The sequence below is a fragment of the Bradyrhizobium sp. USDA3516 genome, assembly GCF_057651995.1.
The window spans coordinates 221827-278924 of the sequence record NZ_JBYGYN010000004.1 but is presented as its reverse complement, the minus strand read 5'-3'; the positions used below and the strand labels follow the sequence as shown (position 1 = coordinate 278924).

50 protein-coding genes, 1 tRNA gene and 2 pseudogenes (2 of these 53 only partly in view) are annotated in these 57098 nt (G+C 63.6%); 35 read left to right on the top strand and 18 right to left on the bottom strand.

Annotated features, from left to right (window positions below; genetic code table 11):
• Both AC24YW_RS15570 and AC24YW_RS15565 read left to right on the top strand, forming a co-directional pair.
• Positions 1 to 1132, top strand: partial view of an ATP-dependent nuclease gene (locus AC24YW_RS15570; RefSeq protein WP_487483562.1) — the 3' portion only. 857 nt of this gene lie to the left of the window's left edge; 1132 of the gene's 1989 nt are visible here — the last part of the coding sequence; its start codon lies beyond the left edge, outside the window; it ends in the stop codon at positions 1130 to 1132.
• Complete coding sequence (locus tag AC24YW_RS15565; protein ID WP_487483561.1) at positions 1129 to 2838, top strand: UvrD-helicase domain-containing protein; 1710 nt, start codon at positions 1129 to 1131, stop codon at positions 2836 to 2838. The genes AC24YW_RS15570 and AC24YW_RS15565 overlap by 4 nt, the downstream gene beginning before the upstream one ends.
• A 12-nt stretch (positions 2839 to 2850) precedes the next feature.
• On the opposite strand, the gene AC24YW_RS15560 is transcribed toward AC24YW_RS15565, so the two are convergent.
• Positions 2851 to 4002, bottom strand: a complete 1152-nt coding sequence (locus AC24YW_RS15560; RefSeq protein WP_487483560.1) for a zinc-binding dehydrogenase — start codon at positions 4000 to 4002, stop codon at positions 2851 to 2853.
• 168 nt (positions 4003 to 4170) lie between these two features.
• Here AC24YW_RS15560 and AC24YW_RS15555 point away from each other — a divergent pair, with 168 nt between their 5' ends.
• The 5 genes from AC24YW_RS15555 to AC24YW_RS15535 all read left to right on the top strand — a co-directional run bounded on the left by AC24YW_RS15555 (position 4171) and on the right by AC24YW_RS15535 (position 9498).
• A complete protein-coding gene (locus AC24YW_RS15555; protein WP_487483559.1) occupies positions 4171 to 5109 on the top strand; it encodes an acyl-CoA desaturase in 939 nt (312 codons plus the stop codon).
• 268 nt (positions 5110 to 5377) lie between these two features.
• Entirely contained in the window at positions 5378 to 6619 is a 1242-nt protein-coding gene (locus AC24YW_RS15550; RefSeq protein ID WP_487483558.1) for an MFS transporter, read from the top strand.
• Between the two features lie 78 nt (positions 6620 to 6697).
• The gene (locus tag AC24YW_RS15545; protein ID WP_487483557.1) at positions 6698 to 7864 is read left to right on the top strand and encodes an MFS transporter; all 1167 of its coding nucleotides are present in this window, start codon (positions 6698 to 6700) and stop codon (positions 7862 to 7864) included.
• 68 nt (positions 7865 to 7932) lie between these two features.
• Positions 7933 to 8544, top strand: coding sequence for a PilZ domain-containing protein (locus AC24YW_RS15540; RefSeq protein ID WP_025037137.1), 612 nt, complete (start codon positions 7933 to 7935; stop codon positions 8542 to 8544).
• A 330-nt stretch (positions 8545 to 8874) separates the two neighbouring features.
• Complete coding sequence (locus AC24YW_RS15535; RefSeq protein ID WP_487483556.1) at positions 8875 to 9498, top strand: transglutaminase-like cysteine peptidase; 624 nt, start codon at positions 8875 to 8877, stop codon at positions 9496 to 9498.
• Positions 9499 to 9620: 122 nt separating this feature from the next.
• On the opposite strand, the pseudogene AC24YW_RS15530 reads toward AC24YW_RS15535, so the two are convergent.
• A pseudogene (locus AC24YW_RS15530) lies at positions 9621 to 11383 on the bottom strand (CYTH and CHAD domain-containing protein).
• 341 nt (positions 11384 to 11724) lie between these two features.
• On the opposite strand from AC24YW_RS15530, the gene AC24YW_RS15525 reads away from it, so the two are divergent.
• From AC24YW_RS15525 to AC24YW_RS15515, 3 genes are all read left to right on the top strand, one after another.
• Positions 11725 to 11931 carry a hypothetical protein gene (locus tag AC24YW_RS15525; RefSeq protein WP_487483555.1) on the top strand — a complete coding sequence of 69 codons (207 nt, stop codon included), beginning with the start codon at positions 11725 to 11727 and terminating at the stop codon, positions 11929 to 11931.
• Positions 11932 to 12036: 105 nt separating this feature from the next.
• Entirely contained in the window at positions 12037 to 12852 is an 816-nt protein-coding gene (locus AC24YW_RS15520) for a helix-turn-helix domain-containing protein (protein ID WP_487483554.1), read from the top strand.
• Positions 12853 to 12952: 100 nt separating this feature from the next.
• The gene (locus tag AC24YW_RS15515; protein ID WP_487483553.1) at positions 12953 to 13927 is read left to right on the top strand and encodes a Bug family tripartite tricarboxylate transporter substrate binding protein; all 975 of its coding nucleotides are present in this window, start codon (positions 12953 to 12955) and stop codon (positions 13925 to 13927) included.
• Between the two features lie 40 nt (positions 13928 to 13967).
• Here AC24YW_RS15515 and AC24YW_RS15510 read toward each other — a convergent pair whose 3' ends face one another.
• Entirely contained in the window at positions 13968 to 14675 is a 708-nt protein-coding gene (locus tag AC24YW_RS15510) for a GntR family transcriptional regulator (protein ID WP_487483552.1), read from the bottom strand.
• Between the two features lie 258 nt (positions 14676 to 14933).
• Between AC24YW_RS15510 and AC24YW_RS15505 the strand changes: the two genes are divergently transcribed.
• The 6 genes from AC24YW_RS15505 (at position 14934) to AC24YW_RS15480 (ending at position 20521) form a co-directional block, all read left to right on the top strand.
• On the top strand, positions 14934 to 15920 hold the full coding sequence (locus tag AC24YW_RS15505) for an ABC transporter ATP-binding protein (protein ID WP_404651121.1): 987 nt from the start codon (positions 14934 to 14936) through the stop codon (positions 15918 to 15920).
• 44 nt (positions 15921 to 15964) lie between these two features.
• Positions 15965 to 17254, top strand: a complete 1290-nt coding sequence (locus tag AC24YW_RS15500) for an ABC transporter substrate-binding protein (RefSeq protein ID WP_036029687.1) — start codon at positions 15965 to 15967, stop codon at positions 17252 to 17254.
• 5 nt (positions 17255 to 17259) lie between these two features.
• A complete protein-coding gene (locus AC24YW_RS15495; protein WP_487483551.1) occupies positions 17260 to 18213 on the top strand; it encodes an ABC transporter permease in 954 nt (317 codons plus the stop codon).
• A 3-nt stretch (positions 18214 to 18216) separates the two neighbouring features.
• Positions 18217 to 19095, top strand: a complete 879-nt coding sequence (locus AC24YW_RS15490) for an ABC transporter permease (protein ID WP_025037151.1) — start codon at positions 18217 to 18219, stop codon at positions 19093 to 19095.
• 21 nt (positions 19096 to 19116) lie between these two features.
• A complete protein-coding gene (locus AC24YW_RS15485; protein WP_487483550.1) occupies positions 19117 to 19848 on the top strand; it encodes an aspartate/glutamate racemase family protein in 732 nt (243 codons plus the stop codon).
• A gap of 178 nt (positions 19849 to 20026) precedes the next feature.
• Positions 20027 to 20521, top strand: coding sequence for a hypothetical protein (locus AC24YW_RS15480; protein ID WP_487483549.1), 495 nt, complete (start codon positions 20027 to 20029; stop codon positions 20519 to 20521).
• A gap of 180 nt (positions 20522 to 20701) precedes the next feature.
• Here AC24YW_RS15480 and AC24YW_RS15475 read toward each other — a convergent pair whose 3' ends face one another.
• From AC24YW_RS15475 to AC24YW_RS15460, 4 genes are all read right to left on the bottom strand, one after another.
• Positions 20702 to 21082: a hypothetical protein gene (locus AC24YW_RS15475; RefSeq protein ID WP_487483803.1), complete on the bottom strand. Its 381-nt coding sequence runs from the start codon at positions 21080 to 21082 to the stop codon at positions 20702 to 20704.
• 134 nt (positions 21083 to 21216) lie between these two features.
• Entirely contained in the window at positions 21217 to 22863 is a 1647-nt protein-coding gene (locus tag AC24YW_RS15470; protein WP_487483548.1) for a PAS-domain containing protein, read from the bottom strand.
• A gap of 167 nt (positions 22864 to 23030) precedes the next feature.
• Positions 23031 to 23561: a gamma carbonic anhydrase family protein gene (locus AC24YW_RS15465; RefSeq protein WP_487483547.1), complete on the bottom strand. Its 531-nt coding sequence runs from the start codon at positions 23559 to 23561 to the stop codon at positions 23031 to 23033.
• 82 nt (positions 23562 to 23643) lie between these two features.
• Positions 23644 to 23973 (bottom strand): DUF6949 family protein, encoded by a 330-nt coding sequence (locus AC24YW_RS15460; RefSeq protein WP_487483546.1) that lies wholly within the window; start codon positions 23971 to 23973, stop codon positions 23644 to 23646.
• A gap of 221 nt (positions 23974 to 24194) precedes the next feature.
• Between AC24YW_RS15460 and AC24YW_RS15455 the strand changes: the two genes are divergently transcribed.
• From AC24YW_RS15455 to AC24YW_RS15440, 4 genes are all read left to right on the top strand, one after another.
• Complete coding sequence (locus AC24YW_RS15455; RefSeq protein WP_487483545.1) at positions 24195 to 24902, top strand: hypothetical protein; 708 nt, start codon at positions 24195 to 24197, stop codon at positions 24900 to 24902.
• Between the two features lie 257 nt (positions 24903 to 25159).
• Positions 25160 to 26992, top strand: coding sequence for a caspase family protein (locus AC24YW_RS15450; RefSeq protein WP_487483544.1), 1833 nt, complete (start codon positions 25160 to 25162; stop codon positions 26990 to 26992).
• 97 nt (positions 26993 to 27089) lie between these two features.
• Complete coding sequence (locus tag AC24YW_RS15445; protein ID WP_487483543.1) at positions 27090 to 28916, top strand: caspase family protein; 1827 nt, start codon at positions 27090 to 27092, stop codon at positions 28914 to 28916.
• A gap of 98 nt (positions 28917 to 29014) precedes the next feature.
• Positions 29015 to 30850 (top strand): caspase family protein, encoded by a 1836-nt coding sequence (locus AC24YW_RS15440; RefSeq protein WP_487483542.1) that lies wholly within the window; start codon positions 29015 to 29017, stop codon positions 30848 to 30850.
• 647 nt (positions 30851 to 31497) lie between these two features.
• On the opposite strand, the gene AC24YW_RS15435 is transcribed toward AC24YW_RS15440, so the two are convergent.
• Both AC24YW_RS15435 and cysE read right to left on the bottom strand, forming a co-directional pair.
• The gene (locus tag AC24YW_RS15435) at positions 31498 to 31716 is read right to left on the bottom strand and encodes a DUF3126 family protein (RefSeq protein ID WP_007602550.1); all 219 of its coding nucleotides are present in this window, start codon (positions 31714 to 31716) and stop codon (positions 31498 to 31500) included.
• 131 nt (positions 31717 to 31847) lie between these two features.
• On the bottom strand, positions 31848 to 32672 hold the full coding sequence (gene cysE, locus AC24YW_RS15430) for a serine O-acetyltransferase (RefSeq protein ID WP_145640657.1): 825 nt from the start codon (positions 32670 to 32672) through the stop codon (positions 31848 to 31850).
• A gap of 289 nt (positions 32673 to 32961) precedes the next feature.
• On the opposite strand from cysE, the gene AC24YW_RS15425 reads away from it, so the two are divergent.
• Positions 32962 to 34332, top strand: a complete 1371-nt coding sequence (locus AC24YW_RS15425) for a hypothetical protein (protein ID WP_487483541.1) — start codon at positions 32962 to 32964, stop codon at positions 34330 to 34332.
• 108 nt (positions 34333 to 34440) lie between these two features.
• Complete coding sequence (locus tag AC24YW_RS15420) at positions 34441 to 35775, top strand: toll/interleukin-1 receptor domain-containing protein (RefSeq protein ID WP_487483540.1); 1335 nt, start codon at positions 34441 to 34443, stop codon at positions 35773 to 35775.
• Between the two features lie 98 nt (positions 35776 to 35873).
• On the opposite strand, the pseudogene AC24YW_RS15415 reads toward AC24YW_RS15420, so the two are convergent.
• A pseudogene (locus AC24YW_RS15415) lies at positions 35874 to 36128 on the bottom strand (alpha/beta fold hydrolase); the annotation flags it as partial.
• An 81-nt stretch (positions 36129 to 36209) separates the two neighbouring features.
• Positions 36210 to 36623, bottom strand: coding sequence for a hypothetical protein (locus AC24YW_RS15410; protein WP_487483539.1), 414 nt, complete (start codon positions 36621 to 36623; stop codon positions 36210 to 36212).
• A gap of 108 nt (positions 36624 to 36731) precedes the next feature.
• Between AC24YW_RS15410 and AC24YW_RS15405 the strand changes: the two genes are divergently transcribed.
• Positions 36732 to 37667 carry a LysR family transcriptional regulator gene (locus AC24YW_RS15405; protein WP_487483538.1) on the top strand — a complete coding sequence of 312 codons (936 nt, stop codon included), beginning with the start codon at positions 36732 to 36734 and terminating at the stop codon, positions 37665 to 37667.
• A gap of 42 nt (positions 37668 to 37709) precedes the next feature.
• Here the strand turns inward: AC24YW_RS15405 and AC24YW_RS15400 are convergent, their stop codons facing one another.
• The 4 genes from AC24YW_RS15400 to AC24YW_RS15385 form a co-directional block, all read right to left on the bottom strand.
• Complete coding sequence (locus tag AC24YW_RS15400) at positions 37710 to 38222, bottom strand: sensor histidine kinase (RefSeq protein WP_487483537.1); 513 nt, start codon at positions 38220 to 38222, stop codon at positions 37710 to 37712.
• Positions 38180 to 39319 carry an MASE4 domain-containing protein gene (locus AC24YW_RS15395; RefSeq protein WP_487483536.1) on the bottom strand — a complete coding sequence of 380 codons (1140 nt, stop codon included), beginning with the start codon at positions 39317 to 39319 and terminating at the stop codon, positions 38180 to 38182. The genes AC24YW_RS15400 and AC24YW_RS15395 overlap by 43 nt, the downstream gene beginning before the upstream one ends.
• 197 nt (positions 39320 to 39516) lie before the next feature.
• Positions 39517 to 40272 carry an alpha/beta fold hydrolase gene (locus AC24YW_RS15390; RefSeq protein ID WP_487483535.1) on the bottom strand — a complete coding sequence of 252 codons (756 nt, stop codon included), beginning with the start codon at positions 40270 to 40272 and terminating at the stop codon, positions 39517 to 39519.
• A 117-nt stretch (positions 40273 to 40389) separates the two neighbouring features.
• Positions 40390 to 41526, bottom strand: coding sequence for a hypothetical protein (locus AC24YW_RS15385; protein ID WP_487483534.1), 1137 nt, complete (start codon positions 41524 to 41526; stop codon positions 40390 to 40392).
• Between the two features lie 309 nt (positions 41527 to 41835).
• On the opposite strand from AC24YW_RS15385, the gene AC24YW_RS15380 reads away from it, so the two are divergent.
• Complete coding sequence (locus AC24YW_RS15380; protein ID WP_131871198.1) at positions 41836 to 42081, top strand: zinc-finger domain-containing protein; 246 nt, start codon at positions 41836 to 41838, stop codon at positions 42079 to 42081.
• Between the two features lie 19 nt (positions 42082 to 42100).
• The gene (locus tag AC24YW_RS15375) at positions 42101 to 43303 is read left to right on the top strand and encodes an FAD-dependent monooxygenase (protein WP_487483533.1); all 1203 of its coding nucleotides are present in this window, start codon (positions 42101 to 42103) and stop codon (positions 43301 to 43303) included.
• A 25-nt stretch (positions 43304 to 43328) separates the two neighbouring features.
• Here AC24YW_RS15375 and AC24YW_RS15370 read toward each other — a convergent pair whose 3' ends face one another.
• Positions 43329 to 43751 (bottom strand): twin-arginine translocation pathway signal, encoded by a 423-nt coding sequence (locus tag AC24YW_RS15370; protein WP_487483532.1) that lies wholly within the window; start codon positions 43749 to 43751, stop codon positions 43329 to 43331.
• 172 nt (positions 43752 to 43923) lie between these two features.
• Between AC24YW_RS15370 and AC24YW_RS15365 the strand changes: the two genes are divergently transcribed.
• From AC24YW_RS15365 to AC24YW_RS15340, 6 genes are all read left to right on the top strand, one after another.
• Positions 43924 to 44012, top strand: a tRNA-Leu gene (locus AC24YW_RS15365).
• 187 nt (positions 44013 to 44199) lie between these two features.
• Positions 44200 to 44946, top strand: a complete 747-nt coding sequence (locus AC24YW_RS15360) for a class I SAM-dependent methyltransferase (RefSeq protein WP_487483531.1) — start codon at positions 44200 to 44202, stop codon at positions 44944 to 44946.
• Positions 44943 to 45809, top strand: a complete 867-nt coding sequence (locus tag AC24YW_RS15355) for a glycosyltransferase family 2 protein (RefSeq protein WP_487483530.1) — start codon at positions 44943 to 44945, stop codon at positions 45807 to 45809. The genes AC24YW_RS15360 and AC24YW_RS15355 overlap by 4 nt, the downstream gene beginning before the upstream one ends.
• A gap of 22 nt (positions 45810 to 45831) precedes the next feature.
• Complete coding sequence (gene asnB / locus AC24YW_RS15350) at positions 45832 to 47733, top strand: asparagine synthase (glutamine-hydrolyzing) (RefSeq protein WP_487483529.1); 1902 nt, start codon at positions 45832 to 45834, stop codon at positions 47731 to 47733.
• 24 nt (positions 47734 to 47757) lie between these two features.
• Positions 47758 to 48573 (top strand): class I SAM-dependent methyltransferase, encoded by an 816-nt coding sequence (locus AC24YW_RS15345; protein WP_487483528.1) that lies wholly within the window; start codon positions 47758 to 47760, stop codon positions 48571 to 48573.
• A gap of 43 nt (positions 48574 to 48616) precedes the next feature.
• On the top strand, positions 48617 to 50335 hold the full coding sequence (locus AC24YW_RS15340) for a hypothetical protein (RefSeq protein ID WP_487483527.1): 1719 nt from the start codon (positions 48617 to 48619) through the stop codon (positions 50333 to 50335).
• A gap of 93 nt (positions 50336 to 50428) precedes the next feature.
• Here AC24YW_RS15340 and AC24YW_RS15335 read toward each other — a convergent pair whose 3' ends face one another.
• Complete coding sequence (locus tag AC24YW_RS15335) at positions 50429 to 51736, bottom strand: hypothetical protein (protein WP_487483526.1); 1308 nt, start codon at positions 51734 to 51736, stop codon at positions 50429 to 50431.
• Between the two features lie 374 nt (positions 51737 to 52110).
• Here AC24YW_RS15335 and AC24YW_RS15330 point away from each other — a divergent pair, with 374 nt between their 5' ends.
• Positions 52111 to 53313: a multidrug effflux MFS transporter gene (locus AC24YW_RS15330; protein WP_487483525.1), complete on the top strand. Its 1203-nt coding sequence runs from the start codon at positions 52111 to 52113 to the stop codon at positions 53311 to 53313.
• 280 nt (positions 53314 to 53593) lie between these two features.
• Here AC24YW_RS15330 and AC24YW_RS15325 read toward each other — a convergent pair whose 3' ends face one another.
• A complete protein-coding gene (locus AC24YW_RS15325) occupies positions 53594 to 55201 on the bottom strand; it encodes an ABC transporter substrate-binding protein (RefSeq protein WP_487483524.1) in 1608 nt (535 codons plus the stop codon).
• Between AC24YW_RS15325 and AC24YW_RS15320 the strand changes: the two genes are divergently transcribed.
• The 3 genes from AC24YW_RS15320 to AC24YW_RS15310 form a co-directional block, all read left to right on the top strand.
• Positions 55188 to 55472 (top strand): hypothetical protein, encoded by a 285-nt coding sequence (locus AC24YW_RS15320; RefSeq protein WP_487483523.1) that lies wholly within the window; start codon positions 55188 to 55190, stop codon positions 55470 to 55472. The two genes, AC24YW_RS15325 and AC24YW_RS15320, sit on opposite strands and share 14 nt — an antisense overlap.
• Complete coding sequence (locus AC24YW_RS15315; RefSeq protein WP_487483522.1) at positions 55469 to 56599, top strand: M20/M25/M40 family metallo-hydrolase; 1131 nt, start codon at positions 55469 to 55471, stop codon at positions 56597 to 56599. Before AC24YW_RS15320 ends, AC24YW_RS15315 begins: the two co-directional genes overlap by 4 nt.
• A 258-nt stretch (positions 56600 to 56857) precedes the next feature.
• Positions 56858 to 57098 carry the 5' end (the start) of an ABC transporter permease gene (locus AC24YW_RS15310; protein ID WP_487483521.1) on the top strand. Its footprint extends 701 nt past the window's final position, so 241 of the gene's 942 nt are visible here — the first part of the coding sequence; it begins with the start codon at positions 56858 to 56860; its stop codon lies off the right edge, out of view.

The window sequence follows — 57098 nt, the reverse complement described above, 5'->3', positions numbered from 1 at the left end:
TAGTGCGATATTCAAGGACAACACGCGCGTCTTCTACGCGGCCGAGCTTGAACCGATAGGAGAGGCTCAGGCAGTTCCTTACGAGCTTCCAGAACGATATAATGGCCTTGGATTCAAAAATCTCATCTATATGGTATTGCAACTAAAAGCATTCCGGGACGAAGCTCAGAGTTTGGACGGACCACGCCCACGCGTCCACCTCGTTGTCGTCGAGGAACCTGAAGCACACCTTCATCCTCAGATGCAGACTGTCTTTCTCAACAAAGCACAGTCTTTTCTGGAGGCGGGTACACCCGGCGGAGCGCAGCTGATAATTACGACGCACTCCTCTCACATTGCTGCCACTTCAGGGCTCACCCCAGTCCGATATTTCCGCAGAAAAAGATCCCGTGCCACAGTCAAGGATCTTATGACCTTTAAAGATTCGCGATCGAACGAAGATCAAAAGAAGGCATATGACTTCGTCGCGCAGTATCTGACGATAACTCGATGCGATCTCTTCTTTTGCGACAAGGCCATTTTGATCGAAGGCGCTGTTGAACGCCTGCTCTTACCTCCAATGCTGCTGCTTGCCGAGAAAGCCGGGATAGACCTCACCCAAGCGTATCTGTCCGTTGTCGAAGTTGGCGGAGCGTATGCCCACATTTTTCGCGAGTTTCTGCAGTTCTTAGACATCCCGGCACTAGTGATCACCGACCTAGATTCGATCGATTCAAGCCGCAAAAAATGTCCCGTTAGCCAAGGTGTTTCGACTAGCAATGCAACTCTTAAGACTTGGCTCCCCGGGAAATCTACACTCGGGGACATACGCGCCGCCCAACCTGACGATTGCACGGACGGCTCGATTCGCGTGGTTTTTCAGGTACCCGAAGCTGATAACCGCCCCTGCGGCCGGAGCTTTGAGGAAGCGTTTTGCTACGCAAATAGCGACTGGCTGATCGCGAACAATAAAGCCCTACTTGGGACTGGCGATCTATTTAACTATGCAACCGCAGGAGACTTGGAAGCTGCAGCCTACTCAATATCGTTCCCGAAAGTCGACTTCGCGATTGACCTCATATTGAACAACGGCTGGAGAACGCCACTTTACATTTCTAACGGACTGAAATGGCTCTCGGAGCAGCGCGGATGAACGATGCTGACGCAAAAATCGCGGGCTGCATTGAGGCTCGTCAAAGCTTCCTTCTTGATGCTGGTGCCGGAGCAGGAAAGACATACTCTCTTGTTCAGGCCCTCAAGCTCCTACTGAGGTCGCATCGAAATGAGCTAAAGGCAAAAGGACAGCAAATAGGGTGCATCACGTTCACAAACGTTGCAAAAGATCAGATCGCCGAGAGGATCGAAAATGATCCCTTGGTGAGAGTTTCCACGATTCACGACTTCTTATGGGACTTGATTGCTCCCCACCAAAGAGCACTGCGGTTTGCAGTTAGCAAATACAATGCGTCCTTAAAGGACAGCAGCCGCCGGAAGGTGGATCAAGCGTTGCTCGAAGCTGCCCTACAGGACGCGTCCGTAACTTATGCTGATCTTGGGACAAATCTGCTAAAGGGGCGACTGTACCACGATGACCTTCTGCAGGTCGCTCAGATCATGTTTAAAGACAACCCGATGCTCGCTCGAATTTGCGTCGCAAGATTTCCATTTCTGTTGATCGACGAATATCAAGACACCAGCAAGCCGGTTGTTGAGATCGTGCTGGGCATCATACTACCCAGAATGAAGGACCGCTTTGTGGTCGGCCTGTTCGGGGACAAGCTGCAGAGCATCTACTCGAGCACATCGAATCCTGGAATTGGCGAACTCCCCCCAGAACTTCAAGAATTGCTAGAGCCTATCATCAAGCCCGACAACCGACGTTGTCCTATTGCAGTAATAAACGTCCTCAACCGAATCCGCGATGATATTCAGCAGGTGCCAGCTGCAGACAATCCGCAGGGGGAAGCCCTCTACTTATTCGCTCAAGATGAAGCAGGACTAGAATCAGCCCAAACTTTTCTCAAGGACAGCCGCGGCTGGGCGATAACAGCGAGCCGGACGAAGCAATTATTCCTGACGCACCGATTGATTGCCAAGAGGGGCGGTTATGGAGATTTGATCCAGGTTTACGGGGACAGAGGCGGATACTTCAGGGAAGACTTTCTTGGAGGAGAGGATCGAACCATTTCCTTCTTTATGGATAAGGTAGAAGCCCTCGCGTCCGCTTGGCGCTCAGCCAACCAAGGGCTGACTGTCACCTTACTTAAGAACAATGGATTTCAACTCAGGTCGAACGCAGACAAACAAGTTGCCCGTCGTGCGCTAGACAAACTAATTGAGCTTCGCGAGACTGCGACCGTGAAGGAGGTTCTTACCCATCTCCAAAGTTCAAAGCTTTTAACAATGCTGGAAGATCTTGAGACTAGGCTGACAACGCCTAAGCGGGATACCTCCAAAATGGACGAAAAGGATGCTGAGCGGGAGGTTCGAGATTCAAAATTCTACACCGAGCTATTCTGCTTGCCTTACGCGCAGATCGCATCTTTCGTGCACTTTTTCCTGAACCACACACCATTTGCTACAAAGCATGGCGTCAAAGGCGCCGAATTTGACGAAGTGATCGTAGTACTCGACGATAAGGGAGCCAGATGGACACAATACTCGTTTGACAAATATCTTAGCATGGAGGACCTGCAGGATAAGGCTGAGCGCTGGAAGAGAAGCCGAAATCTCTTTTACGTTTGCTGTTCAAGACCCAGAGAACGACTCGCGGTAGTGGACCTAGGCAGTCGCGACAAGGCAAAAGTTCAGAATATTAGTCGAATCTTCGGAGCCGCCCACGTTCTCGAAGTTCCGTGAACTTGATTTCACTCACGCCACCAGGTCCGGCCACGGCACGATGGTCGACTTCACCGTCTTCATCGCCATCGCGTCCTGCACCGCCTGCGCGACGCCCGCTTCCGTGAACGGGTAGATCGTCTGCATCTTCGCCCACGGATATTTGTCACGCGTGCGGTAGAGCATGTCGACGCCGAGCGGGAGGTCATTGCCAGTGAAGCCCCAGGATCCCAGCACGTTGAGGTCCTTGATGCAGATGCGGTGCCAGGAGGTGTCGATCGAGCCGGCGTCAGTGAACTGGCCCATCTCGACATAGGTGCCGCCGTCACGCAGCATCTCGATGCCTTCGGGGCCGGCGGTCGGATGCCCCGAGCAGTCCATCACGAGATCAGCGCCGAAGCCGCCGACGATCTTTCGCACGCGATCGATGCGCGCCTCGGGTGACTTCAGCTCCTCGATGTTGACGGTCGCCTCCGCGCCGAACTCGCGCGCCAGCTTGAGCCGCGGCTCCTCCGGCGCGCCGACGCAGATCACGCGCCCTGCCCCCATCTCCCTGGCGGCCGCGACCGCCAGAATGCCGATCGGGCCGGAGCCCTGGATCACCACCGTGTCGCCCCAGGAAAAACCACCGGCGCGGGTCGCGCGATTGAAGGCCCGGATGCAGGACGTCAGCGGCTCCGACAGCGCGCCCAGGCGCAGCGACATGTCGTCGGGCAATTTGTAGATCTTGGTGCCCGGCAGCATGTCGAGATCGACATAGACATATTCGGCCCAGCCGCCCCACAAATGCGGCGCCTTGTCGAAGCCGAGATAGCGGCCGTAATAGACCGGCGTCAGGCATTTGTTCGCGGTTTGCGGATAATGGATGCAGTAATAGCAGCGGCCGCACGGCATCAGGGGCGGGATCATCACCTTCGAGCCGACTTGAAGCGGCTTGCTCATGAAATCTTCGGTGAACTCGTCGCCGCATTCGACGATGACGCCGCCGAGCTCGTGTCCCAGCGTGAACGGCCAGGGCAGCGGCTTCGGCCAATGACCTTTCAGGATGTGCAGGTCGGTGCCGCAAACCCCGCAGGCGCCGACCTTGATCAGCGCCGCCTTCCGGCCGACCTTCGGCCACGGCACAGTGCGGATCACGGGCTCCGAGCCAGGACCAGCGTGGGTGCAGACGCGGATTTGCTCCATGGTGTCCTCGCGGACCGCTCGTTGTGTTTTGATGATGCGGGCCGCAATCAGCCTATGACAGCCGAGCGACGTTGCAAATAGCAACGCCCCGTTGACACGCCGCAGTTGTATCCGCAGGTTGCATATGCGCCAGCATCGCCTGCTTCGGAACTCTGCCGGGATCAGACCATGGATTTGCGACCGGGCTCGGAACGAATTGTCGTCACGCCTGACACCGATCCGCTGGGTGGCACCGTGCAATGGGCGCCGGCGAAATCGCTGTGGCTGGCGGGCCTGACGGCAGCGGCCATCGCGCTCGGTCCGATCACCTTCTCCTGGTCGGCATTCGCACTCTTCCTCGCGACCAGCGCCGTCACGCTCTGCGCAGGACACTCCGTCGGCATGCACCGCAAGCTGATCCATGCGAGCTACGACTGCCCACTCTGGCTCGAACATCTCTTCGTCTATCTCGGCACGCTCGTCGGCATGGCCGGGCCGTTCGGCATGATCCGCCTGCACGATTTCCGCGACTGGGCGCAGCGGCAGCCCGCGTGCCATGAGTACTCCCGCCACGGCGCCGGGTTCTGGCGCGATGCCTGGTGGCAATTGCATTGCCGGCTGGTGCTGCGCCATCCGCCGGATTTTCGGCTCGAACCGCGCCTTGCCGGTGACCGGTTCTACGCTTTCATCGAACGCACCTGGATGTTGCAGCAATTGCCGTGGGCCCTCCTCTTCCTTTCAATCGGCGGACTGGACTGGCTGGTCTGGGGCATTTGCGTGCGCGTCAGCGTCTGCGTGACCGGCCACTGGCTGGTCGGCCACTTCTCCCACACAAGCGGCGACCAGACCTGGGTCGTCGATGGCGTCGCGGCCCAAGGCTACAATGTCCGCCTCGCCGCGCTGATCAGCATGGGCGAGAACTGGCACAACAACCATCACGCCTATCCGGGCTCGGCGAAGCTCGGACTGTTGCCGGGACAGGCCGATCCCGGCTGGTGGCTGATCCGATCACTCGAAGCGATCGGGTTGGTCTGGAATGTCAGGACGCAGCATAACCTGCCGGAGCGGCCCGGCTTGCGGCGGCTGACCGATGCGAAGCTGCGCGATGGGGTCGCCGATGCTGCCTGATGATCGCGATGAGGAGGCCGATGCACTATGGGCGCCGTCATTGCGAGGAGCTCTAGCGACGAAGCAATCCAGAATCGCTCCGCAGGGGCAGGCTGGATTGCGTCGCTGCCGCGGCTCGACGATAGCGGGCCGGAACTCGCAACGCTTGCACCTGAGATCACGGGGCCTCGTGGCAAGCATGCATGGCTGCTGTTCCACAACACCCAATTGTCTTGAGCGCCGGCCGCCGAGCGTGTAACTCGCCACGAGTCTCACCTCAGGTCATCCCGTGAATCCCCTTCCCCAAAATCCCGTCGCCGCATCCGGATCGTTTGCGGCGATGAGGTCCGTGCCCTACCGTCTCCAGTTCGCCTCCTACGTGCTGGCGATGATGGCGGACAATATCGAGCATGTGATCAGCTATTGGGTGGTGTTCCAGAAATTCCATTCGCCGACGCTGGGCGGGTTTGCCGTGCTGTCGCACTGGCTGCCGTTCCTCTTGTTCTCGGTCGCGGTCGGTGGCCTCGCCGACCGGTTCGATCCGCGCCGCATCATCCAGTGCGGCATGTTGCTGTTCATCGTCGCCTCCGCCGGCTGGGGCTTCTTCTTCCTGACCGACACGATCCAGATGTGGCACGCGATGCTGCTCCTGGTGATCCATGGCTGCGCCGGCGTGCTCTGGCAGACGCCGAACCAGCTCTTGCTCTACGACCTCGTCGGCCCGGCCGATTTGCCGAGCGCGGTGCGGCTGAACGCGATGGCGCGCTATCTCGGCATCCTGGTCGGCCCTGCGGTCGGCGGCATCATCATGCTGACGCTCGGTCCCTCGCACGGCATCATCTTCAACACGCTGTTCTATCTGCCGATGCTGCTGTGGCTGTTCTGGGCGCCGGTGCGCGACAAGGCCACGGCCGTACGGCGCTTTGCCGTGCGCGGCCTTGCCGACATCGTGCTGACCATCCGCGCGATCGGCACCCAGCCGGTGCTGTCGGCGATGACTTGGCTCGCCGGACTCACCTCTTTCATGATCGGCAACGCCTATCACGCCCAGATGCCGGGCTATGCCGGCGATCTCGGCCACGGCGATCCCGGCGTCTCCTACAGCGTGCTGCTCGCGGCCGATGCGGCCGGCGCAGTGCTCGCCGCAATCGCGCTGGAATCCTGGGGGCGGCTCAAGGGCACGCCGCGCACCGCGATCGCCCTGGCGATGCTGTGGAGCGTGGCCCTGCTCGGCTTCGCCCTGGTGCCGGTCTATCCGGTCGCGATCGCGCTGTTGTTCTTCGCGGGCTTCTTCGAGCTCTCCTTCAACACCATGGCGCAGGCGCTGGTGCAGCTGAACGCGCCGCACGACATCCGCGGCCGCGTCGTCGGCCTCTACAACATGGCCGGGCTCGGCATGCGCGCCTTCAGCGGCATCACCATCGGGGTCGCGGGCGCGGCGATCGGCATCCACTGGTCGCTCGGGCTCTCGGCCGCAGCGCTGCTGGCGCTGCTGTGCTTGTTGTATCGGCGCGCGTCGAAGGGGGCGTGAGGACACAGCATTGCGACAAAGCCGATTGACTTCCGCCCCTCCCCCACCGCACGCTTGAAGCTTTTGGGAGATAAGTCATTGCGCAATCGCTGGGGCATTCTTGCGATCCTGTTCGTCGTTCGCCTCACCATCGCGTTCCAGTTCCAGAGCGTTGCGGCGGTCGCGCCGCTGCTGCAGCAGACCTTCGGCGTCGGCCTTGCCGATATCGGCATCCTGATCGGGCTGTATTTCACGCCGGGCGTCGTGCTGGCGCTGCCGGGCGGTGCGATCGGCCGCACGCTCGGCGACAAGCCGACCACCATCGCCGCGCTGCTGCTGATGACGGCAGGCAGCCTCGTCATGGCCACCACCGAGATCTGGGGCTGGCAGATGGCGGGCCGCCTCGCCTCCGGCGCCGGCGGCGTGCTGCTGACGGTGCAGCTTACCAAGATGGCCGCCGACTGGTTCGCCGGAAAGGAGATCGCCACCGCGATGGCGATCTTCGTCAATTCCTGGCCGGCCGGGGTCGCGATCTCGCTGCTGGTGCTGCCGGCGATTGGCACCGCCCATGGTGCGGGCGCCGTCTTTCTGTCCGTGGGCGCACTGACCGCGATCGGCATTCTGCTGATCACGTTCTACCAGCCGCCATCCGGAGCTGCCGTCAGCGCGGCCGGCTCGAGCCGGCTCGATCCGCTCGCCCTGCTCGCGGTGGTCGTCGCCGGCGTGATCTGGGGCCTCTATAATGTCGGCTTCGCCATGATCTTCTCGTTCGGCCCGACGTTCTTGGCCGAGCGCGGCTGGAGCATCGCCGCGGCAGGCTCGGCGATCAGCATCGTGATGTGGTTGTCGGTCATTTCTGTTCCGGCAGGCGGCTTTCTCGCCGATCGCTTCAAGCGACCCTTTATCCTGGCGATCACGGCCAGCCTGCTTGTGGCCGTGCTGCTGGCGTGGCTGCCGCGGTCGGACTGGGTGATCACGATTCTGGTTCTGATCGGCCTCATCGGGGGCCATCCCGCCGGCCCGATCATGAGCCTCGCCGCCCGCGTGCTTGTCCCGGAGACCAGGGCGATCGGAATGGGCGTGTTCTACACGCTATTCTATGCCGCGATGATGCTCGGTCCCGCCCTGGCCGGGCGGCTCGCCAAATCGGCCGGGACCGCGGCGATCGCGCTCGACCTCGGCGCACTGACGGTGTTGGCGTGCCCACCCCTGATGTGGCTTTTCGAGCGCATCGTATCTGTCCGCAACCGGCGCGCCCGATCCTAACGCGGCATTAACCCTGTGCACCTTAGGGTCGCAAGGACTCCGCCCGGGCGGGGGGTCGGGTGTTGGAAATGGCGTTGGCGAACAAAAAATTTCTTCCGGCAGCCGAGGAGCGCAGGCGCTTCCAGCGGGTGAAGGTGCACCTGCTCGGCCGCTACATGCTGCCGGATCGCCGGGAATTCCCTTGCCAGGTGATCAACATGTCGCCGGGCGGCCTCGCCTTGCTCGCCCCCGGCATCGGCAATGTCGGCGACCGCGTGGTCGCCTATCTCGACCATATCGGCCGCGTCGAGGGCAAGATCACCCGGATCATCGACAACGGCTTCGCCATGACCATCGGTGCGACGCCGCGCAAGCGCGACAAGCTCGCCGCGCAGCTGACCTGGCTCGCCAACCGCGACATCCTCAATCTGCCGGAGGACCGCCGCCACGACCGTATCGTGCCGCGTAACCCGATCGCGGTGCTGACGCTCGAGGACGGCACCAAGATGACCTGCCGTATCATCGACCTCTCGCTGTCGGGCGCGGCCATCGCTGCCGAGAACCGGCCGCCGCTGAAATCGACGGTTCTGCTCGGCCGGGTCCAGGGCCGCGTGGTCCGAAACCTCGAGGACGGCTTCGCGCTGGAGTTCATGCACGAGCAGCCGGTGGAGACACTCGAAGAGAGCGTTACCGCGCGGTAAAGCGCGGGGAGGCGAAAACCTCCATATTTCCAGGCTCGAAGGCGGCCTCCGCGATGCGGACGCCGCCTTTTTCATGTCCCGCGGCGGGCGGCAAGCGGTTAACGCGGGGAGCGCAGGCGCGCGCAAGCAACGCTTCCGCCAGTGTTTCCGCGTTAATCGATAAAATTTGAATCAATTGCGGTCATATCGAATTTTACGCGAATTCTATTCAAGTATAGATCGAATTCGCCGCGTGTTTTACTTGCATTCGTCTCGACTTGACTTGGTCGACTTAGCGGCAACTCAAAAGCTCCGTGCGAAATGTGGTCCCAACAAGAAACGGGGGCCGCAATGTTTGACTTCAGGGGACAGGGGAAGAGACTGGCGCTGGTCGCCATGCTCTTCGGGATCAGCGCGGCAGCGCAGGCCGGCGAAGGCCGTCTGCTCTACGCGAGCCTCGGCGACACCACGCGTGCGCCGATCGGCTGGGTCGAGTTCTGCGCGGACAACACCGCCCAGTGCCAGGGCGCACCGTTGCAGCCGCGCGACATCGTGATGTCACAGGCCGCATGGCGCGACCTCGTCAAGGTCAATCGCTGGGTCAACGAGACCGTCAAGCCTTTGACCGACCAGGAGCACTGGGGCGTGATCGAGAAGTGGTCGCTACCGGCAGACGGTTACGGCGACTGTGAAGACTACGTGCTGTTGAAGCGCAAGATGCTGATGGATGCCGGCTGGCCGCGCCAGGCCCTGCTCATCACCGTGGTGCGCGACAAGAAGGGCGAAGGCCACGCGGTGCTGACGGTAAAGACCGACAAGGGCGAGTTCGTTCTCGACAATCAGAACGAGAACGTCCTCGCCTGGACGGAGACCGGCTACCGCTTCGTCAAGCGCCAGTCGCAGAGCGATCCCAACGTCTGGGTCTCGCTGGGCGATACCAAGCCGGCGGTCTCCACCGCCAGCGCGAGAGATTAACACGAACGAGACGACAGGTTACGCGGCCCGGTCACATCCCCACCCCTCCCCGTCCCAGACCGGTTCGCGCGCGCCCAGCCATCCCCCAATGGCTGGGCGCAACTTTTTTGGGGATGCGACGATCAGCTCTGCGTGCCCTGGCGCGACCAGGGCACGCGCGCGGCGGTGAAATCCCGCCAGCTATCCTGCAAGCCTGCTGCACGCCGATCGATGCCCGCGCCTGCCAGCCCGCGATCGCGGCCGCCGCAATGGCGCTGTCGCGATCCTCAGCGCCGAGCCCGTCGAGCAACGAGGCCGTCACCGCCATGTCGTTGAAGACGCCGAGCTCCTCCTGCAAGCCGGCGAGCCGGCGCGCGAATTTTCGTGCGGACTTGCGATCCTCGTAGAGCGGCAGCAGGAACTCGCTGAGATAGCGCAGCCGCTTGGTGGCGAGCCGCAGGCGATGCAGCTCGTCAGTCGTCAGCGACTTGAAGCGGCGGCCACGCTTGAGCACCTTGGCATGCTGCTCCGACAGGACGCGCTGGGCGAAATTGACGGCGGGCTCGGCGAGCCGGCCGAGATCTTCCGCCGCGACACCGTTGCGCCAGCCGCGCGTCTCGATCCAGCCGCCGAGGCCGATCAGGAAGAGAGCGCTACGGCGATCATCGAGCGCATGGCGCGCCCCGCGATAGGCTTCCGCCTGACGCTGAGCCGCGGCCCGCCCAAGCGCATCGAAGCCCGCGACCGAGGGACAGGCTCTTGCGATCGCCGGCAAGGTATCGAGCTGGAACACGTCCCAGTCGCGCGCGGCGGAGAGGCCTTGCGCCAGCCATTTGGCCTCCGAGCGCAGCGCCTCGAGGTTGCCGAGCGCGCCGACCGATCGCATCAGGTCGAGCGCGGATCGCAGCCGGCGCAGCGAGACGCGCAGCTGATGCACGCCCTCCGGATTGCGGCCGTCCTCGGCCGCCGGCAGCGATTGCAGCAGGTGAAGGAAGCAGGCGCGCAGGATTGTCGCGAAGGCTTCGTCGAGCGTCACGGCAGGATCGAGACGAAGCTTGTGCGGCCGGCGTGCCGACGGCGGCAGGTCCGCGGCAAGGTCGAAACCGCGCGCGGACTTGCTGCGGATGGACGGCTTCACCGTTCCGTGCTCCGCAAGGCGCAGCGCGATCTCGTAGATCGCGCTCGCGCTGCCGCTCTTCAGCTCCAGCTCGATCTCGCTGACAGGAACCGACCGGTCGCCGGCCGTCAGCTCGCCGCGGTCGAACGCGACCTCGACCGTGCCGGACGGCAGCTCGACGATGCGCGTATGCCGATGCACCTCGGCCGTGAACACCGCTTCGAGCGGCTGCGCGCCGAGATCGCCGCGAAGCTTCTCCGGAATGAACGGCATCGCCAAGGCGAGGTCGGGCGCAAGCGAAGGCACGCTTGCTTCCCATTCGCCGCGACGCAACGGATCGTCCGCAACCTCGGTCTTCACGGTCTGCACGAAACGCGTGCCGCTCTGGCGGACGCGTAAACTCAGGCCGGCGCGACGCAGCGCCCGCTCGGGCGTGTCGTAGTAGACGGACTTGAGACGTTTGCGCGTGCCCTTGTTGCGTGCATTCGCCGCGATGACGGGCGCTGCGCCGAAATGCGCCATGCGATCGACACCGACGAGAAGCTTGAGCTCGATTTCGGCGGCGGGACGAGCGTTGCTGCCCGGCTCAGCCTGTTGCAGATCAGGCGTCGTCTCTGGCGTCCGATCGCTCACAGCGTCCTTGATCACCGGCTCCGCTTCTGGCCCTGCGGGTTCGATCCGCCTCAGGAAGCCGGCAACGATGTGCGCTCCCTTGTTCTCCTTCGGTGGGTGATTCCCATCCGGCGCGCCAGGTGTCTTGCGGGCCGGCCTTGAATCTGACTTGAGCATGGGAAGTAACGTGACAGTTCGATGACAGGGCGCGAGCATATAGCCGATAGACCGCGCGAGGAATAGTCAGGTTACGTCGCAACGCATCCCCGTCCACATACGACAACCGAGCGCGAACCCGGCGTGTCACAATTCGGCGCATGCAGACCTGGATTGGAGCCGCTCGAAGCAAGTGGGAACCCTCGGATGCGGCGGCTGCCACCGATTCGCGGCGCAACAAACCTGTTCCCTCGGCCAGCGTCGAACTATCGTGCGAGCGGCGGCATCTCGGATCATCGTCATCTCTTTGGAACCTTCATCGTGCTCGCGCTTGAACCGGCATGAAAAGTCCATCACCGGGGATGCGCAGGGCGCTGCGCCAGGCGCGATTGTACGGGCACCTGCTCGTGCGCAACGACAGGCTGTATCACCCGGGCGGCAATCATCCGATCTGCTCGATACAGCTTGCGCGAGAGATGGTCAGGTCAGGATGGATGACCAAGCAGGACGGCGAATACGAGATCACGCCAGAGGGGCAGCTTGCCGCCGAAAGCGAACTCGGTCGCTGAGGAGCCCATGCTGCACCGTCCACTTCCCCGCCGGGGAGTCGGGCCTGTTGACTGATCCGGCGATTGCATCATTGACTAGCGGCACGGTCCCCACCAAGAGCTGCCATGCCCTCGTTCCGTCCCGTCATCGCGTTGTCGAGAGGCCTCGAGGTCCTGCGCGTCATTAATCAGGAACGGCAATCGACCGTGGGCTCGCTGCACAAGGCGACTGGCCTCGACAAGGCAACCATCGTCCGCATGCTCGAAACGCTGGAGCATGAAGGATATGTGGTGCGACGGGCCGATCCGCCCAGCTATGCCCCGACGGGACGGGCGCTCCTGCTCAGCGCCGGCTACGACGAACCGAATTGGATCGGCGGTATCGCCGAACCCATGCTCAACAAGTTTCGCCAGCAGATTCAGTGGCCCTCGGACGTGGCCGTGCTCGACGAGGAATCCATGGTGATCGCGCACACCACCCGGATCGGCGGTTCGCTGCTGTTCCACCGGCCCCCGGGTTTTCGCTTTCCCGTGCTGGGCACCTCGATGGGGCGCGCCTATTTGGCGTTTTGCGAGCCGGCCGAGCAGGAGCGCATCGCGGCGCGCCTTGCCCTCATCCCGGAGCCCTGGAATGACCTCGCCCGCAATCCCGCCAAGCTCACGAAGGTGCTGCGCGCGATCCGGAAAGCCGGATTCGCAGTGATGGACGAGAGCTACAGCCGCCGCATCTTCGGCGGCGCCGTCTGGGCCATCGGCGTTCCCGTCGCTGTTCCGAACCGCCTGTTCGCGAGCATGAACGTAATGATGCTGCGCGAAGCCGTCAGCACCGAGGAAGGTCTCCGGCGCTTCGTGCCGCAGATGCAGAAAGTCGCCTCCGCATTGGCCGAGACGCTCAGCGCCAAGCTTGCCGCGACAGGCCCGTCCGCGGCTGCCAAGAGCTAGCCATTTCACACAATGAAATGTTGTTTCTATTTTCCGGTCCCCGTGTGACATCTCTGCCCGGCGGCCAAAGGGCGCCCAACGACGCAACAGGGAGGGGCAAGTGAGGACATTCGTCGGAATGCTGGGCGCTGCAATTGCAGGCCTGGTGCTGGCCACGGCTGATGGGGCTGCAGCCGAAGCGTGGCCGAGCAAAGCCATCAAGATCGTCGTCTCGACGCCCGCCGGCGGCATCACCGATGCGTTCGCCCGCGCCTATGGCGATTACATCTCTCAGAAGCTCGGACAGCCCGTCGTCGTCGAAAACAAGACGGGAGCGAGCGGTGCGCTGGCTGCCCAATCGGTCAAGGATTCGGCGGACGGCCATACGCTGATGTACACGATCTCGTCCACGTTGCTCGGAAACCGGCTACTGCTGAAGTCGCTCGCCTACGATCCGGACAAGGATTTCACGATCGTCGCGGTGACGCCATCGGGTCATCTGCCGCTGGTCGTGCATTCCGCCACGGGTGCAAAGTCCATCGAAGATTTCGTCGCACATGCGCGCCGCAACAAGGTCACGGCAGGCTCGTACGGGATCGGTTCGTTTGCGCACATCGTGATCGCCGAGCTCAACCGCCAATACGGCCTCGACATCTCCATCGTGCACTATCGCGGCGAAGCGCCGATGTGGCAGGACCTGGCGGCCGGCGTCATCCAGGCCGCGACCGGCAGCTATCAGGCCGCGCTTCCAGTCCTCGATACCGGCGTCGGCCGCGCGATCGCCGTGCCGACACTGGTTCGCATGAAGAAACTGCCGGAAACAAAGACGTTCACCGAGCAGGGGGTCACCGGAAAGGTCTTCCAGCTGACGAGCTTCACGGCCCTGGTGGCGCCCGCAGCGACGCCGCCCGACCGGATCGAGCTGCTCGCCAAGCTCATGGTCGAAGGCGGCAAGACCGAGCGTGTCCAGAAGCTGCTCGAGGCCTTCGGCGTCGATGCGCCGGCCATGGATCGCGCATCCTCGGCCGTCCTCTACGAAAAGGAAGGGCCGGTCTGGCTGGAGTCGATCAGGAATCTCGGATTGGAGCCACAATAGCATCCGCACCCGCCGACCCCGTGCGCTGGCGAGGAGCTTCTCATGCCCCCAGCACGTCCGCGAGCCGCAGCTCGTCGGCGGCGGGATCCTTCAGGAACAGCTCCGCCTCGATCTCGTTCAGGTGCGACAGCATCAAGGCGCCCGCGCGCGCCTTGTCGCGTTTGCGGATCGCAGCGACGATCCCGGCGTGATGATCGGTGCCGCACGCGGGCGTGTCGTGACGGCGGTAGAGCAGGATGATGAGCGAGGAGCGCGCGATCAGCTCCTTCAGGAACCCGAGATAGACGCTGTGGCCGCTCATCTCGGCGACGAGACGATGAAACTCGCCGGACAGCCGCACCGAGGCGCGGGCATCGCCGCGCAACTCAGCCTCGCGTTCTTCCGTGAGATGGTGCTGCAGGCGATCGAGCCAGGCCGGCGAGACCGCGTCGATGGCGCGGTCGACGATGCTGGGCTCGATCAGGCGCCGCGCCTCGAACACCTCGCGGGCATCGGCCGGCGTCGGACGCGCGACGAAAGCGCCGCGATTCTTCTCGATGTTGACGATGCCCTCATGCGCAAGCTGCTGCAGCGCTGTACGCACCAGCGTCCGGCTCGCGCCGTAGATGTCGCCGATCTCGTCCTCGCCGAGCTTGGTGCCGGGTAGCAGACGATGTTCGAGGATCGCGGCGGTCACACCCTCCCGGATCCGGCTGACGCGATCGCTCGCATCTGGCGCATCGGGTTTCTGGCGGGTCTTGGCGGCCATGATTGTGGGGGCTCGATCGACGAACGTTCGGCCTGCAATGTTAGTCGACGAGCTGTATCCAATCACAGGCGAAACTTTATACAATCTTCGCCCGTTTTGTGTGCAGCTGGCTGCACAAGCAGCGGTCGGACAAATCCGGCCGGAATCGATCTAACGATCTGACTCCGCTGCACAGTTCTGCAAATTCATACCGTCCCGGGCTGTTGGCACGGACCTTGCGGAGGGAGGCGGGACGCATCGCCCCTCCTCGGACACGCCATGGCCATTCCCGCCGCTCTCGAACTGGTCGCCGTCACCAAGCGCTACGACGCCACGCTGGCCGTCGACAACGTCAACCTGAAGATCCCGGCCGGCACCTATTGCTGCCTGCTCGGCCCCTCCGGCTGCGGCAAGACCTCGACGCTGCGCATGATCGCAGGTCACGAGGCGGTCAGCGAAGGCGACATCATCCTCGGCGCGCAGAACGTCACCGACCTCGAGCCGGCCAAGCGCGGCACCGCGATGATGTTCCAGTCCTACGCGCTGTTTCCGCACCTCTCCGTGCTCGACAACGTCGCCTTCGCCCTGAAGATGCGCGGCATCGACAAGGCGACGCGGCACAAGCGCGCCGGCGAATTGCTCGAGCTGGTCGCGATGAGCCAATATGCAGGCCGTCTTCCGGCACAGCTCTCCGGCGGCCAGCAACAGCGCGTGGCGCTCGCACGCGCGCTGATCACCGAGCCGCAAATACTCCTGCTCGACGAGCCGCTCTCGGCGCTCGATCCGTTCCTCCGCGTCAAGATGCGCGGCGAGCTGAAGCGGCTGCAGCGCGAGCTCGGCATCAGCTTCATCCAGGTCACCCACGGCCAGGAAGAGGCGATGGCCCTCGCCGACCACATCGTGGTGATGAACCACGGCAGGATCGAGCAGCAGGGCACGGCGCGCGACATCTTCCATCGTCCCCGCACCGAATTCGTGGCCCGATTCATCGGCGGCCACAACGTGCTCAGCGACGCCGGCAATCTCATCGCCGTTCGCGCCGATCAGCTCGGCATCGTGCCGTTCGTCGACGGTGCCTTCGGCGCGCCGGCGCTGCTGACCCAGACCGAGTACCAGGGCTCCTACATCGCCGTCTCGCTCACGCTCGACGACGGCACCGCCCTGTTCTCCCACGTTCCCGAGTCCACCTTCGACGTGCATCCGTTCCGTCCGGGCGATCGCGTGCTGGCGACCTGGGATCCCGCCAAGGCGCAACGCCTGCAATAGCACCCTTCACCACGGAAAATGCGCAACACAGAGGAGTGAGCGAAATGACCGAGACGACCAGGAAGACCGGCGTCAGCCGCCGCACGCTATTGAAGGGCACCGCAGGTCTCGCCGGCCTCGCCGCCGGCTCCGGCGCGATCACCGGCTTTCCCTACGTGAAGTCGGCCGATGCAAAGGTGCTGCGCTATCTCGGCACCGCCGTGAACGAGGGCGACGACATCGCCAAGCAGTGCCTGAAGGACACCGGCATCAAGATCGAATACATCACCGCAACCACGGACGACGTCACCAAGCGCGTGATGACCCAGCCGAATTCCTTCGACGTGCTGGACACCGAATATTTCTCGCTGAAGAAGCTGGTGCCGTCGGGCAACATCCTTGCGCTCGACGCCAAGAAGATCAAGGAGTTCGGCAACATCACGCCCGTCTTCACCAAGGGCGAGACGCCCGGCGGCAAGAAGATCGGCGGCCAGGGCACCGCGCCCTGGAAGGTGCTCTATCTGGAAGGCAAGGACTCCAAGAAGTTCGCGACGTCGGCGACCGAATTCGTCACGCTGATCCCGACCGTGTACAACGCCGACACGCTCGGTATCCGCCCCGACCTGATCAAGCGTCCGATCACCACCTGGGCCGAGCTGCTCAACCCCGAGTTCAAGGGCAAGGCCTCGATCCTCAACATTCCCTCGATCGGCATCATGGATGCCGCGATGGTCGTGGAAGCCTCCGGCAAGTACAAATATGCCGACAAGGGCAACATGACCAAGGAAGAGATCGATCTCACCATGAAGGTGATGACCGAGGCCAAGAAGGCCGGCCAGTTCCGCGCCTTCTGGAAGGACTTCAACGAGAGCGTCAACCTGATGGCCTCGGGCGAGACCGTGATTCAGTCGATGTGGTCGCCGGCGGTCACCAAGGTCCGCTCGATGGGCATCCCCTGCACCTTCCAGCCGCTCAAGGAAGGCTACCGGTCCTGGGCTTCCGGCTTCTGCGTATCCAAGGGCGTCTCGGGTGCCAAGCTCGAATGGGCCTATGAATTCGTGAACTGGTTCCTGTCGGGCTTTGCCGGAGCCTATCTCAACCGCCAGGGCTATTACTCCGCGGTGCTCTCCACCGCGAAGGCGCACATGGAGCCTTACGAATGGGCCTACTGGATGGAAGGCAAGCCGGCCGAGAAGGACATCAAGGCGCCCGACGGCTCGCTGCTGGAAAAGGCCGGCGCGGTGCGTGACGGCGGCTCCTACGAGGATCGCATGGGCGGGGTCGCGTGCTGGAACGCCGTGATGGACGAGAACGACTACATGGTCCGCAAGTGGAACGAGTTCATCGCGGCGTAACGGACATGTCGGAAGAAGTCCTGCAACAGGCTGCCCCGGGCTTGATCCCGGGGTCGGGCACCGCGCGCGCCGCAAAACCGACGCGCCTGTCGCCGTCCTTCATCTCCTGGCTCCAGGCCGGGCCGATGATGCTGGTGTTTCTCGCCTTCTTCCTCATCCCGCTCGTCTTCGTCGTCATCGTCTCGTTCTGGGACTACAACGAATACCAGCTGCTGCCGGCTTTCTCCGGCCGCGGCTACACCGACACGTTCGAGGGCTGCATCGCGCAGCTTCCCGACCTCTGCACCATCGGCAAGACCTATGTGATGACGCTGAAGCTCTGCTTCATGGTCTGGGCCATCACCCTCTTCGTCGGCTTCTGGGTCGCCTACTTCCTCGCCTTCCACGTCAAGTCAAAGACCTGGCAGATGGGCTTGTCGCTGCTCTGCACGATCCCGTTCTGGACCTCCAACGTGATCCGCATGATCGCCTGGATCCCGCTGCTCGGCCGCAACGGCCTCGTCAACTCGGGCTTGATGAAAACGGGCCTGATCAACCATCCGATCGAATGGCTGCTGTTTTCCGAATTCTCCGTGGTGCTGGCGCTGGTGCATCTCTTCACCTTCTTCATGGTGGTGCCGATCTTCAATTCGATGGTGCGCATCGACAAGTCGCTGATCGAGGCCGCCTATGATGCCGGCGCCACCGGCTTCCAGACCCTCGTCAACGTCATCATTCCGCTGTCCAAGCCCGGCATCGTGATCGGCTCGATCTTCGTCATCACCATCGTGATGGGCGATTTCATCACCATCGGCGTGATGGGCGGCCAGCAGATCGCCGCCGCCGGCAAGATCATCGAGACGCGGGTCAACGCGCTGCAGTTCCCCGCCGCCGCGGCCAATGCCGTGATCCTGCTCGTCATCACCTTCCTGATCATCACCATGATGTCGCGCATCGTCGACATCAAGAAGGAGCTCTAGAGCATGAAGGAAGGACGCCCGCGCTCGTTCTACGTGCTCGCGATCTTCTTCGCGGCCTATGTGCTGTTTCTCTACGGGCCGATGATCGCGATCTACGTGCTGTCGTTCCAGGGGCCGCAGGGCGGCCTCACCTTCCCGATGAACGGCGTCTCGACCTTCTGGATCGCGAAATTGTTCCAGGGCACCGGCATCGTCGATCTCGGCGCCGCCTTTCGCCGCTCGCTTCTGCTCGGCATCGTCGTGATGATCGTCACCGTCGTGCTGTCGGTCGCCGCCGGCATGGCATTCCGGCGCAAGTTCAAGGCGCAGAGCATCCTGTTCTACTCGGCGATCGCCAGCCTCATCGTTCCCTCGATCATCACCTCGCTCGGCATCTCGCTCGAGTTCCGCATCATCGACGACCTGATCAAGGCGCATTGGAACGAGAATTTCGAGACCTCGATGGGCCTGCTCACGTCCGGGCTCGGCGCGCACCTGACCTGGACGCTGCCGTTCGGGCTGCTCATCATGTTCGCAATCTTCAACCGCTTCGACCCGCGCCTCGAGGAAGCCGCGCGCGATCTCGGCGCGACACCGTGGCAGACGTTCCGTCATGTCGTGCTGCCGATCATCCTGCCCTCTGTGATCGGCATCGGCCTGTTCGGCTTCACGCTGTCCTGGGACGAGCTCGCACGCTCGAGCCAGGCGATCGGCGCGGTGAACACGTTGCCGCTGGATCTTCAAGGCCTCACCACCACCGTGACCAACCCCGACATCTACGCGCTCGGCACCGTGATCTCGGCGGTCTCGTTCACGGTCATCACGCTTGCGCTCGGCACCATCCACGTGCTCAACAAGCGGCAGGCGGCCAAGGGCTCGGACGCCGGCAAGGGACTCGTCTGAGATAAGGACTCGCCTGATCCGATGCGGCTTCACGTCGTCAATCCCAACACTACCGCGTCGATGACGGCAAAGATCGCCGCTGCCGCGCGCAGCGTTGCCCTCGCGGGCACCGTGATCGATGCGCGTCAGCCGGCGATGGGCCCGGTCTCGATCGAGGGCTTTTACGACGAAGCTTTCGCGGTGCCCGGCATGCTCGGCTGCATCCGCGAGGCCGATCGCGACGGCGCGGACGCGCACATCATCGCCTGCTTCGACGACACCGGCTTGGATGCCGCGCGTGCAGCCGCCAAGACACCGGTGATCGGCATCGGCGAGGCCGGCTTCCACGTCGCGAGCCTGATTGCCGCGCGCTTTGCGGTGGTGACCACGCTCGGCGTCTCCATCGTGCCGATCGAGCACAATCTGCGCAAGTACGGCCTGGCCGAACGCTGCGCCCGCGTCCGTGCGGCCGAGGTCCCCGTGCTGGCGCTGGAAGAGCGCAACATCGATGCGCTCGGCAAGATCTCGGCGGAGATCACCGCCGCCATCCGTGACGACCGCGCGGAAGCCATCGTGCTCGGCTGCGCCGGCATGGCCGATCTCGCAAGCGAGCTCGCCGCTGCGCACGGCCTGCCCGTGGTCGACGGCGTCGCGGCCGCCGTGACGCTGGCGGAATCACTGGTGCGGCTTGGGCTGAAGACCTCCCGGCTCGGCCCCTACGCGGCCCCGCGCGCGAAGAGCTATTCCGGGCCGTTTTCGCAATTTCAGCCTTGATCCCTGCCCCGCGCGGCGCTCCGGGCCTGCAAGGGCCGCTGATCACTGGTTTTTTGCCGCTCAGCCTCTTTTTGGTCCCATTCCTTGCCGAAACGTAAGGCTTTCGGGACGCCCCGGTGGCCCTTCTGGGTTGCCGGTCTTCGCCACTCACCAAGTTTCAATTTGGGTTTTGTCAGCGATGATCGATCTCGCCCAGGACACGCCGTCCAACCCGCTCCTTCGCCTTGGCGCCCAGCCGATCGCGCTGACCGCTGCTGCCCTCCTGCTGCTGATCGCGGGCGTGACGTCGATCGCGATCTGGCGCGCCTATACCGGCGCTGCCCCCGAGAGCGACCGGGTGGTGGCATCGCGGCAGCTTCAGGCCCGCACCGCCCAGGCCTCCGAGCAGCTGGTTGAGAAGACCAAGGGGCTGGAGGCGACCCAGCAGGAATCGATCGACCAGCTCCAGGTGGTGCAGGACCAGCTTCAGACGATGAAGCGGCTGCTGGCGGCGCAACAGGCCGACACCAAGCGCCTGTCGGAGCAGGTTACGGCCTTGAACGAATCCATCGACGGCCTGCGGCAGTCCTTCGCCAGTGCACGGGCGACCGAGGTCGAGACGCCATCGGTTACCCGCAGGAAACCGGCGCGGCACCGCGTCCAAGCCAGCGCGCGCAAGCGCTCGCGCGGCTGAGCCGGTCACGAGGCGGGAACTTTATTTTCGCCACTTGTGAACTGGATCACATTCGCCCGTATGATTCCGCGCGATGCTCGCTGTTACCGGATGGCGTGAGCCGATTTCAATATCCGGGGCTGGCAAGGTCGTTGACGGTATACTGCGTCAACGACCTTGTTTTTTAACGGCAATTTCGCCTCACTCGCAGACGTCGACCCGGCGGTAGCGCCATCCCAATGGCGTCATGACACGCTTCCGCACGACGTAGCAGCCGCCATAGCCATCGTTGTAGGCAGGGCCATAATCGTCGGGGACGGCGTAGTAGGGATAGCCGTAACCATATCCGTAATAGCCGCCGTACAGGCCGGCGCCGGCGAGACCTACCCCGATCCCGACCCCTGGCCAGAAGCCGCCGCCATGCCAAGGACGGTGCCCCCAGCCATGGAAGCCGCCACCACGGAAGCCGCCGCCGTGAAAGCCTCCACCATGTCCGAAACCGCCGCGCGCCTCGGCCTTTTGTGGCGCCGACAGCCCGACCGCCGCCACGGCCAGTGCCGTCATCATCATCCTGCGTAACATCACTTGATCCTCCGCGTGGGGGTTGCTCCACGCTTCAACGCAAGGACCAAGTTACCGTCAGTCGGTCATTCGTGACAGCCATGCTGTCTCACTTCCACGCGAGCATCCGCAGCCGCGCCGGCCTTGCCCGTCCGCTACGCAGCCGCGCCCATCTTCGCCCCGAGATCCTCGACCATGGTCACGAAGACATGCGAATCCTCTCCGTCGCCGCCGATTTGAAGGCGCCGCCACGACACCTTGCGCCGGCCGCGGATCGGATTGTTGATCGTATCGGTGATGGGCTCGAGTTGCTGCTGCTGGGCGAGCAGCTGCTTGTCGCGCCGCTCGATCAGATCGGCAGTTTCCCTGGAGAACAGTTCGCGCGCGGTCTTGCCGACGATTTCGGCGCGCGACATGCCGATCTGCTTCTCGGCAGCCTTGTTGATGAACAGATAGCGCAGGTTGCGCGCATCCTTGGCGATGATGCCCTCGGTCACGTTCTCGACGACGATGGCGAGCAAGCGCTCCATGCGCTCGTGCATGCGCTCGCGCTGACGCTGCTCGGTAATGTCCTCCTGCACCGACACCCAGCCGCCGCCGTCCATCGGGCGCTCGTAGATCTTGATGATGCGGCCGTCGTTCAAGGCAAGCTCGGACGCCGCCGGCTCGCGCCTGGCGATCCGGTCGAGAACCGCCGCGACATATTTCGCGACGTCGCCGCTGAACAATCCGCTGTTGACCCTGTGCTCGAGGATCTCCTGCAGGCTCGATCCGGTCTGGATCGTCTCCGGCAGATCGTAGATCTTCCGGTAATTGGCGTTCATCGCGACCACATTGGCCTTGCCGTCGAGCATGATCAGCCCCTGCGGCATGCTGTTGATCGCCGCCGAAAGCTGCCATTTCTTGGCCTGGTACTTGTCGTTGAACTTGTCGCGCTCCGCCATCGCGGCATCGCGTTGCTTGGAGATATCGAATTCGAGCTGTTCCAGCTCGAAGATCTGCGCGACTGCGTCGCGGAAGTTTTGCACCGCGCGGGCCAGACGGCCGATCTCGTCGTAACGGCGCAGGTGCGGCACCTCGCTCCTGATATCCCCGGTCGCGATGCGGTCGGTGGCCTGAGAAATTTCTGCGAGCGGCGCCAGCACCGAGTCGCGCATCACGAGGACGTTGAGCGCGGCGAGCACGAGAGCGGCCAAACCCAGCATGAACAGATACCAAGCCGCGTAGCGATTTTGGTCCGCTAGCTCGTCCGCCTGACGGGCGCGCTCCGCGTAAGTGTGTTCGAGCGCTTCGAGGTCGCTGTTCAGTCGGCTACGCAGTGTCCGGTTGGCGTCGTTGTCTCCCCATTCGCGGGCTGCTGCGGGGCTGATCTCGAGGCCGCGCCGCACCAGCTCCTGGCGGAAGTCGATGAATTGCAAGATGCGCTGGCGGAAGGATGAGAACAGCTCGGCGTCGTCGTCGCGCACCGTGCGCTCCATGCGCTTCACGGCCTCAGCGAGCTCGCGGTTGCGACGGACTAGCCCGTCCGCGAACTGCTTCGCCGCGTTGCGATCGGCGGACATGTAGATGCCGCGCGATTCCATCACGATGCCGTAGATCAGCGCATTGATGCGCCCGACGTTGATCGCCGCTGCGGCCGAGGACGCGTGCATGTGACGATAGGTCGTCTGCAAGCGCACCGACTGGACCGACATCACCAGCAGGAAAGTGGTGACGATCGCCAGGAAGGCGGCGATGCTGTAGACCTTCTCTGCAACGGTCAGCGTGTCGGCGCCGCGCGCGGCACGAACTAATCTATTCAAAAATTTGGTTCCGGCACTGAAACCGGATTCCAGCGCCGTAGCACGCATGGCGCCGCTCCTCCTGGTTGAAAACGCCGGATGATAAGCGTAATCGCGCTAGCAGAGCATTAAAACGCCAAGCTGTATTTTTACGGTATGGCCCGGCGTGGGCGAGCGCGGCCGGCAGGTCAGCTGATCCGCTTCAGGCCCTGCTTGAAGCGCGGACCGTTGGCCACGTAGAACCTCGCCGCGCTGCCCATCTTCTGCACCTGCGCGTCGTCGAGGGTGCGGATCACGCGCGCGGGCGAGCCGATGATCAGCGAGCGCTCGGGGAACGCCTTGCCCTCGGTGATGACGGAGCCGGCGCCGACGATGCTGTTGCTGCCGATCTTCGCGCCGTTCATCACGATCGAACCCATGCCGATCAGCGCGCCCTCCTCGATGGTGCAGCCGTGCAGGATGACGTTGTGGCCGACCGTGCAGTTCCTGCCGATGACAAGCGGAAAGCCGAGATCGGTGTGGCAGGTCGAGCCGTCCTGCACATTGGCGCCCTCGCCGATCTCGATCCACTCATTGTCGCCGCGCAGCACCGCGCCGAACCAGACGCTCGCGCCCGGCTTCAGGCGGACCCGGCCGATCACGGTCGCGGTCTCGGCGATGAAATAATTGCCGTCGGCGGGAAGGTCGGGCGCCTGCCCGTCGAGCTCGTAGATGGCCATGGGGATCTCCTGTCGCGTTGACGACTGGCATAGCCAAACGGCAGCCGCGACGCAAAGGGCCGGCCGCGCGCAAGGCGCGGGATCAGACCAGAAGGCCGGCGGCGCGCAGCGTCATCAGGAAGAAGGTGCCGCTCATCATGCTCCAGAAGGCGGCGATGACCGTCGCCATCATCACGAACTCGACGCGGCGGCTTTCCACCCGCACGCCGCGCAGCGTGTTGCGCATGATGATGAAGGGCGCCGCGAACACCAGGAATGGAACCGCCGCGAAGGTTTTCGGGGCTACGCCGTCCTGCAGCAGGCCGAAGCCGGCGGGCCGCTGCGCCAGCGCCTGGTATCCGCTCACGAGCGCGCCCGCGAGCGCGAAACCGATGCCGATCGAGAAGAAGGTGTTGAGAGCTTCAGGTGTCATCGGAACTGCTCCGCCCTTACACAACGCGCGTGCCTTCCTGTGACAAAGAGGGCGGGTTAACGCTACATTATCCTTAAGGAAAGGTTAACGCGGCCGGCCGCCCCGTGCAGGGCCCTCCCCGGTCCAAGCGGCCGGGAACGCTCCGCGAAACCGCCGCCACATGGCATATTCGCCGCTGATTCGTCGGCCATCGGCCGACCTCAGGTCGACTTGCGCCATTCATGACATCGTTCTCGGCAGCTCCCCTCAGGTCCCCCCGCACGCGCACCCGGGCGCATGTCGTCCCGATCGTGCTCGGCGGCGCGGCTGCGGCCTGTGCGGTTGCGCTGGTCGCCTATCTGCTGTGGCCGACCTGGGGCAGCCGCGGCGCCAACGCGCCGGACAAGCTGCCGGTGAGCGTCGGCGGCACCTTGTTCAACCTGCCGGTGACCGCGATCCGGATGAAGATCCAGCGGCACTCGGGGCCGCAGGAGCGCATCGATCTCGACTTCCTCTACCCCGCGCTGGAGCCGCCCGGCCCGCCCAAGCACGTCACCTCCGACACGGCGGAAGCGGCGCTGCAGTCCATCGACCGCATCTTCCTGTCGATCGCAGCCCATCACGATGCGCTCTCGCCCGAGCAGCGCACGGCCACGATCTATCCGCGCTATCTCGATCAGGCCGCAGTGATGCCGGCGGACGGCTTGACGATGCGGATGTTCCGAACCGACACGCCCTACGGCAGCGAGGACCTCTATTCGGCTGCAAGCCCCGCGCTCACCGCGCGCTGCACCCGCGATGCGGCCACGCCCGGCATGTGCCTCTCGGAGCGCCGCGTCGGCGGCGCCGACCTCACCTTCCGCTTTCCGAGGAGCTGGCTGTCGCAATGGCGCGAGGTGGCGGAGGCGATGGACAGGCTGACCGCGCAGCTGCGCGGGCCGCGGGGCTGAGCGCGGTCTTGCTGCCCGGCTGCGCATGAGCTTGAAGGACGGCTGGAGCCTCCAAAGCAAAAACCCGAAAACAACCCCATGCACAGTAGGCAAGCGTGGGTAGCATCAACCGTTTTTCGATTTTTTCGAAAGATGATTGACCCGTCGGGGCGAAACAGGGCATGATGGCCGCATTGATATGTGACTGATATCACTGATCGTAGATTGCATTTGGCCATGCTGCGAATAATCTGACGCTATTGCATTCGGGGGCAGGAATGCGGCTTCGGCTGTTTGTTTTGTTGATTGTTGCGATCTGGATCGGGGCCGGACCGGCGCACGCCGAGAAGCGCGTTGCGCTCGTCATCGGCAACTCGGCCTACAAGAACGTGGCGCGGCTGGCGAACCCCGCCAACGATGCTGCACTGGTCGGCGGCATGTTCAGGAATTCCGGGTTCGATAGCGTCGACATCAAGCTCGATCTCAACGGTTCGGAGATGCGCAGGGCGCTGCGTGACTTTGGCGGCAAGGCGCGGGAGGCCGGGGTCGCGGTGGTTTATTACGCCGGTCATGGCATCGAACTGGACGGCGTCAACTATCTGATCCCGACCGACGCGACGCTGGAGACCGACAGCGACGTGCTCGACGAAACGATTGCGCTGGACCGCGCGCTGTTCGCCGTCGAACCTGCAAAGCAGCTGCGCCTGATCATCCTCGATGCCTGTCGCGACAATCCGTTTGCCAAGACGATGAAGCGTACCATCGCCTCGCGCGCGATCGGACGCGGCCTCGCCAAGGTCGAGCCGACCAGCCCGAATACGATGATCGCGTTCGCCGCGAAAGCGGGCTCGACGGCGTCCGATGGCGATTCCAAGAACAGCCCATTCGCGGCGGCTCTCGTCGAGCGTCTGCCGACGCCCGGGCTCGATCTGCGCAAGGCGTTCGGCTTCGTGCGCGACGATGTGCTCAAGAATACCGGCAGCAAGCAGGAGCCGTTTGTGTACGGCTCGCTCGGTGGCGACGATTTGGCCCTGGTTCCGGCGAAGCCGGTGGCGGCCGGGCCGCAAGCGAATCCCCAGGATGCGGTTCGCCGCGATTACGAGCTGGCGCTGCAGGCCGGTGATCGCGACGCATGGCAAGCGTTCCTCCAAGCCTATCCTGAGGGTTTTTACGCGAACCTTGCGCGGGTGCAGTTGAAGAAGATCGGGGCCGAAGATGCCCGCGCCATCGCAGCAGAGAAAGCCAGGCAGGCCGAGGACGAGAAGGCGCGCCTCGTGGCAGAGCGCGCCAAGAAGGCCGAGCAGGACAAGGCTGCAGCCGCCGCAAAGGCCGCCGAAGATGCCCGCATCGCCGCGGAGAAGGCGAAGCAGATCGAGGAGGCCAAGGCGGCGGCCGCCGAGCAGCGCCGGAAGGATGCAGAAGCCGCCGTCGCCAAAACGCTGGCCGACAAGCAGGCCGCTGAAAAGGTGCTCGCCGAAAAGATTGCAAACGACAAGGCAGCCGAGCTAGCCGCCAAAGAGAGGGCTCAGCGTGACGGCGAGCAGAAGGTCGCGGCGGTAGCCCCCACTCAATCCCCGCCGAGTCTGTCGCCGCAGGAGACGGCCAAGCTCGTGCAGTCAGAACTGCGCCGCGTCGGATGTCTCGCGAGCAATGCGGACGGCGACTGGAATGCGTCATCACAGCGCTCGCTGACGCTGTTCAACAAGCATGCCGGCACGAAGTTCGACGCCAAGCTGGCGAGCTTCGAGGCGCTCGATGCTATCAAGGCAAAGCCGGGGCGGGTCTGCCCGCTGGTGTGCGATCACGGTTTCAAGGCCGATGGCGATGCTTGCGTCAAGATCGCCTGTCGCGCCGGCTATCGCGTCAACGACGACAACGAGTGCGAGAAGATCCAGGACAAGAAGCCGGTCGCAGCCCGCGAAGACGCCAAGCCGCGAGGCGATGAGAGGAAGAAAACTGAAGCTGCGCCATCGAAGCCGCAGGCGGCTGGTCAAGTCATTTGTACCAGCGCAGGCTGCCGGCCGGTGAGACCCGGCTGTCGAATCGGAACCCAAAACTACGGCACCGCAGTCTTCGTGATAGGAGGCGGACAAGCGGAAGTGTGCGACTGAGTGGCCGCTGGAGAGACAGTGTGAGAAACATCACGGATCGTAGATTGCATTTGACCATGCTGCGAATAATCTGACGCTATTGCATTCGGGGGCTGGAATGCGGCTTCGGCTGTTTGTTTTGTTGATTGTTGCGATCTGGATCGGGGCCGGACCGGCGCTCGCCGAGAAGCGCGTTGCGCTCGTCATGGGCAACTCGGCCTACAAGAACGTGGCGCGGCTGGCGAACCCCGCCAACGATGCCGCATTGGTCGGTGGCATGTTCAGGAAGGCCGGCTTCGATATTGTCGACATCAAGCTCGACCTGAGCGTCGTCGACATGCGCAAGGCGCTGCGCGAGTTCGGCAGCAAGGTCCGAGATGCGGACGTTGCGGTTGTCTACTACGCCGGCCATGGCATCGAGCTCGACGGCACCAATTATCTGATCCCGACCGATGCCGCCCTGGAGACCGACACCGACGTTCTCGACGAGGCGTTCCCGCTCGACCGGGTGCTGTTTGCGGTCGAGCCGGCAAAGCAGCTCCGCCTCGTCATCCTGGACGCCTGCCGCGACAACCCGTTTGCCAAGACCATGAAGCGGACGATCGCCTCGCGCGCGATTGGACGCGGCCTCGCCAAGGTCGAGCCGACCAGCCCGAATACCATGATTGCCTTTGCGGCGAAGGCAGGCTCGACGGCGTCCGATGGCGACTCCAAGAACAGCCCATTCGCGGCGGCTCTGGTAGAGCGTTTGCCGACGCCAGGCCTCGACCTCGGCAAGGCCTTTCGCTTCGTTCGCGATGATGTGCTCAAGAGCACCGGCAACAAGCAGGAGCCGTTTGTGTACGGCTCGCTCGGCGGCGACGATTTGGCGCTGGTTCCGGCAAAGCCGGTAGCGGCCGGGCCGCAAGCCAATCCCCAGGATGCGGTTCGCCGCGACTACGAACTGGCGCTGCAGGCGGGTGATCGCGACGCGTGGGAAGCGTTCCTCCATGCCTACCCTGAGGGTTTTTACGCGAACCTTGCGCGGGTGCAGTTGAAGAAGATCGGGGCCGAAGATGCCCGCGCCATCGCAGCTGAGAAAGCCAGGCAGGCCGAAGACGAGAAGGCACGGCTCGTAGCGGAACGCGCCAAGAAGGCCGAACAGGAGAAAGCCGCTGCAGCGGCCAAGGCTGCCGAAGATGCTCGGATCGCCGCGGAGAAGGCCAAACAGATCGAGGAGGCCAAGGCGACCGCCGCCGAGCAGCGCAGGAAGGACGCAGAAGCAGCTGTGGCCAAGGCCCTGGCCGACAAGCAAGCTGCCGAAAAAGCGCGCGCCGACCAGATTGCTAACGACAAGGCGGCTGCCGAGCTGGCTGCAAAGCAAGCAAACGACAAGGCGCAGGGCGAGCAGAAGGTCGCGGCCGTGGCCCCTGCCCAATCGCCGCCAAGTCTGTCGCCGCAGGAGACAGCCAGACTCGTGCAGTCAGAACTCCGTCGAGTCGGATGCCTCGCAAGCAACGCAGACGGCGACTGGAATGCCTCGTCACAGCGCTCACTGACGCTTTTCAACCAACATGCGGGAACGAAGCTCGACCCCAAGCTCGCGAGCTTCGAGGCGCTCGACATGATCAAGTCCAAGCCGGGCCGGGTCTGCCCGCTGGTGTGCAATCGCGGTTTTAAGGCGGACGGCGATACTTGCGTGAAGATCACCTGTCGCGCCGGCTATCACGTCAATGACGACAATGAATGCGAGAAGGTGCAGGACAAAAAACCGGTTGCGACCCGCGAGGATGCCAAGAAGCGAGACGCGGATCGCAAGCAAACCGAAGCGGCACCAGCCAAGCCGTCTGCGTCCGGTCAAATGACTTGTAACAATGCGGGCTGTCGCCCGGTAAAGCCTGGCTGTCGTCTTGCTAACAAGCAGTACTGGGGGGCGGGATTTTCACAAGCGGAAGTGTGCGACTGAGCAGCGGCAGAGAGAGGCAGCGTGATAAACATCACTGAGCACAGATTCGATTTGGCCATACTGCGAATAATCTGACGCTATTGCATTCGGGGGCTGGAATGCGGCTTCGGCTATTTGTTTTGTTAATTCTTGCGACTTCGCTTTGGACCGGCGCTGCGCTGGCGGAGAAGCGCGTCGCGCTCGTCATGGGCAATTCGGCCTACAAGAACGTGGCGCGGCTGGCGAACCCCGCGAACGATGCCGCGCTGGTCGGCGGCATGTTCAGGAAGGCCGGGTTCGACACCGTCGACATCAAGCTCGACCTCAACGCCGCCGACATGCGCAGGTCGTTGCGCGAATTTGCGGGCCGGACCCGCAATGCCGACGTTGCCGTCATCTATTATGCGGGACACGGCATCGAGCTGGACGGCGCCAACTATTTGATCCCGACTGATGCCGCACTGGAAACGGACGGCGACGTGCTGGACGAGACCGTCGCACTCGATCGCGCGCTGTTTGCCGTCGAGCCGGCCAAGCAACTCCGCCTCGTCATCCTGGACGCCTGCCGCGACAATCCGTTTGCCAAGACGATGAAGCGGACGGTGGCCTCACGCGCGATCGGCCGCGGGCTTGCCAAGATCGAGCCGACCAGCCCGAACACTTTGATTGCCTTCGCGGCGAAGGCGGGCTCGACCGCATCGGACGGCAACTCCCAGAACAGCCCGTTCGCGGCGGCTCTCGTCGAACGTCTCCCTACGCCCGGGCTCGACCTGCGCAAGGCGTTCGGCTTCGTGCGCGACGACGTGCTCAAGACCACCGGCTACAAGCAGGAGCCCTATGTGTACGGCTCGCTCGGCGGCGATGACGTGCCGCTGGTTGCTGCCAAGCCGGTGATAGCCGGACCGCAGGCCAATCCCGACAGCGAGATCCGGCGCGACTACGAGCTGGCGCTTCAGCTCGGCACGCGTGACGGATGGACGGCCTTCCTCAACCGCTTCCCGAGCGGCTTCTATGCCGATCTCGCCAAGGGCCAGCTGAACAAGATCGCTGCTGAGGAAACCCGCACTGCCGCCGCGGAGAAGGCCAGACAGGCTGAGGAGGAGAAGGCAAGGCTGGCATCCGACCGCGCCAGGAAGGCCGAGCAGGAGAAAGCAGCAGCGGCCGCAAAGGCCGCTGAGGACGCCAAGGCAGCGGCGGAGAAAGCCAAGCAGATCGAGGAAGCCAAGGCGGCGGCCGCCGAGCAGCGCAGGAAGGATGCCGAGGCGGCAGCGGCCAAGGCCCTGGCCGACAAACAGGCCGGCGAAAAGGCACTCGCCGAGAAGATTGCGAACGAGAAGGCGGCTGCCGAGCTGGCTGCAAAGCAGGCAAGTGACAAGGCGCAGGCAGAACAGAAGGTCGCGGCACTTACCCCAGCTCAATCCTCGCCCAGTCTCTCGCCGCAGGAGACAGCAAAGCTGGTGCAGTTGGAGCTGCGCCGCGTCGGTTGTCTGGCGGCCGCCGCCGATGGCGACTGGAATGCGTCGTCGCAACGCTCCCTAACGCTGTTCAACCAACATGCGGGAACGAAGCTCGACCCCAAGCTCGCGAGCTTCGAGGCGCTCGACACCATCAAGGCCAAGCCGGGCCGGGTCTGTCCGCTGGTCTGCAATCGCGGCTTCAAGGCGGACGGCGATACTTGCGTCAAGATCGCCTGCCGCGCGGGCTATCGCATCAACGACGACAACGAATGCGAGAAGGTGCCGGACAAAAAGCCTGTGGCAACGCGGGAAGACGCCAGACGGCGAGACGACGAGCGGAAGAAGGTCGAGACCACGCCTTCGAAGCCTCAGGCAACGGGTCAAATCTATTGCAGCAGCGCGGGCTGTCGTCCCGTCCGGCCGGGCTGCCGACTGGACGTGGGCAGCATTGGCAGGACCACCAACCTCGGAGCTGGTAACGCTGAAATCTGCAATTGAGCAGGCATAGCTGAGCAGGATGCTGCTCCGGGAATGTTCGCGCCGATACGCGCGTGTTGGCGTAGGAAGCTTGGGCAGAACTATGGAAGCTTGATCGTTTCCTGACCGGAATGATGCGGCAGCTCGTACACCATGATGACCCGCATATTGCCGAGATATTCGAGATGTTGCCGATCGCACGGTTGCTGCCTAGCCCAAGATTATCGCCCATGACTCGTTGCGGCAGTCTGCGCGCACGCTCGTCCTTCGAGACGGCGCTAACGCGCCTCCTCAGGATGAGGCTCATCAGCGTCAGCGCCTCTTGAAACCGCTGCCGCGCACTCCGCCCTCATCCTGAGGAGCCCGCCCAAAGCGCGCGTCTCGAAGGATGGCCGCAGGGAAAAGCTCTCGAAGGAGATAGCCTCGATCTCGATGAGTGCCCCGGACGCAGCGCAGCGTCACTTGGACGGTGCGCTGCTGAGCCGGGGCCCATGCTGGAGAGATGGGGTGTGTGGCTTCTGGGTCCCGGCTCTGCACTGCAACGCCATAGCGTGTCGAAGACGCGCGTAAACGCGCTTATGGAGCGTTGCAGTGCGTCCGGGACACGAGAGAGCGCCGCGCACAGCGAAGCCTCCGCTTCGCTCGCGACGACGTCATGACAACAACAATTATTCCTGATCGACCAGATCGTCCTCGAGGATCGCCATCTGGAACTGGAACGAGCGATCGTCGTCCTCGTCGTCGACGAAGAGCACGCCGATGAATTCCTCGCCGATATAGACTTCGGCGGAATCGTCCTTCTTCGGCCGCGGCACGACGCGGATCTTGGGATTGCCGAATACGCGCTTCAGATATGCGTCCAGCTTTCTGACTTCTTTGACGTCCACGGCAAGTCTCCGATCGAAAATGGTCGGCGGGTTTTAGGACGAGATGCAGCGAACCGCCAGTACGAATTGTCAAAGAATTCGGGAAGGAAAAGGGTCGGAAAACCCGGCCCTTCGCAGCAGCAAGGGCCCGCTCAGAGCCCCATTGCGTTGATCATCTGGTCCATGGTGCGCGACGGCTCGGCGCAGCCGGCTTCGCCGACGATCTTGGCCGGAACGCCCGCGACCGTGACGTTGTGCGGCACCGGCTTGACCACGACCGAGCCGGCGGCGATGCGCGCGCAATGGCCGATCTCGATATTGCCGAGGATCTTTGCGCCGGCGCCGATCAGGACGCCGTGGCGAATCTTGGGGTGACGGTCCTCGTTCTCCTTGCCGGTGCCCCCGAGCGTGACGCCGTGCAGGATCGAGACGTCGTCCTCGATCACAGCGGTCTCGCCGCAGACGAAGCCGGTGGCATGGTCGAGGAAGATGCCGCGGCCGATGCGCGCGGCGGGATTGATGTCGGTCTGGAACACCGCCGAGGATCGGCTCTGAAGGTAATAGGCGAAATCCTTGCGGCCCTTCAGATAGAGCCAGTGCGCAAGGCGATGGGTCTGGATGGCATGAAAGCCCTTGAAGTAGAGCAAGGGATCGATGAAGCGCGAGGTCGCGGGATCGCGGTCGTAGACGGCAACGAGGTCGGCGCGGAAGGCGTTGCCGAGATCGGGGTCGTCGCGCAGCGCCTCAATATAAGCCTGGCGTACGAGATCGCCCGACAGCGCGGAATGATCGAGCCGGTCGGCGACGCGGTGGACCACCGAATCCTCCAGCCGGCCGTGATGCAGCACCGCCGAATAGATGAAGGTCGCAAGCTCCGGCTCGCGGCGGACGATGTCCTCCGCTTCGCTGCGGATCCGATCCCAGATCGGATCGAGCGATGCGAGCTTTCCTCCCGGATTGACCTGATGCACTGCCATGGATGTTCTCTTTGGAATTTGCTCTTCGAATGGGCGTCTTTTGCTGTTCGTATAGCACAGTTTAGGCGACAAAGTCCCGACGGGCTTGCCTGAGAGTGAACAGCACCCTGCCCCGCGGGGTCTGCCAAGACCTTGAAACACAAGGGTTTCATTGGACGCCCCAAGCGGCAAGGTCGGCTCAAAGTGGTCAGAGTTCCGCCAAATTCAAGGCGGGCGGCTTCAAACTCTTGGTGAATTCCCTCTGAGCCGTTATTGGGGTCATTGATCCCCAGTGAGGCCGGGAGCGGATTTGAGCATTACCACCGATCAATTGCGCGCGCGCGCCGCTGGTACGTTTTGGCTGCGGCTGGCGGCGGTGGCCCTGCCCCTTCTCTTGCCCCTCCTGATGATCGCGCCGGCGCTCTGGAACGGCTATCCGCTGTTGCAATGGGATACCGGCGGCTATCTGGCGCGCTGGTACGAGGGCTATCTCGTCCCCAGCCGCTCCACGGTATTCGGCCTCTATTTGCATTATGGCGAGAGCTTCGGCTTCTGGATCAACCTCGCCGCCCAGTCGCTGGCGACGCTGTGGCTGCTGCAGCTCACGTTGCGCGTGCTGGACTTGATGCAGACCTTCCGCTTCGTCGCGATCAGCCTCGGCCTGATGGTGTCGACCGCGCTGCCCTGGCTTGCGAGCATGCTGCTCACCGACATCTTTGCCGGGCTTTCGGTGCTGTCGCTGTTCCTCTTGGCGATCGGCGCAAGCCGCACCTCGACGGTCGAGAAGATCGCGCTGTTCGTTTTCACCGCCTTTGCCGCGGGGACGCATAGCGCCACGCTCGGTGTGCTGCTCGGTCTTTGCGCCGCGGGCTGGATGGCGCGGCCGTTTGTGGGCGCGCGGCTGCCCATTGCGGGATTGACGCAGGCGAGCCTCACCATCGTCGCGGGCGGCCTGATGCTGGTGTCGGCAAATTACGCCCTGTCCGGCAAGCTGGCCTGGACGCCGGGCGGCTACGGCGTCGCCTTCGGCCGCATGATGCAGGACGGCATCGTTGCGCAATATCTCAACGACCGTTGCCCGCGCGAACGCTACAAGCTGTGTCCCTATCGCAACGAGCTGCCGGCGAGCGCCGACGAATTCCTGTGGGGCAAGAGCGTGTTCAACACGCTCGGCCGCTTCCAAGGCATGAACGAGGAGATGGGCACCATCGTCGTGCAGTCGCTGAAGGATTATCCGGCCTGGCAGGCCGGCGCGGCGCTCCGCGCGATGGGACAGCAATTGCTGCACGTGGCGACCGGCGAAGGCACCGACGGCTGGATCCCGCACACCCGCGGTATCATCGAGCGCTACATCCCCGCGCAGGGCGCGCCGATGCGCGCGGCGCGGCAGCAGAACTGGGGTCTCAATTTCGATTACGTGAACTGGCTGCATGTCCCCGTTGCGCTGGCCTCGATGCTGGCGCTGCTCGCCCTGCTCGGCCATGCGCTGGCGAGGCGCCGGCTGGACGACGTGACGCTGCTGGCTGGGACAGTGACGCTGGCGCTGCTCGGCAACGCCCTCATCTGCGGCGTGATCTCGGGGCCCCACGACCGCTATGGGGCGCGCATGGTGTGGGTGGCGACGTTCGTGGTGCTGATGGCGGTGGGGCGACGGTTTGGGGAGGACGGCAAGGCGGGGTGAGAAAATACCTGATCAGGTTAGACTGTCGCAGCCGGAAACTGTGAGACACCAGAAGGATCTTTGATTTGGCTACAACCTTGAGTTAACCTCCATGACTGGAGGGGCTTTATGGCCGGCCAAGGAAAGATTTTCATCAGCTACCGTCGCGATGACGCGGCTGCGGACGCTCGGTTCATCTATGAATGCTTGCGAGCCGCTTTCGGGAAAAACAATGTTTTCATCGACGTTGATAATATGCGAGCGGGCCAGCGCTTTGAACGCGAGCTCGACAAGGCCCTCGCTGCCTGCAACGTCCTAATCGTCGTTATTGGCTCTCACTGGATGAAACTTCTGCACGATTACGCGAGCGTGCAAACCCGCGACTTTGTACGAGAAGAGATTGCATCGGCCCTAAAGCGAGACATAACGGTTATCCCGGTGCTCGTTGGTCGCGACACTAACATGCCCCAACTGCCGTCCTCTAACGCTCTTCCGGACGACATTAGAGATCTAGTAGCTTTTCAGAAGCATAGCATTCGCCACGAGAAGTCTGGGCCTGACAGCGCCGAATTGGTGGCCGCAATCAGGGAGGCATTGCCTCGGCGGGAACGGCCGCTGCGCGCTTTCCTTGTTACTTCAATACTCGCGGCAGCTTTGATCGGCATATGGCTATTTGCCTCAGGTGAGCTTTCTCAGCGCGAGAGGAAGAACGCAACGTCGGGCGACGGCAAAATTTCGGACTTGCCAACACAAGCAACTCCCCCTTCGACCAAAATGGCCGGCCCGTCGCCACAAGCTACTCAGACGCCGCCGACACAACCGGTAGCGCTCCCGGCCCTCAAAGATAATCCCGTCGTTTTCAATTTCGTCGACTACAAAGGCCCTCGTTTTACAGCATCCTTTAGTAAGCTTCTTGACGACTACCCCAGCGGGAAATGGATTGAGGACAAAAACGGGGGTGACCGATACTTTCAGTACAAAGGAATGCTTTTGGATCGTTCCGCTGACATCTTTATCTACGGAAAGCCAAACACCCCGACTATTACCCGCGTCTCCTTTTCCTTGTTTGATAGCTACTTTGAAACGTTAGACTCGAAATACTCAACGCGCCGAGCCGGATCCCGCAAGGAGGTCGACAAACTCTGCACGTCCTTCACGATGCAGTTGCGCGCGGAACTGGAGAAGAGCATGGGACCAATCGTCGATCGTCCGATAGTGATTGCCGAGGACCTCGAGGTCCCCGACTATGGCGGTAACTGCAAGCTGTATCCGGGAACGTTCAGATGCGACAATTCGGGGACAAAGAACATCACCAAGGCTATCTATAGAAGCACGAAGCTTGCTACGCTCACTGCAACGCGAATAGACCGCCGGCAAAATGTGGATAAGCCGGCTGGCGATTATGTAAATCACACTGATGGCAGCTGCCAAATTGTGCTTGAGGTTACCGAAATCAAGAAGTGACTTGTGTAGGACGCACGTGGCCTTGAATGGACTAAGCACCCTATTTGCGGAATAAGTTTCAGTATAGTTGCCCTTCGCCCACCACGCCTCACCCCCGCCGTGAGAAACTCCAGCACGCCGTTCTTGTACACCTTGTCGCCGACCGCGCGCATGTGGTCGCGGTCCGGAATGTCCACACTTCCGAGCCGGGGATGATGGCGCCGAGCGCGCTGGCGCTTCCTGCGACGTCGTCGGTCGAGCCGACTGCGGTCAGCATGGGCGTCGATGCGCGCGGCTTCGTCCCGGGTCATGAGGTCGCGCGTGCCGCGGAGGCAGGCGGCGAGCGCACGATGATTGGAGCGGGTCTGAAATGACGATGCCAGTGCAACAATCCCCATATCTGACAGCTCTGGTCAGGGCAAATTATCGTGCACCGTCACCGCAATCTCGCAATTTCACATCGCCTTGGCGAGCGCGAACAGCCGGAAATCCTCGAGCGCCGCGTGCCGATGCGGGGCGACTTCGCGCCGGTAGGTCTCGGTGTCGACGATCGAGCGGAAGGTGGCGAAGTCGCCGTATTCGTTGATCGCCGCTTCGTCCCAGTGCTCGCCGGGCGCGCCGACGAGGCTCGCCAGGAGCGGGCCGGAAAACATCGGCGCGAGCGGCTTACCGGCCGCAAGGCGCCGGAATGCCGGCCTGTAGCGTTCATGAAAGGCTTCGCGGCCCGTGCAGGGCGCGGCGTCGAATCCGTCTTCGTAACGCGCCTGCGCGCGGTAGCGCAGCAGATTGAGCATATAGACCGGCTGGCCGGGCGGAATCGCACGTTCGGCGGCGTCGAGGGCTTGCAGAGTGATTTCGATTGGGTTCATCGGACTTCCCGCGTTTTCCAGCGCCGCTGAATGCGCGCTGACGCTCCCTGACTAGCCGTTCGGGGCCAGTGCTTGTAGTGACTTCGCAGCCATGATTATGTGGACTCTATGTCCACAACGACTTTGCCTCCCGATCTCTCGCGCCTCCTCGCCTTCGTCCGCGTCGTCGAGGCCGGCTCCTTCGCCGAAGCCGCGCGGCGGGCGGGGACGACCACTTCGGCCATGTCCAAGGCGGTCGCCCGCTTCGAAAAAGCTCGTGGCTTGCGGCTCTTGCATCGTTCCACCCATTCGCTCGCGCTGACCGCAGAGGGCGACAGGCTGATGGCGGCGGGACGCGCGTTGGCCGAAAGCCTCGCCCGTGTCCAATCCGCGCTCGGCGAGGTCGCGCGCGACGATGGCGGACGGGTGCGCGTGACCGCTCCCGCCTCGTTCGCGCGCGCCTGCATCCTGCCGCGACTGCCCGCGTTCCTGCGGGAACGGCCGGAGATCGAGATCGAGGTCAAATTCCGCAACGAGATTCTCGATCTCGCGGCGGAAGGCGTCGACGTCGCGATCCGCTCAGGGCCCCTCGACCGCGCGCCCGGCCATCAGGCGCGGCGGCTTTGCACGTTCTCCTGGATCGCCTGCGCCTCGCCCGCCTATCTGAAGGCGCGCGGCGCGCCGGCGACGCCCTTTGAGCTTTCCGGGCACGACCACGTCGGCTTCCGCAATCCCGCGACCGGTCAGATCCTGACCTGGCGCTTCGCCGACCCGCGCGGCAGAGGCCCCATTCGCATCACGCCCAAGCCCAAGCATATTTGCGACGACGCGCATGCTGCGCTCGCTTTGATCGCGAATGGGTTCGGGATCGGCTGGGGGCCAGCGTGGCTCGTCGGCGAAGACCTTCGCGCCGGCCGGCTAGTCGAAGTGCTTGCGCCCTGGCGCGCACCTGAGGAACCCCTATGGATGCTGCGCACCTCCGGACGCCGCCCGCCCCTGCGCACGCAGCGCGTCATGTCATTCCTCAACACGCTTCCCGCCGCGTTCGGCGACAAGGCGGTGTGAGGCAGCTGCCGTCATCGACTTTTGGTCGCCAAGCGCACGAGCTCAATCGCCATATCTTTTGAACGAGAGTTCGAAGACGGATCCATCCGGCCCCGATCTGGCGAGCCGCAGGGATCCTCCATGGCTTTCCACAATGGTTCGACTGATCGCCAGACCTAGTCCAAGGCCAGAGCGCTTTGTCGTGAAGAATGCCTCGAAGATGAGGTCATTATCGCCGGCCGCAATGCCCGCACCGGTATCGGCCACCGAAAGCAATACGGTCGAGCCGCTGACGCTGGTCGCCAATCGCAGCAAGCGAGCGTCGGATCCAACCGAGCTCATCGCATCAATCGCATTCCGGATGAGGTTCAGAATGACTTGCTGCAACTGGATCTGATCGGCATAGACCAGCACGTGATCGTCCTGGAAGTCGGTCACGACGGATACCGCGCTGTTCAGAAGATCCGGCTCTGAAAGAACGAGAGATCGACGGGCAATGTCTCCCAACTCGGCCGGTCCGCGGCTACCGGTGGTCATCTTGAACAGGGAGCGCGTGCCAGCAATGACGTCATCCACCCGAAGGCTGTCGGCTTCGATGTCGCTGAGGATGGCCTCGATCTCCCCGAGCCGCGCGATGGTGTCCGAAGTTGCGTGAGGGCGGCACTTGCGTTGAGCGTGATCGCGCCGAGCGGACCGCGCACTTCGTGGGCGATCGCAGCCGTTGCTGCATCCACGCTCATCAGGCGGTTGGCGCGCTCGCGACGCAACAGCGAGAACGCGTTTGCGATGCGGGAATACAGCACTGTCATTTCGGTCAGAAGCACGCAGAGAAGCATGAAGCTTGCGATGAGTGCGAAACCACGGCCCGCATACCAGCCCAGCGAGAATCGTACCGAGCTGGCGAGCGCAGCCACCAGGAAATTCGGCAACCATGCCATCAGGACCACAATGAGCCAGATGTCGAGCATCGTGCGTCCTCGCGCCACGAGGACTGCAAGAGCAATGCAGTACCAGAGCAGCAAGCCGACATTGGCCTGATTTCCCAGGTTGGTTTGCCTGATGATGCTGTCTTCATAGAACGCAGGCAGGCTTCCGACATGCGCGCTGACGAACCACGTGGTCACGCCTACCGCGATGAAAACGGCAACAACGGTCAGGATCATTGCTGTCGCAGCCGTTCCCACGGATGGATTCGTCGGCTCGCGACCATCCTTCATGAGAGCATAGACGAGTATGCCGAGCGGGAACGTTGCGTGCCAGAGCACGAAGAGCCAGGCCGGTGTGTTCGGTCCGTCTCCGAACAGACCCTGAGGCCCATAGGCGCCCGGGAACGTGAGCGTCTGCAAGAACGCATATGATGCACTGCACAGATATGCGCTCGCCACGGCAAGGAGGGCACGTTGTGGCAGGACGCGATACTGGGCTAGCAACAGAATGGCGGTGATGAGATCAGCGAGGGCCAGAACTGTTTGAAGGACAGGAACGAAATTGTCGATCCGCGGCAGCGGCGTTGCCGCGAATGGCGCGACAATAATTGCGACCGTTGCCAGAACGGCGACGACATAGACAGCCAATCGACGCTGTTCGTAGGAAGCCGGGGTTATCGCAATCGCGACAGGGAAGTCCCGGTCGGTTTCGTGGTCGATCTCGGCACCTGTGCCCCCAGCTGGCATTGCCCCTCCCATTCCACCGGGCAAGACGAAGCTAAGCCTAAAGCCTGTCGATCATAGGGATTTCCACGGAATTAGGCGAGCCTACGAAAGTCGATCTGGAGGCGTCCATCATTCATCCCTCAGAGGAGTGGATGGCCTTTCGGGATGGACCTTCAGGACAGCTGAACACCGCCCTGATCGTATGCGACCTCATCGTCTCAACCGCGGCGCGACAGGAAATCCAGCACGCCTGATTTGTAGACCTTGTCGCCGACCGCGCGCATGTGGTCGCGGTTCGGAATGTCCAGCACTTCCGCGCCGGGGATGAGGGCGCCGAGCGCGCTGGCGCTTCCGGCGACGTCGTCGGTCGAGCCGACGGCGATCAGCACCGGCACCTCGATGCGCGCGGCCTGCTGTCTCGTCATGAGATTGCGCGTGCCGCGCAGGCACGCGGCGAGCGCCCGGCGGTCGGAGCGGGTCTGGTCGGCGAACGCGCGGAACGTGCGGCCGACGGGATCGGTGACGTCGTCGAGCGACGGAGCCTCAAGCGCTTTGGCAACGTTCTCGCCGGGGCCGGTGCCCTCGATCAGGCCGCCGATGCCGATGCCGCCGAGGATCGCCGAGCGCAGGCGCTGCGACTCGTTGAGCGCGAGCCAGGCCGTCATCCGCCCGCCCATCGAATAGCCCATGATGTCGGCCTGCGGGATGGCGAGATGATTCATCAGTGCGAGCACGTCGCCGGCCATCACGGGAATGGAATATTGCGCGGGCTCGTAGAGCTTTGCGCTCTCGCCGTGGCCGCGATTGTCGAGCGCGATCACGCGGCGGCCGTTCTTGCGCAGCTCCGAAACCCAGGTCGGATAGACCCAGTTCACGTTCTTGCTGGAGGCAAAGCCGTGCACCAGGATGATCGGATCGCCCTCGCCTTCGTCGAGATAGGAAATTTCAACGGCGCCGTTGTGAAAGCTCGGCATCAGCAGTTCCGTGAGATGTTGAGGGGAATGACGCCATCTTAGAGCACGATCCGGCAAAGTGTGCAGCGGTTTTCCGGCAACATCATGCTCAAACAATAGCCCGAAGCGGATCGCGCCTCAGGCCGCCGCGGCCGCGTTGGCCAAAGCGGCGTCGGCGGCCGCCTGCGCGCGGCGAAGCCGCCGCGCTCGCCTGCGATCGCACCAGGCCTGGGTCAGGCGCTCGGTGGTCGCCTTGATGGAGGAGAGCAGGCCGAACAGCGTCACGACCGCGCCAAACAGCCACATCGCCAGATCGAACGCGCCGCCGACGAGCAGCAGCGCGCCGCGGCCGAGCAGCTTGATGATCGCGCGCGTCTTGCCGCCTTGCGCTTCCGCAAGCCGCGCGGCGCGCGCGATGTCCTTGGGACCCTCGGCGATACGCAGCGTATCCATCGCCCCGCGCGTGCCGGTCTTTCCGGCGACGCGCGTGACGTCCTTGCCGAGCCGGACCAGCGCACCGGCCTTCTCGGCCCGGAACGCGGCCTTGATCGCGCTCACGGTCTGGCCAGGGCGCAGCACCGAGCCCGATGCCACCGCGTTGCGCAGCATCGGCGCATCGACGACCTCGCGCGCGGACCGGCCGGCCCATGCGGCGAGCCCGTCGCCGAGCCGCCCGAGTTTGCGCGCATCCTTCACCAGCGTCAGTCCGGCGCGCACCGGCGCGGCGCCGCCCACGGAGACGTAGGTTGCCGCCGTCACCGCAAGGCCGGCCGCCGCAAGGGAGAGCACGAGGCGGTCGGTGTCTTCGCCCATGGCGAGGTGCTTGCCCTCGCGCACCACGTCCCTGATGTCGCCGAACACGAAGAGATCGCCGGCCACGGTCCCGGACAAGCTGGCGACATCGTCCGCGTTGCCGGTGACGAGACCGGCGGCGAAGCGCTTGGCGAAATGCGCGGTGGAATTCTCCGCTTTCACGGCGTCATTGACGCGGCTCAGGAGGTCGTCGGGAAGCGCGATGTTGCGCTCGCGCGCCAGCGTGACGAAACTGTCGGCGAGATCGGCATCGCCGGCCGCGAGCGCGGCCTCGATGTTGTCCTGAACCAGGCGGTCGTTGTGCCGGAGCAGCGCATCGAGCTTCAGCTCGGAGAGCGCGGCCGGATCATCCTGGGCGACCAGGATCGCGCCGGCCTCGCGGGCATGCGGCGCCACCTGCGCGAGCACGAAGCCGCACACGGCCATTCCCGCCAACGCCGTACTGATTCGCAGCCACTTCATGTGGAAAAGCCCGGATGCCCTCAAGATCGCTTGCGCGGAACACTACGTCTTTCGTCCCGGTTTCACGCAACCACAGAGATAGTATGCCAAAATTGCGACACAACGTCCCCGACGAAAGAAGGGCTTCTCTAGGGGCGCAAGATTGTGTCGAATTTGCATGAGCAAATGAGCATGGGGCGCTTGCGAAGCTTTTCGGTTCCGCTGGACTAGCAATCACCTGTACCCGCCAGTATGGTCCGCGGCGCCTCAAAGATGCCGCGTCAGTTCGTGATTGTGTCTGCCGCCATTGCCACTCCAGGATGAACTTCGATGTCCGACCATGTCGTCCCGCACTTCCATAACGATGCCGGTGTTCCCGTCATCGAGATCGGCTCGAAAGAGTTCATGTGCGTCGGCGCCAATCCTCCGTTCGACCATCCGCACGTCTTCCTCGACCTCGGCAACGACAACGAGATCATCTGCCCCTATTGCTCGACGCTGTACCGCTTCGCGGCCGACCTGAAGCCGGGCGAAGCCCGCCCGCCGGAATGCGTGCTGAAGGACAAGGTGGCCTGACCGCGTCCCCGGTTGAGGGGTGGCGCTCTCCCGAACGATCGTCATCGCCGGTGCCGGCATCGGCGGCCTGACGGCTGCGCTCGCGCTCGCCGCGCGCGGCTTCCGCATCGTCGTGCTGGAAAAAGCCGAACGCCTCGAGGAGGTCGGCGCCGGCCTGCAGCTCTCGCCCAATGCCAGCCGCGTGCTGGTCGATCTCGGCCTGACCCAGCGCCTCAAGCTGCGCGTCGTCATCCCGGAAGCACTCTCGATCATGAGCGCGCGGGCCGGCGGCGAGCTGCTGCGCATGCCGCTCGGCGAAGCCGCCTCGCTGCGCGCCGGGGCGCCCTATTGGGTCGTGCACCGTGCCGACTTGCAAGCGGCCCTCGCCGGCGCAGTCGCCGACCATCCCGACATCGACCTGAAGCTCGGCGCGACCTTCGAGGACGTCGCGCCTCATGCCAAGGGCCTGACGGTGGTCCATCGCAGCGGCACGATCCGCCGCAGCGATCTCGCCAGCGCGCTTGTAGGCGCCGACGGCATCTGGTCGACGGTGCGCCAGCATCTGTTTCCCGAGGTGCAACCGCGCTTTTCCGGCCTGATCGCCTGGCGCGGCACGCTCGATGCCACGCAACTGCCGAAGGACTATACCGCGCGCCGGGTGCAGCTCTGGATGGGACCGAACGCCCATCTGGTCGCCTATCCCATCGCGGGCGGACGCCAGATCAACGTGGTCGCGGTGCTGCCGGGCACCTGGAACCGGCCGGGCTGGAGCACGCCCGGCGATGCCCATGAGGTGATGGACGCCTTTAGCGGCCCACGCTGGCCGCCCGCGGCGCGGATGCTGCTCGCCGCGGTCGACAGCTGGCGCAAATGGGCGCTGTTCGGCGTGCCGGACGGCTGCCCCTGGAGCAAGGGTTCGGTGGCGCTGCTCGGCGATGCCGTGCACGCGATGCTGCCGTTCGCAGCGCAAGGCGCCGGCATGGCGATCGAGGATGCCGCCGTGCTCGCCCGGCATTTGAGCCTGGAGGCCGCCGAGAGCAGCAAAGCGGTTGCCGCCGCGCTGACGCAATACGGCCGGGCGCGCCAGGCGCGGGTACGGCGGGTGCAGCGGACCGCGCGGCAGCAGGGCCGCATCTATCATCTCAATGGGCCGCTCGCGCTCGCACGCGATCTCGCCATCCGCGCGCTCGGCCCGGAGCGCATGCTGGCGCGACAGGACTGGATCTATAGCTGGCGGCCCTGATGCGAAGCACCGTGGGCGCGGCGCCTCAGCGGGCGGCTTTGCCGGATTTCGCTGCGGGCTTGGCGGCGGCCGCCGGCGATGCCGGAGGCGGCGGCTCCTCGGGCGGCGACTCCCGGCATCTGTTGCGGCGCCAAGCGTCTTCGGCCAATTGAGCCTGCCCGCGCACGGCGACATAGTCGTTGCGATAAGCGAGCTCGGACACGACGGCGCCGCCGGCCCCGGTCTGCGCCTTGTCCATCAGTCTCTGCAAATCGGCGGTGCGATTGGCGAGGTTCTTGCGCTCAGCCTCCAGCTGCTTGCAATCGTGCAGCTCGTATTTGGCGGGATCGGCAAAAGCCGGTGCGATCGTCTCGCTCACGCCGGCGCAGCCAGACAGCGCGAGGCCAGCCGCAAGCAGCGCGAACAGCGCGCCAAAGCCGCGCAGCGATGAGGAAGACGAAGCAGGCATGCCGGATGAATAGCCCCCGTGGATTGAGAATGCCTAAAGCAGCAACAGATGTCCGGATTGAGGCTTTGCCTTGTGCCCCCACCTCGCTTAAGGAAGAACCGTCCCTCCGGCGGCAAACGCGCCAATTCCAGACCGCCGGCACGGACTTAAGTGTTTGATCTCGTTGGATCAAGCGGGCATGGCGGAATTGGTAGACGCAAGGGACTTAAAATCCCTCGGTGCGCAAGCGCTGTGCCGGTTCGACCCCGGCTGCCCGCACCACGCGATTTGGCGGCCCGGCGCGGCCGCAGCCTTCGGAAGCGGGCCTATGGCCATGACGCGCCGCATAAGCCATCGGTGGAAGATGGTCTGCCACCGGCTGAGTCAACTTTAGGGCGATAGCGCCCCACATGTTCTTGAGAAATGCGGCGCTCGCTGCTAACTCGGGCAAGAACAAGGCGCAGGCTCCATGGCTCAAACCTCCTTTCCCGCCCGGCCAACGACGGAAGGTCTGAAAGTCGGGGCCGATACGTATTCCAGCGCGATCGCCGACGCACAGAATTACATGACCTGGGTCGTCGACCAGTTCCGCCCCTATCTGAGGGGTGAGATCGTCGAGATCGGGTTCGGACATGGGCTCTACAGCAGGGTGCTCGGAGAGCTCGGCGACTATTACGGCGTCGACCACGACCGCGAAAGCGTCGAACGCGCCACCAGGGCGATGCCCGACCGCAAGTTCGCCGTCTGCGACATTCTGATCCGCGATCAGTTGCATTCGCTGTTTCCCGATGGCGTCGATGCGGTCTTCACCATCAACGTTCTCGAGCACATCGAGGATGATGCTACCGCGATTGCCAACTTGGTGCAGGTGCTCAAGCCCGGAGGACATCTCCTGATCAGCGTTCCGGCGTTGATGCTGCTCTACAATGATCTCGATCGCCTCGCGGGGCACTGCCGCCGCTACACCACGGCGCGCCTCGCCAAGCTGCTCGCCGATCAACCGGTCGAGCTGGTCCGGCTGAACTACTTCAATCCGATCGGCGGACTTGGATGGCTTGCCAATCGCCTGAAGCGCCATCAGTCGCTCAACGATGCCGCCGTCAACGGGCAGATCGCGCTGTTCGACAAATATGCGGTGCCGCTGTCGCGTGCGCTCGATCCGCTCTCACGAAGCTTCTTCGGACAATCTGTCACCTGCATTGCACGTCGCTTATGATTTCAATCGTCATTCCTGCGCTCAACGAGCGCAACGGCATTGTTGAAACCATTGATCGAGCCAAGGCGGCTCTCGACGGCGCTCAACTCACCCCCTATGAAATCGTCATCATCGATGACGGTTCGGTCGACGGGACCGGCGAGCTCGCCGAACAGGCGGGTGCAAAGGTGCTCAGGCATCCCCATAACATCGGCTACGGCCGCTCGCTGAAGGACGGGATTCGCGCAGCGACGTACGATACGATCGTCATCAGCGATGCCGATGGTTCTTACCCGATGGAGGCGATTCCGGCGCTGGTAGCCCGCTTCAACCAGGGTTTTGACATGGTCGTCGGCGCCAGGACCGGGCCGAACTACCGCGAGTCGATGCTGAAGTCGCCGTTGCGCGCCGTCTTGAAGACGATCGTCGAATTCACCGCCAACCGCGAGATTCCCGATATCAACTCCGGTCTGCGCGTGTTCGGCAGGCAGGTCGCGATCTCCTATTTCGAGCATGTCAGCGATCTCTTCAGCTTCACGACGTCCCTGACGCTCGCCTACATGATGAATGCGAAATTCGTCGACTACATCGATATCGACTACAACGAGCGGATCGGTCGGTCCAAGGTGAACCTGTTTCGCGACTCAATTCGGACACTGCAATACGTTCTCGAGGCCTGCACCTACTACAACCCGCTGAAGATCTTCGTGCTGCTGGCGATGATGTGCATGGCGCTTGCACTGGTCTCGCTGATCGGCGGGATCATCATGCAGCTCGTCAGCGCTTTCGTGCTGGGCGTCGGCGCGATCTTGCTCAGCATTCTCGTCGTCGCCATGGGGCTGCTCGCGGTGCTCCTGAAGCAGATCATGAATCAGCGACCATGACCTTCGTCGGCAAGAGAACGCGATGTGCGGGATAGCGGGCATCTTTGATCGTGACGGGCGCCCCGCCGACGGCCGCGCGGTTGCGGCGATGTCGGCTGCGCTGGTTCACCGCGGGCCGGACGGCGACAGCACCTGGCTGGACGGGCCTGTCGGCCTCGCCCACCGCCGGCTCGCCATCCGCGATCTATCCGATGCCGGGCGCCAGCCTATGCTCGACGCGTCGGAGCGCATCGTCGTCACGTACAACGGAGAGATCTACAACGACCGCGAATTGCGCAGCGAGCTCGAGCAATCGTTCGGCGTCCGGTTTCGCAGCACCTGCGACACCGAAATCCTCCCTTACGCCTATCTTGCCTGGGGCGAAGCGATGTTCGGGCGCCTCGAGGGCTTTTTCGCGATCGGCCTGTGGGATCGGCAGGAGGGCCGCTTGATCCTGGCCCGCGACGGCATTGGGATCAAGCCGCTCTATTATTCCGAGAGCAGCAGCCGCGTGCTGTTCGCAAGCGAGATCAAGGGACTTACGGCGAGCGGAGACCTCGCCGCGCGGATCGATCCCGTATCACTGCATACCTATCTCGCCGCAGGCCATCCAGGAACGCAGCAGAGCCTGTACCACGACATCAAACAAGTCCCACCCGGCACGATGGTGGGATTCACCGCCCGCGAGCGGAGCGAGCGACGCTTCTGGAGGCCGGTGCGCGCACCCGTGATCCGCGACCTCGATGAAGCCGTTGTCCGGCTGCAATCGACGGTCGAGACAGTGGTGAAGAGCCAGATGGTGAGCGACGTGCCGCTCGCCGTGCTGCAGAGCGGCGGCATCGACAGTTCGCTGATCAGCCTCACCCTCGGCCGGCTCGGATTGAAGCCGCCCTTGTTCACGGCCGGCTTCACGGAGAAGAGCCATGATGAAACTGCGGTGGCGCGCCAGATTGCCGCTACCGCAGGCCTGTCGCTTCAGGTCATCGACGGGGAAGCAGGCGAAGGGGCCGAGAGTGCGCTCCGCGCCGTGGTGTACCATTTCGACGGACAGTGCGCCGACACCGGCGCGCTTGGCTTCTACCATCTGGCCGGCGCCGTCCGACAGCACTGCACGGTCGTCTTGTCCGGCGATGGCGGTGACGAATTCTTCGGCGGATATGAAACTTACGCCGCGACCATAATGGCAGAGCGCGTGCGCCACGTCGTGCCACGCCCCGTCGCAGGCCTGGCCGGCCGCATCGCCTATGCATCCGTGCGCGGCAACGAGAAGCGGCTTCCGGCGGCAGCCCAACTCGCGCGCTTTGCGCTCGGGCTGAGTGAAGCCGGCAACAGCCCCCACCTGCAATGGCGACGCCTCGTTCCCAGCTTTCTGGCTGAAAAGATCTATGACGGCGAGATGGCCGATCTGGCGTCGACCGATCCTTTCGCCGAATACGCCGAATATTACGCCGAGCCGCACGCAAACGTGCTTGACCGGGCACTAATCGCCGACCAGCGCTTCCATCTGCAAAGCGTCCTCGCTAAGGTCGATGCGATGAGTATGGCCCATTCGTTGGAGGTGCGCGTTCCGATCCTGGACCGACGGATGATGGACCTCGCAGGTACCATCGACACCTCGCTGCTCAATCCCTGGCCGAAGGGAGCGCCGAAATACGTGCTGCGCAAGCTCGCCGAACGCCTGGGCATGCCGAGCGGAGCTGCCTGGTCACGCAAGCGCGGCTTCAACGTGCCCATTGCGCAATTGATGCGGAGCGGGCTGCGGTCGATCTGCGACCGCGTTCTCAACCGGGAAGCCGACGTGTTTGCGCCATTCTTGAGGCCCGATGCGGTCCGGCAGCTGTGGAACGACCATCTCGAGCGCAAGAACGACAACGCATTCGCGTTGTGGCCGATCCTCACCCTGGGAATCTGGTTGCTGGGGCTCGCCCGCCCTGCGCCGCGCTGAGCGGACGACGCCGGAACGCTCGCCATGCCCGATCTGAAGGAAGACACGATCAGAGATTTCGGAGAGCAATGGAGCGCGTTCCGCGACAATCCGGGCTATTATGGATCCGCCGTCTTACTCGCCGACCTCCTTGGTCCACTCGTCGCGCTTGATGAACTCAAAGGCAAGACGATCGCCGACATCGGCAGCGGCTCGGGGCGCATCGTCAACATGCTGCTGGATGCCGGAGCCGCTCGCGTCGTTGCGGTCGAGCCATCGGCCGCCATGCAGGTCCTGAAGGACAACACGGCCGCGCGCAAGGATCAGATCGACTATCTGCAGATTGCCGGCGACCGGTTGCCGCCGGATCTCGGGCTGGACTACGTGGTTTCGATGGGCGTCTTGCATCATATACCGGCGCCGATTCCCGTGGTTCGTGCGGCGTTCGAGGCATTGCGTCCCGGGGGGCGATGCATCGTCTGGCTCTACGGTTACGAGGGCAACGAGACCTATCTGTCGCTCGCGGTCCCGCTACGCAGGCTCACGGTCCTGTTGCCGCACCGTCTGCTCGTGGCGCTATCCTACATTCTGGAATGGGCGCTGACGGCCTACATCGGGCTGTGCCGAATATTGCCGCTCCCGATGCGGTCCTACATGCGTTCGGTGCTGGCCAAGTTTCCGCGCAGCGTCAGACGTCTGACCATCTACGATCAGCTCAATCCTGCCTATGCCAAATATTACACGCGCGAAGAGGCCGGGGCGCTGCTCCCAGCCGGCGGATTCGAGGACGTGAAGATCTATCATCGTCACGGATATAGCTGGACGGTGTGCGGGACCCGGCCTGCGCGAGGGGCATCCTGAGGGAGGGCCGCTGCCGCCTTCACTCAGACAATCCGGAGAGTCCATGCCTACCACCGACATCCAAGAGGTAGAGGGCCCGCTGACGGGGCGGCCGGCACGCTGCACATGGGCAAGCCGCATCGTGTGGCTCTGGATCTGGCTCGGAGTGATCGCTCTGGCGCTATTGGTTCACCTGGCTTTTCTGGTGTCCTGGCCGGATCATTTCCTCCACGAAGATGGCGGTGCTTATCTGGACGAGGCGCAATCCATCCTGACGGGCCATTATCTCGATGACCCGGGAAAACGGCCTTACGGCATGGCCATCTTCCTGGTGCTTCTATCCAAGCTGTTCGGTCCGAATATCATCGTCTTCGTCATAGCTCAGCATCTGGTGAGCATCGGCACTGCCCTTCTGATCGCCGCGACTTTGCGCCTTGCCGGCATTCCCCGCATTCTGTCAGTCATGGCGTTTCTGTTCGCCGCGCTCTACGGGCGCACGGTTCACTACGACAACACCATTGGCGCTGAGACCATTTCCAACTTCCTTATCAGTCTTGCGGCCTTGCTGGCCGCGGGCGTCATCTTCAGGAAATGGCCGGCGTTCCTGACCGCAGCGGGCGTGGGGCTGACGCTGGGGGGAGTGATGACTTGCCGGTCGGCGGCGGTCGGGCAAGCGAGCGTGATCCTGCTTTGGCTAGCCGTGGTGCTGGATGCCGGATGGCCTCGCCGACTGGCTGTGCTTGTTCTGGCAGGCGGGCTTGCGACGGCCGTGTACCTGATCCCGACTGCCGTCAACTACGCGATTGGAAAGCGTCCGGCGGGCAATGAGAGCCTCGCGGTCATGGCGTTCGTGGTCGGCTATTCCGCCGACTTCGATCACGGCGTCCATCTCGACCGGAAAGCGAACGCGCGCGCGCTCGTCGAGAAGATGCGGGCAGCCGACACCCCGACCGGCTGGCCCGACTCGGGCGTATATCAATGGCCGTTTGCAGCCATGCATTTGCTGGAGCAGCCCGGCGACAGCGCAGCCGAGTTCGAAAAGGTGGTTCGCGACATCTTCATCGAAACGCTGACGACACCATCGACACTGTATCGGCATCTCACCGCGCATTTTCTGCGCGAGATGTATTTCCTGCTGTTCGATGCAAACAGCACCGCGCGGCGAACCGTCAATCCGCAGGGCTACGAGTTCTTTGCCCGACGGGACCCATTCCCATTCTTTGGAAGTCCAACCGGACTCAAGCCAGGGCAGCTGATCCATGACTATTACAAACCTCATTGGCGGCTTGAGCGGTTGGTCTTGCCGACGCCGGCCCGGTTGCAGCTGGGGCTGAGCTACCTCCTGACGTTTGGTTACCAGCCGCGACCGGATCTGGCCGACCTATGCTGCGGCCTGACGATCTCGAGCGAGTACGACGACCTCCCTGGGCCGATCCGGTGGGTATCCGCGGCAACTCTGATCCTCGTGGTCGTTCTGGTCACAAGCCTCGTCGCGGCCAGACTCGGATTGATGCGGCCACTCCCCGCGGGCCTGCCGGCCGCCGGAACATTGATGATCTCGCTCGCGCTGATCAGCGTCGCATTTCCGGCCTTTCTCATTTACGGATTCAACCGTTACGCCTACTACGCCGTCCCATTTCTCGGGGGAGCAAGCGCGATCCTGGGCGCCGTGGCGTTCGATCAGGTCAACCGCTCTGGCGTACCGGAAATGTTAACCTCTTGGGCGCGTCGCAAGCGTTCCCTTGTACGGCCGCAGCCTCCAGAAGCGGGTCTGCAGCCATAAGGCAGGCCACGGGATCGCGACCCTGCCGGAAGGTGCTCCAATGCGCTGGTTGTCATGCCCGTTTCAGACTGAAGAAGCTGGCCTCCGCATCAATCAGCCCCGCTCGAGACGCTCGGGCTCTGCGCGGAAATCGAGCAGCACGATCCAGAAGCAGATCAGCGCGATGACGAGGAGGATGAAGGTGCCTTCGATCGGTGCGCCCAGAAGCGAGACCAGGGCCGGGAAGGCGAGGCCGATGCCGAGGATGGCGGCGAGCGCCGCGGCCGGCAGATCGACGATGAGGATCGCGGCAAGAAGCGCGAGCTCGAAGAAGGCATATTCCTTCAGACGCGGCGAAGTGAGATAGAGCGCGAACATGGCGAGCACCGTGATGCGCATGGCGGTGCGCGGGTGATCCATCAGCCAGCGATCGAGCTGCGTCAGGATCGGTACCCCTCCCCGCATCGATCCGCTCGCGGCCGCGCGCAGGACGGACTGCGCGAACGGCACCAGCACGAGCGCGAGTGCCGCGAGCACATAGGCTGCCAGCATCGCCGGCTTGCCGTCACCGAAGCCGGCCTGGGCCAGGAGGTCGCGCGCCAGCAGCAAGAGCGACGGATTGGTCTCGACGAGACCGACGGCATGCTGGCCGGGAATTTGTCCTGCGATCGCGAGCAGCCAGCTCGCGAACAGATCGGGGTACAGCAGCCGCGACACTGCGACCGGCAACGCGAAGGCGAACGCGGCCACCGCGATCAGGGCCAGCTTGCGGCCGCGCGGCAGCGGCAGGAAATAGAGCGCCGCCAGCACCGGGACAAACACCAGCTTGAACGAGGTCACGAGGCCGAGTAGCGCGGCGCCCGCGAGGCGCAAGGAAAAGCTCGGATCTCGTTCGGGCGCGAGCGGTCGTAGCAGCAGCTTCAGCGCGATCGCGGTCAACACGCCGCTCAGCAGCGCAAAATTCCCCGACGCCACCACGAATTCGAAACCGACGAAGGCGCCGAGCGCGCACAGCACCTTCAAGCCGGCATCGCGCGCGCTGGCACGCGCTCCAAAGCCGGGCAGAAGCAGCGCGCAGAGCACGGCGAGAACGAGATAGATGCTCCTGTAGTGATCGAGGAGAACGCCGCCCGCGCAGAGCGGACGGAAAACGTCCAGCGTCACCGGCAGATAGGGATAGGAATAATTGGTGCCCTTCAGGTTCTTGACGAAGTATGGATCGAGGCCGTCGGCATATGCATCGACCGCCGCGCAATTGACCCGGACGTCCCAGCCATACGGCAGGTCGAGCGCGGCATCGTTGGCGAGATTGCCGAGCACCAGCAGCGCGGTCAGCGCGACCACGCCGGCAAGCCAGACGTTGCGCCTGCCGGCCCTCGCCGCAGGCGCCAACCATCGTGCTGCACCTGAGATGTCGGACACGGCCGATACCCTGCTTGGTCTGGTTTCTCCCGGCGCCGTTGCGGCGGCCGGTCCGGCCACAATGGACAGGACGGGTTGCCGATTCATCTCCCCGGCGCGCCATGCGCGACTTTATGGTGAATCGCTGGTTGCCGGCTCCAGTCGTCCGGACGCGGCTTCGGAAAACGCTTCGATGTGCGGCGGCCGTCGAGGATGACCATCCGACCGGCGACGGGCCTTCACCTGTTTTTGACCGCTCCTGCCCCGCCTGCCAGCCATCCCGAAACATGGGTTGTGCAACGCAGCATCGGGGCTCAATAAGTCGCTCGATTGCAGGGGTAAGCTTCTTGTCCGACGTCAATGCCGACGCTTGGGTGTCCGCGGGACACCGCCCGATGGGTTTTCCGGAATTCGTCATCGTGATCGCGTCCATCATGGCGCTGAATCCGCTCGCGATGGACATGATGCTGCCGGCGCTGCCCAATATCGGCGCCGCCTTCAAGATTCCCGTCGAGAACCATCTGCAACTGGTGCTGTCGACCTTTCTGATCGGCTTCGGCGCCGGCCAGTTCGTCATGGGCCCGCTGTCGGACCGTTTCGGGCGCCGGCCGGTGCTGCTCGGCGGCATGGCGGTCTATGCGGTGGCGAGCGTGCTGGCGGTCGCCGCACCCTCGTTCGAGACGCTGCTGCTGGCGCGTGCGCTCCAGGGGCTCGGCACCGCGGCGACGCGCGTGATCGCGACCTCGATCGTGCGCGATTGCTATGTCGGCCGCCGCATGGCGAGCGTGATGTCGCTCGCCATGATGGTGTTCATCGCGGTGCCGGTGGTCGCCCCCTCGTTCGGGCAGGCGGTGCTGCTGGTGACGGCATGGCGCGGCATCTTCGTCGTGCTGATGCTGTACGGCCTGCTCGCACTCGCATGGTGCGTGCTGCGCCTGCCTGAAACCCTTCCCCAGTCGGAGCGCCGATCCCTGGCGCCCTCCGACGTGCTCTCGGCGTACGGGCAGACCGTGACCCATCGCCAGACCATCGGCTATGCCACGGCTGCCGGCAGCGTGATGGGCGCGCTGTTCGCCTACGTCTTCTGCGCCCAACAGATCTTCACCGGCATCTATCACCTCGGCCACTACTTCCCGCTCGCCTTCGCGGCGATCGCGGCCGGCGTCGCCATTGCGGGATTCCTCAATGCAAGGCTTGTCGGCCGGCTCGGCATGCGCGTGATCTCGCACGGCGCGCTGACGCTCTACACGCTCGTGGCCAGCGTGATGCTGCTGACGGAAAGTCTCGGCGTGCTGCCGCTCGCCTTGTTCATGATGCTCTCGGCCCTGATGATGTTCTCGTTCGGCATGATGGTCGCCAACTTCACCGCGCTGGCGATGGAGCCGCAGGGCCACATCGCCGGCACCGCCTCCTCGCTGTACGGCTCGATCACCACGCTGATCGGGATCGTGGTCGGCATGGCGATCGGGCAGAGTTTCGACGGCACGTTGCTGCCGTTCTCGGTCGGCTTCTTCCTGTCCACCCTCGCCGCGCTCGCGATCGTGCTGGTGGTCGAGAAGGGACGGCTGTTCAGGCCGCATCATCGTCACGTCGCTTGAGGAACCTCGCGCTCCTCTCGATGTTGTACTGCAGCAATCGAGAGGATGCCGAGATGGAACAAGAGAGCAGACTGGATCAGCCGGCCGCGGAACTCGAGCAACCCACTTCAAAGCCGGCCGAAAAGCGGCCGAACAGACACCTGCCATTTGCAAGTGAAGGGCTTGAGCAAGTGCGCGACAGCCACTGCTAGCGCAGATTCGCGCAAGGGATCACGCAAAGAAAACGGCGCCGCAGGAAGCCTGCGGCGCCGTTCGCTTTACCGGAACCAAGTGTCCCCGCTTACTCCGTCTTGTCGACGTTCCAGAACACCGGCGTCGCGGGACCGTCGAGCACGCCGTTCAGCGACTTGCGCCAGCCGCTCGCGATGAGATACTGCCCCAGCGGAATGTAGATCACCTGCTCATAGGCCTGCTTCTGGATGTCCGCGGCGATCTTCTTCTGCTCGTCGAGCGAAGACGCGCGGACGAAAGCGTCCTTGAGCTGCTCGATCTTGGCGTCCTCCGCCCAGCCGAACCAGCCTTTCTTGCCGAGGCCGCTAATCGAGAGATTGGCGATCGGGTTGGACACGTCGGCTGCGACCCAGTTGGTGAAGAACATGTTCCAGCCGCCTTCCTTCGGCGGCTTCTGGCTGGCACGGCGGCTCACCACCGTCTGCCAGTCGGTCGCCTGCAGGTCGACCTTGAAGCCGGCTTCGCGCAGCAGCTGGGCCGCGACGATCGGCTGCGCCTTCAGCGTCGTGACGTCGCCGGGCGCCATGATCACGATCGGCGTGCCGTCATAGCCGGACTCGGCCAGCGCCTTCTTGGCTTCCGCCATGCCGTTCCCCTTCACCAGGGTCTCGGAGCCGACATCGGTCGCGAGCGGCGTGTCGCACACGAAGAATGCGCCGCAGATCTTCTGGTACTTCGCATTGCCGACCAGCGCGTCGAGCACGTCCTTCTGGTTGATCGCCAGCAAGGCAGCCCGCCGCACCTTCACGTTGTCGAACGGCGGATGCAGGAAGTTCATCCGGCCGAGCGTCTGAAAGCCGAACTTGTTCAGGACCTCGATCTTGAGCTCCTTGTTGCCTTCCAGCACCGGCAACATGTCGAAGGGCAGGTTCTCCATGAAATCGATGTCGCCCGACTGCAGCGCATTCACCGCAGTCTGCGAGTCCGGCATGGTGAGCCATTCGACGCGGTCGACCTTCACCACCTTGCCGCCGGAGGTCCAGCTCGCAGGCTCCTTGCGCGGCACGTAATCGGTGTTCTTGACGTAGACCGCCTTCACGCCGGGCTGAAATTCGCCCTGCACGAACTTGAAGGGGCCCGAGCCGATCTGCTCGGGAATTTGCTTGTCCGCCGGCGTCTCGGCAAGGCGCTTCGGCATCATGAAGGCGACGCGCGAGGACGGCTTGCCGATGGAATCGAGGACGAGGCCGTAGGGCTCCTTCAGCTTCAGCGTGATGGTCTTGGCGTCGGTCGCCTCGATGCTGGCGGTGAAGTCCATGAGCTTCTGGCCCATGCCGTCGACCGCTGCCCAGCGCTTCAGCGAAGCGACGCAATCTTCCGCGGTTACCGGCGCACCATCATGCCACTTCAGGCCGTCGCGCAGCGTGAAGGTGTAGGTGAGCTTGTCGTCGGAGATCTTCCAGTCCGCCATCTGCGGCTGGACCTTGAAGTTCGAATCGGTCGCCACCAGCGTGTCGTAAACCATGTAGCCATGGTCACGCGTGATGTAGGCCGTGGTGAAGATCGGGTCGATGATGCGCAAATCCGAATGCATCACCGCGGTGAGGGTCTTGCCGGCCGCGAGCACCGGCGAGGCCAGCGCGGTCGAAAGCGCGACGACCGACAGCGCAAGTGTGGAGGCGAACGCGCGAGGCCCCCGGCGCATGAAATTGAACATGGAAAGTTCTCCTGACGTGAAACTGTTCAAAGGCAGGTTATTGATTGAGCATGAAGTCCGTTCGTTGGGCGAACTAACCTCATGCAATGCCTTCATCTTTTCGAGACTTGCAGACAGTGCCGAGCGCGTCAATCCGGTTTCGTTGCAAGCCCTTGCGGCGCATGCACGGGCTCCACAGGGATCGATTTGGCTCTACAACACCTCCACTCGTCCTGCCCGCGCCGATGCAATGCGCGTTCCATCTTCCCAAGCTCGAGAGACATTGAGATGAATCCTGCCAATCTCCCCTTTGATTCCGAGGCAATGCTCGCGGGCCTGCGCACCTGGGTCGAATGCGAAAGCCCGACCTGGGACGCGGGCGCCGTGGACCGCATGCTCGATATCGCGGCGCGGGATATGGCGATCATGGGTGCGACGATCGAACGCATCGCAGGCCGCCAGGGTTTTGGCGGCGTGATCCGCGCGCGCTTCCCGCATCCGAAGCAGGGCGAGCCGGGCATCCTGATCGCCGGACACATGGATACCGTCCATCCGGTCGGCACCATCGAGAAACTGAAATGGCGGCGCGAGGGCAACAAGTGTTACGGCCCCGGCATCTTCGACATGAAGGGCGGCAATTACCTCTCGCTGGAAGCGATCCGGCAGCTGGCGCGGGCATCGTTCACCACGCCGCTGCCGATCACGGTGCTGTTCACGCCGGACGAGGAGGTCGGCACCCCCTCGACGCGCGACATCATCGAGGCCGAGGCCGCACGGAACAAATACGTGCTGGTGCCGGAGCCCGGCCGCGCGGACAACGGCGTCACCACCGGACGTTATGCCATCGCACGCTTCAACCTCGAAGCGACGGGCCGGCCGAGCCATGCCGGCGCCACGCTGTCGGCGGGACGCTCGGCGATCCGCGAGATGGCGCGGCAAATTCTCAACATCGACGCCATGACCACGGAAGACTGCACTTTCTCGGTCGGCATCGTGCATGGCGGCCAGTGGGTCAATTGCGTCGCCACCACCGCGACCGGCGAAGCGCTGTCGATGGCCAAGCGCCAGGCCGATCTGGATCGCGGGGTCGAGCGGATGCTGGCGCTGTCGGGCAGCAACGACGACGTCACCTTCAAGGTCACGCGCGGCGTGACGCGGCCGGTGTGGGAGCCGGATGCCGGCACGATGGCGCTGTACGAGAAGGCGCGCGGTATCGCCAAATCTCTCGGCATGGAATTGCCGCATGCAAGCTCCGGCGGCGGCTCCGACGGCAACTTCACCGGCGCCATGGGGATCCCGACGCTCGACGGCCTCGGCGTGCGCGGCGGAAATGCCCACACGCTGGAGGAGCACATCGAAGTCGAGAGTCTCGTTGAGCGAGGCCGCCTGATGGCGGGGCTGCTGGCGACGCTGGCGTGATCCAGGAGACCCCGTCATGGCCGGGCGTAGCCGTCCGAAGGACGGCGTCGCTTCCGCTCGCCTATGACCCGGCCATCCACGCCTTTGCCACCGAACGCGAAGAAAGACGTGGATGCCCGGGTCAAGCCCGGGCATGACGACCATTGGGGTCCCGGCCCAGATGGCACGGGAATTGCTGAAATGTTAGGCTGATGGCAGGTTGCCAAGGGCCCTGCCCAAGAAGCCTGCCCAATTTGACTCTAAACTGACGGATCCAACTTGCTCGGATATCTCGTTCGCCGAATTCTCGCCGCCGTGCCCGTGATGGGCGTGGTCGCGCTATTCGTGTTCCTCCTCCTCCGCCTCACCCCCGGCGATCCCGCCGCGATCCTCGCCGGCGACAACGCGACGCCGGAACGGCTGGAGCGCATCCGCGAATCGCTTGGTCTCAACGAGCCGCTGATCGTGCAGTTCATCACCTGGGTGAACAAGCTGCTGCACGGCGACCTCGGGACGTCGC

What these genes read in the sequence shown, in the direction of transcription:
- AC24YW_RS15565 (WP_487483561.1), top strand. Translation starts at nt 1,129, where the DNA reads ATGAACGATGCTGACGCAAAAATCGCGGGCTGCATTGAGGCTCGTCAA.
- AC24YW_RS15560 (WP_487483560.1), bottom strand. Translation starts at nt 4,002, where the DNA reads ATGGAGCAAATCCGCGTCTGCACCCACGCTGGTCCTGGCTCGGAGCCC.
- AC24YW_RS15555 (WP_487483559.1), top strand. Translation starts at nt 4,171, where the DNA reads ATGGATTTGCGACCGGGCTCGGAACGAATTGTCGTCACGCCTGACACC.
- AC24YW_RS15540 (WP_025037137.1), top strand. Translation starts at nt 7,933, where the DNA reads ATGGCGTTGGCGAACAAAAAATTTCTTCCGGCAGCCGAGGAGCGCAGG.
- AC24YW_RS15535 (WP_487483556.1), top strand. Translation starts at nt 8,875, where the DNA reads ATGTTTGACTTCAGGGGACAGGGGAAGAGACTGGCGCTGGTCGCCATG.
- AC24YW_RS15525 (WP_487483555.1), top strand. Translation starts at nt 11,725, where the DNA reads ATGCGCAGGGCGCTGCGCCAGGCGCGATTGTACGGGCACCTGCTCGTG.
- AC24YW_RS15520 (WP_487483554.1), top strand. Translation starts at nt 12,037, where the DNA reads ATGCCCTCGTTCCGTCCCGTCATCGCGTTGTCGAGAGGCCTCGAGGTC.
- AC24YW_RS15510 (WP_487483552.1), bottom strand. Translation starts at nt 14,675, where the DNA reads ATGGCCGCCAAGACCCGCCAGAAACCCGATGCGCCAGATGCGAGCGAT.
- AC24YW_RS15505 (WP_404651121.1), top strand. Translation starts at nt 14,934, where the DNA reads ATGGCCATTCCCGCCGCTCTCGAACTGGTCGCCGTCACCAAGCGCTAC.
- AC24YW_RS15500 (WP_036029687.1), top strand. Translation starts at nt 15,965, where the DNA reads ATGACCGAGACGACCAGGAAGACCGGCGTCAGCCGCCGCACGCTATTG.
- AC24YW_RS15495 (WP_487483551.1), top strand. Translation starts at nt 17,260, where the DNA reads ATGTCGGAAGAAGTCCTGCAACAGGCTGCCCCGGGCTTGATCCCGGGG.
- AC24YW_RS15490 (WP_025037151.1), top strand. Translation starts at nt 18,217, where the DNA reads ATGAAGGAAGGACGCCCGCGCTCGTTCTACGTGCTCGCGATCTTCTTC.
- AC24YW_RS15485 (WP_487483550.1), top strand. Translation starts at nt 19,117, where the DNA reads ATGCGGCTTCACGTCGTCAATCCCAACACTACCGCGTCGATGACGGCA.
- AC24YW_RS15480 (WP_487483549.1), top strand. Translation starts at nt 20,027, where the DNA reads ATGATCGATCTCGCCCAGGACACGCCGTCCAACCCGCTCCTTCGCCTT.
- AC24YW_RS15475 (WP_487483803.1), bottom strand. Translation starts at nt 21,082, where the DNA reads ATGTTACGCAGGATGATGATGACGGCACTGGCCGTGGCGGCGGTCGGG.
- AC24YW_RS15465 (WP_487483547.1), bottom strand. Translation starts at nt 23,561, where the DNA reads ATGGCCATCTACGAGCTCGACGGGCAGGCGCCCGACCTTCCCGCCGAC.
- AC24YW_RS15460 (WP_487483546.1), bottom strand. Translation starts at nt 23,973, where the DNA reads ATGACACCTGAAGCTCTCAACACCTTCTTCTCGATCGGCATCGGTTTC.
- AC24YW_RS15455 (WP_487483545.1), top strand. Translation starts at nt 24,195, where the DNA reads ATGACATCGTTCTCGGCAGCTCCCCTCAGGTCCCCCCGCACGCGCACC.
- AC24YW_RS15450 (WP_487483544.1), top strand. Translation starts at nt 25,160, where the DNA reads ATGCGGCTTCGGCTGTTTGTTTTGTTGATTGTTGCGATCTGGATCGGG.
- AC24YW_RS15445 (WP_487483543.1), top strand. Translation starts at nt 27,090, where the DNA reads ATGCGGCTTCGGCTGTTTGTTTTGTTGATTGTTGCGATCTGGATCGGG.
- AC24YW_RS15440 (WP_487483542.1), top strand. Translation starts at nt 29,015, where the DNA reads ATGCGGCTTCGGCTATTTGTTTTGTTAATTCTTGCGACTTCGCTTTGG.
- cysE (WP_145640657.1), bottom strand. Translation starts at nt 32,672, where the DNA reads ATGGCAGTGCATCAGGTCAATCCGGGAGGAAAGCTCGCATCGCTCGAT.
- AC24YW_RS15420 (WP_487483540.1), top strand. Translation starts at nt 34,441, where the DNA reads ATGGCCGGCCAAGGAAAGATTTTCATCAGCTACCGTCGCGATGACGCG.
- AC24YW_RS15410 (WP_487483539.1), bottom strand. Translation starts at nt 36,623, where the DNA reads ATGAACCCAATCGAAATCACTCTGCAAGCCCTCGACGCCGCCGAACGT.
- AC24YW_RS15405 (WP_487483538.1), top strand. Translation starts at nt 36,732, where the DNA reads ATGTCCACAACGACTTTGCCTCCCGATCTCTCGCGCCTCCTCGCCTTC.
- AC24YW_RS15395 (WP_487483536.1), bottom strand. Translation starts at nt 39,319, where the DNA reads ATGCCAGCTGGGGGCACAGGTGCCGAGATCGACCACGAAACCGACCGG.
- AC24YW_RS15390 (WP_487483535.1), bottom strand. Translation starts at nt 40,272, where the DNA reads ATGCCGAGCTTTCACAACGGCGCCGTTGAAATTTCCTATCTCGACGAA.
- AC24YW_RS15385 (WP_487483534.1), bottom strand. Translation starts at nt 41,526, where the DNA reads ATGAAGTGGCTGCGAATCAGTACGGCGTTGGCGGGAATGGCCGTGTGC.
- AC24YW_RS15380 (WP_131871198.1), top strand. Translation starts at nt 41,836, where the DNA reads ATGTCCGACCATGTCGTCCCGCACTTCCATAACGATGCCGGTGTTCCC.
- AC24YW_RS15370 (WP_487483532.1), bottom strand. Translation starts at nt 43,751, where the DNA reads ATGCCTGCTTCGTCTTCCTCATCGCTGCGCGGCTTTGGCGCGCTGTTC.
- AC24YW_RS15360 (WP_487483531.1), top strand. Translation starts at nt 44,200, where the DNA reads ATGGCTCAAACCTCCTTTCCCGCCCGGCCAACGACGGAAGGTCTGAAA.
- AC24YW_RS15355 (WP_487483530.1), top strand. Translation starts at nt 44,943, where the DNA reads ATGATTTCAATCGTCATTCCTGCGCTCAACGAGCGCAACGGCATTGTT.
- asnB (WP_487483529.1), top strand. Translation starts at nt 45,832, where the DNA reads ATGTGCGGGATAGCGGGCATCTTTGATCGTGACGGGCGCCCCGCCGAC.
- AC24YW_RS15345 (WP_487483528.1), top strand. Translation starts at nt 47,758, where the DNA reads ATGCCCGATCTGAAGGAAGACACGATCAGAGATTTCGGAGAGCAATGG.
- AC24YW_RS15340 (WP_487483527.1), top strand. Translation starts at nt 48,617, where the DNA reads ATGCCTACCACCGACATCCAAGAGGTAGAGGGCCCGCTGACGGGGCGG.
- AC24YW_RS15330 (WP_487483525.1), top strand. Translation starts at nt 52,111, where the DNA reads ATGGGTTTTCCGGAATTCGTCATCGTGATCGCGTCCATCATGGCGCTG.
- AC24YW_RS15320 (WP_487483523.1), top strand. Translation starts at nt 55,188, where the DNA reads ATGAAATTGAACATGGAAAGTTCTCCTGACGTGAAACTGTTCAAAGGC.
- AC24YW_RS15325 (WP_487483524.1), bottom strand. Translation starts at nt 55,201, where the DNA reads ATGTTCAATTTCATGCGCCGGGGGCCTCGCGCGTTCGCCTCCACACTT.
- AC24YW_RS15315 (WP_487483522.1), top strand. Translation starts at nt 55,469, where the DNA reads ATGAATCCTGCCAATCTCCCCTTTGATTCCGAGGCAATGCTCGCGGGC.